This window comes from Nocardioides stalactiti, assembly GCF_014180715.1.
GTDB lineage: Bacteria > Actinomycetota > Actinomycetes > Propionibacteriales > Nocardioidaceae > Nocardioides > Nocardioides stalactiti.
The window spans coordinates 13,059-54,412 of record NZ_JACEFC010000014.1 but is presented as its reverse complement, the minus strand read 5'-3'; the positions used below and the strand labels follow the sequence as shown (position 1 = coordinate 54,412).

47 protein-coding genes and 4 tRNA genes are annotated in these 41,354 nt (G+C 70.8%); 17 read left to right on the top strand and 34 right to left on the bottom strand.

Features of this window, described 5'->3' with window-relative positions:
- The 3 genes from H0487_RS04845 to rplJ form a co-directional block, all read right to left on the bottom strand.
- Nucleotides 1–679, bottom strand: a 679-nt coding sequence (locus tag H0487_RS04845; RefSeq protein WP_183093090.1) for an ABC transporter ATP-binding protein, incomplete at its 3' end; no start/stop codon positions are given.
- 276 nt (nt 680–955) lie between these two features.
- Nucleotides 956–1,348 (bottom strand): 50S ribosomal protein L7/L12, encoded by a 393-nt coding sequence (rplL, locus tag H0487_RS04840; protein WP_183093089.1) that lies wholly within the window; start codon nt 1,346–1,348, stop codon nt 956–958.
- Between the two features lie 84 nt (nt 1,349–1,432).
- Complete coding sequence (gene rplJ, locus H0487_RS04835; RefSeq protein WP_183093088.1) at nt 1,433–2,119, bottom strand: 50S ribosomal protein L10; 687 nt, start codon at nt 2,117–2,119, stop codon at nt 1,433–1,435.
- Between the two features lie 300 nt (nt 2,120–2,419).
- On the opposite strand from rplJ, the gene H0487_RS04830 reads away from it, so the two are divergent.
- The gene (locus H0487_RS04830) at nt 2,420–3,706 is read left to right on the top strand and encodes an aspartate aminotransferase type Ic (RefSeq protein WP_312855826.1); all 1,287 of its coding nucleotides are present in this window, start codon (nt 2,420–2,422) and stop codon (nt 3,704–3,706) included.
- 155 nt (nt 3,707–3,861) lie between these two features.
- On the opposite strand, the gene rplA is transcribed toward H0487_RS04830, so the two are convergent.
- The 5 genes from rplA to H0487_RS04805 form a co-directional block, all read right to left on the bottom strand.
- Nucleotides 3,862–4,575, bottom strand: a complete 714-nt coding sequence (rplA, locus tag H0487_RS04825; protein ID WP_183093086.1) for a 50S ribosomal protein L1 — start codon at nt 4,573–4,575, stop codon at nt 3,862–3,864.
- A gap of 63 nt (nt 4,576–4,638) precedes the next feature.
- Entirely contained in the window at nt 4,639–5,073 is a 435-nt protein-coding gene (gene rplK, locus H0487_RS04820; RefSeq protein WP_183093085.1) for a 50S ribosomal protein L11, read from the bottom strand.
- A gap of 96 nt (nt 5,074–5,169) precedes the next feature.
- Nucleotides 5,170–6,018, bottom strand: coding sequence for a transcription termination/antitermination protein NusG (gene nusG, locus H0487_RS04815; protein WP_376766665.1), 849 nt, complete (start codon nt 6,016–6,018; stop codon nt 5,170–5,172).
- A gap of 40 nt (nt 6,019–6,058) precedes the next feature.
- On the bottom strand, nt 6,059–6,310 hold the full coding sequence (gene secE, locus H0487_RS04810; protein ID WP_312855825.1) for a preprotein translocase subunit SecE: 252 nt from the start codon (nt 6,308–6,310) through the stop codon (nt 6,059–6,061).
- A 36-nt stretch (nt 6,311–6,346) separates the two neighbouring features.
- Nucleotides 6,347–6,419 (bottom strand) — tRNA-Trp (locus H0487_RS04805).
- Nucleotides 6,420–6,569: 150 nt separating this feature from the next.
- On the opposite strand from H0487_RS04805, the gene H0487_RS04800 reads away from it, so the two are divergent.
- Complete coding sequence (locus tag H0487_RS04800) at nt 6,570–7,583, top strand: adenosine deaminase (RefSeq protein WP_183093084.1); 1,014 nt, start codon at nt 6,570–6,572, stop codon at nt 7,581–7,583.
- Between the two features lie 7 nt (nt 7,584–7,590).
- Here the strand turns inward: H0487_RS04800 and H0487_RS04795 are convergent, their stop codons facing one another.
- Both H0487_RS04795 and H0487_RS04790 read right to left on the bottom strand, forming a co-directional pair.
- Nucleotides 7,591–7,920, bottom strand: a complete 330-nt coding sequence (locus H0487_RS04795) for a DUF4873 domain-containing protein (RefSeq protein WP_183093083.1) — start codon at nt 7,918–7,920, stop codon at nt 7,591–7,593.
- 110 nt (nt 7,921–8,030) lie between these two features.
- Entirely contained in the window at nt 8,031–8,948 is a 918-nt protein-coding gene (locus tag H0487_RS04790) for an AurF N-oxygenase family protein (RefSeq protein ID WP_220793084.1), read from the bottom strand.
- Nucleotides 8,949–9,046: 98 nt separating this feature from the next.
- Between H0487_RS04790 and H0487_RS04785 the strand changes: the two genes are divergently transcribed.
- Nucleotides 9,047–9,712, top strand: coding sequence for a TetR/AcrR family transcriptional regulator (locus H0487_RS04785; RefSeq protein ID WP_183093082.1), 666 nt, complete (start codon nt 9,047–9,049; stop codon nt 9,710–9,712).
- 111 nt (nt 9,713–9,823) lie between these two features.
- Here the strand turns inward: H0487_RS04785 and H0487_RS04780 are convergent, their stop codons facing one another.
- The 3 genes from H0487_RS04780 to H0487_RS04770 are packed head-to-tail and all read right to left on the bottom strand — an operon-like array spanning nt 9,824 to nt 11,671.
- Entirely contained in the window at nt 9,824–10,888 is a 1,065-nt protein-coding gene (locus tag H0487_RS04780) for a UDP-N-acetylmuramate dehydrogenase (RefSeq protein ID WP_183093081.1), read from the bottom strand.
- Nucleotides 10,881–11,282 (bottom strand): MaoC/PaaZ C-terminal domain-containing protein, encoded by a 402-nt coding sequence (locus H0487_RS04775; RefSeq protein ID WP_183093080.1) that lies wholly within the window; start codon nt 11,280–11,282, stop codon nt 10,881–10,883. Before H0487_RS04775 ends, H0487_RS04780 begins: the two co-directional genes overlap by 8 nt.
- Nucleotides 11,279–11,671, bottom strand: a complete 393-nt coding sequence (locus tag H0487_RS04770; protein ID WP_183093079.1) for an FAS1-like dehydratase domain-containing protein — start codon at nt 11,669–11,671, stop codon at nt 11,279–11,281. The genes H0487_RS04775 and H0487_RS04770 overlap by 4 nt, the downstream gene beginning before the upstream one ends.
- 39 nt (nt 11,672–11,710) lie before the next feature.
- Here H0487_RS04770 and H0487_RS04765 point away from each other — a divergent pair, with 39 nt between their 5' ends.
- Complete coding sequence (locus H0487_RS04765) at nt 11,711–12,709, top strand: hypothetical protein (RefSeq protein ID WP_183093078.1); 999 nt, start codon at nt 11,711–11,713, stop codon at nt 12,707–12,709.
- A gap of 108 nt (nt 12,710–12,817) precedes the next feature.
- Here the strand turns inward: H0487_RS04765 and rpmG are convergent, their stop codons facing one another.
- The 8 genes from rpmG to H0487_RS04725 form a co-directional block, all read right to left on the bottom strand.
- Nucleotides 12,818–12,988 (bottom strand): 50S ribosomal protein L33, encoded by a 171-nt coding sequence (rpmG, locus tag H0487_RS04760; protein ID WP_183093077.1) that lies wholly within the window; start codon nt 12,986–12,988, stop codon nt 12,818–12,820.
- 58 nt (nt 12,989–13,046) lie between these two features.
- Nucleotides 13,047–13,120: transfer RNA gene (locus H0487_RS04755), tRNA-Met, on the bottom strand.
- A gap of 62 nt (nt 13,121–13,182) precedes the next feature.
- Nucleotides 13,183–13,255, bottom strand: a tRNA-Thr gene (locus H0487_RS04750).
- 62 nt (nt 13,256–13,317) lie between these two features.
- Complete coding sequence (locus H0487_RS04745; RefSeq protein WP_183093076.1) at nt 13,318–14,718, bottom strand: amidase; 1,401 nt, start codon at nt 14,716–14,718, stop codon at nt 13,318–13,320.
- 37 nt (nt 14,719–14,755) lie between these two features.
- The gene (locus H0487_RS04740) at nt 14,756–15,484 is read right to left on the bottom strand and encodes an LrgB family protein (RefSeq protein ID WP_183093075.1); all 729 of its coding nucleotides are present in this window, start codon (nt 15,482–15,484) and stop codon (nt 14,756–14,758) included.
- Nucleotides 15,481–15,867 carry a CidA/LrgA family protein gene (locus H0487_RS04735; RefSeq protein ID WP_183093074.1) on the bottom strand — a complete coding sequence of 129 codons (387 nt, stop codon included), beginning with the start codon at nt 15,865–15,867 and terminating at the stop codon, nt 15,481–15,483. Before H0487_RS04735 ends, H0487_RS04740 begins: the two co-directional genes overlap by 4 nt.
- Entirely contained in the window at nt 15,864–16,448 is a 585-nt protein-coding gene (locus H0487_RS04730) for a DNA-3-methyladenine glycosylase I (RefSeq protein ID WP_312855824.1), read from the bottom strand. Before H0487_RS04730 ends, H0487_RS04735 begins: the two co-directional genes overlap by 4 nt.
- Before the next feature lie 33 nt (nt 16,449–16,481).
- Nucleotides 16,482–17,477: a pirin family protein gene (locus H0487_RS04725; RefSeq protein ID WP_312855823.1), complete on the bottom strand. Its 996-nt coding sequence runs from the start codon at nt 17,475–17,477 to the stop codon at nt 16,482–16,484.
- An 80-nt stretch (nt 17,478–17,557) separates the two neighbouring features.
- Between H0487_RS04725 and H0487_RS04720 the strand changes: the two genes are divergently transcribed.
- On the top strand, nt 17,558–18,676 hold the full coding sequence (locus H0487_RS04720; protein WP_183093073.1) for a glycosyltransferase: 1,119 nt from the start codon (nt 17,558–17,560) through the stop codon (nt 18,674–18,676).
- Between the two features lie 10 nt (nt 18,677–18,686).
- Here the strand turns inward: H0487_RS04720 and H0487_RS04715 are convergent, their stop codons facing one another.
- A complete protein-coding gene (locus H0487_RS04715) occupies nt 18,687–19,250 on the bottom strand; it encodes a hypothetical protein (protein WP_183093072.1) in 564 nt (187 codons plus the stop codon).
- Nucleotides 19,251–19,279: 29 nt separating this feature from the next.
- On the bottom strand, nt 19,280–20,812 hold the full coding sequence (gene mptB / locus H0487_RS04710; RefSeq protein WP_183093071.1) for a polyprenol phosphomannose-dependent alpha 1,6 mannosyltransferase MptB: 1,533 nt from the start codon (nt 20,810–20,812) through the stop codon (nt 19,280–19,282).
- A gap of 216 nt (nt 20,813–21,028) precedes the next feature.
- Here mptB and H0487_RS04705 point away from each other — a divergent pair, with 216 nt between their 5' ends.
- Complete coding sequence (locus tag H0487_RS04705; RefSeq protein WP_220793083.1) at nt 21,029–21,631, top strand: RDD family protein; 603 nt, start codon at nt 21,029–21,031, stop codon at nt 21,629–21,631.
- On the opposite strand, the gene H0487_RS04700 is transcribed toward H0487_RS04705, so the two are convergent.
- Complete coding sequence (locus H0487_RS04700) at nt 21,615–22,274, bottom strand: phosphatase PAP2 family protein (protein ID WP_183093070.1); 660 nt, start codon at nt 22,272–22,274, stop codon at nt 21,615–21,617. The two genes, H0487_RS04705 and H0487_RS04700, sit on opposite strands and share 17 nt — an antisense overlap.
- A gap of 82 nt (nt 22,275–22,356) precedes the next feature.
- On the opposite strand from H0487_RS04700, the gene H0487_RS04695 reads away from it, so the two are divergent.
- From H0487_RS04695 to H0487_RS04670, 6 genes are all read left to right on the top strand, one after another.
- Complete coding sequence (locus H0487_RS04695; RefSeq protein ID WP_183093069.1) at nt 22,357–22,824, top strand: nitroreductase family deazaflavin-dependent oxidoreductase; 468 nt, start codon at nt 22,357–22,359, stop codon at nt 22,822–22,824.
- A gap of 67 nt (nt 22,825–22,891) precedes the next feature.
- Nucleotides 22,892–25,477, top strand: a complete 2,586-nt coding sequence (locus H0487_RS04690) for an AMP-binding protein (RefSeq protein WP_220793082.1) — start codon at nt 22,892–22,894, stop codon at nt 25,475–25,477.
- On the top strand, nt 25,477–26,514 hold the full coding sequence (locus H0487_RS04685) for an iron ABC transporter substrate-binding protein (RefSeq protein ID WP_183093068.1): 1,038 nt from the start codon (nt 25,477–25,479) through the stop codon (nt 26,512–26,514). The genes H0487_RS04690 and H0487_RS04685 overlap by 1 nt, the downstream gene beginning before the upstream one ends.
- 68 nt (nt 26,515–26,582) lie before the next feature.
- Nucleotides 26,583–28,082: an ABC transporter permease gene (locus H0487_RS04680; RefSeq protein WP_183093067.1), complete on the top strand. Its 1,500-nt coding sequence runs from the start codon at nt 26,583–26,585 to the stop codon at nt 28,080–28,082.
- Nucleotides 28,079–29,134, top strand: a complete 1,056-nt coding sequence (locus H0487_RS04675; RefSeq protein ID WP_183093066.1) for an ABC transporter ATP-binding protein — start codon at nt 28,079–28,081, stop codon at nt 29,132–29,134. Before H0487_RS04680 ends, H0487_RS04675 begins: the two co-directional genes overlap by 4 nt.
- Nucleotides 29,135–29,298: 164 nt before the next feature.
- The gene (locus tag H0487_RS04670) at nt 29,299–29,910 is read left to right on the top strand and encodes a hypothetical protein (RefSeq protein ID WP_183093065.1); all 612 of its coding nucleotides are present in this window, start codon (nt 29,299–29,301) and stop codon (nt 29,908–29,910) included.
- A 127-nt stretch (nt 29,911–30,037) separates the two neighbouring features.
- Here H0487_RS04670 and H0487_RS04665 read toward each other — a convergent pair whose 3' ends face one another.
- Nucleotides 30,038–30,760, bottom strand: a complete 723-nt coding sequence (locus H0487_RS04665; RefSeq protein WP_183093064.1) for a hypothetical protein — start codon at nt 30,758–30,760, stop codon at nt 30,038–30,040.
- 65 nt (nt 30,761–30,825) lie between these two features.
- On the bottom strand, nt 30,826–31,674 hold the full coding sequence (locus H0487_RS04660; protein ID WP_220793081.1) for an alpha/beta hydrolase: 849 nt from the start codon (nt 31,672–31,674) through the stop codon (nt 30,826–30,828).
- Nucleotides 31,675–31,760: 86 nt separating this feature from the next.
- Here H0487_RS04660 and H0487_RS04655 point away from each other — a divergent pair, with 86 nt between their 5' ends.
- Entirely contained in the window at nt 31,761–32,561 is an 801-nt protein-coding gene (locus tag H0487_RS04655; protein WP_183093063.1) for a hypothetical protein, read from the top strand.
- Between the two features lie 53 nt (nt 32,562–32,614).
- Here the strand turns inward: H0487_RS04655 and H0487_RS04650 are convergent.
- Nucleotides 32,615–32,696: transfer RNA gene (locus H0487_RS04650), tRNA-Tyr, on the bottom strand.
- Between the two features lie 121 nt (nt 32,697–32,817).
- On the opposite strand from H0487_RS04650, the gene H0487_RS04645 reads away from it, so the two are divergent.
- Nucleotides 32,818–33,309: a YajQ family cyclic di-GMP-binding protein gene (locus H0487_RS04645; protein WP_183093062.1), complete on the top strand. Its 492-nt coding sequence runs from the start codon at nt 32,818–32,820 to the stop codon at nt 33,307–33,309.
- 47 nt (nt 33,310–33,356) lie between these two features.
- Here the strand turns inward: H0487_RS04645 and H0487_RS04640 are convergent, their stop codons facing one another.
- The 3 genes from H0487_RS04640 to H0487_RS04630 all read right to left on the bottom strand — a co-directional run bounded on the left by H0487_RS04640 (nt 33,357) and on the right by H0487_RS04630 (nt 35,606).
- A complete protein-coding gene (locus tag H0487_RS04640; protein WP_183093061.1) occupies nt 33,357–34,208 on the bottom strand; it encodes a hypothetical protein in 852 nt (283 codons plus the stop codon).
- A 147-nt stretch (nt 34,209–34,355) separates the two neighbouring features.
- Complete coding sequence (locus H0487_RS04635; RefSeq protein WP_183093060.1) at nt 34,356–34,712, bottom strand: hypothetical protein; 357 nt, start codon at nt 34,710–34,712, stop codon at nt 34,356–34,358.
- 33 nt (nt 34,713–34,745) lie between these two features.
- On the bottom strand, nt 34,746–35,606 hold the full coding sequence (locus H0487_RS04630) for a hypothetical protein (protein ID WP_183093059.1): 861 nt from the start codon (nt 35,604–35,606) through the stop codon (nt 34,746–34,748).
- Between the two features lie 163 nt (nt 35,607–35,769).
- Here H0487_RS04630 and H0487_RS04625 point away from each other — a divergent pair, with 163 nt between their 5' ends.
- Complete coding sequence (locus H0487_RS04625) at nt 35,770–36,018, top strand: hypothetical protein (protein WP_183093058.1); 249 nt, start codon at nt 35,770–35,772, stop codon at nt 36,016–36,018.
- A complete protein-coding gene (locus H0487_RS04620; RefSeq protein ID WP_183093057.1) occupies nt 36,008–36,475 on the top strand; it encodes an SRPBCC domain-containing protein in 468 nt (155 codons plus the stop codon). The genes H0487_RS04625 and H0487_RS04620 overlap by 11 nt, the downstream gene beginning before the upstream one ends.
- 16 nt (nt 36,476–36,491) lie before the next feature.
- Here H0487_RS04620 and H0487_RS04615 read toward each other — a convergent pair whose 3' ends face one another.
- The 4 genes from H0487_RS04615 to H0487_RS04600 all read right to left on the bottom strand — a co-directional run bounded on the left by H0487_RS04615 (nt 36,492) and on the right by H0487_RS04600 (nt 40,190).
- On the bottom strand, nt 36,492–37,481 hold the full coding sequence (locus H0487_RS04615) for a sulfate/molybdate ABC transporter ATP-binding protein (RefSeq protein WP_183093056.1): 990 nt from the start codon (nt 37,479–37,481) through the stop codon (nt 36,492–36,494).
- Nucleotides 37,481–38,269: a sulfate ABC transporter permease gene (locus H0487_RS04610; protein ID WP_312855822.1), complete on the bottom strand. Its 789-nt coding sequence runs from the start codon at nt 38,267–38,269 to the stop codon at nt 37,481–37,483. The genes H0487_RS04615 and H0487_RS04610 overlap by 1 nt, the downstream gene beginning before the upstream one ends.
- Before the next feature lie 13 nt (nt 38,270–38,282).
- Nucleotides 38,283–39,005, bottom strand: a complete 723-nt coding sequence (gene cysT / locus H0487_RS04605; protein ID WP_376766664.1) for a sulfate ABC transporter permease subunit CysT — start codon at nt 39,003–39,005, stop codon at nt 38,283–38,285.
- A gap of 138 nt (nt 39,006–39,143) precedes the next feature.
- The gene (locus H0487_RS04600; RefSeq protein ID WP_183093054.1) at nt 39,144–40,190 is read right to left on the bottom strand and encodes a sulfate ABC transporter substrate-binding protein; all 1,047 of its coding nucleotides are present in this window, start codon (nt 40,188–40,190) and stop codon (nt 39,144–39,146) included.
- Between the two features lie 355 nt (nt 40,191–40,545).
- Here H0487_RS04600 and H0487_RS23205 point away from each other — a divergent pair.
- A partial coding sequence (locus tag H0487_RS23205) for a 2-oxoacid:ferredoxin oxidoreductase family protein (protein ID WP_312855821.1) occupies nt 40,546–41,354 on the top strand: 809 nt, incomplete at its 3' end.

Here is a 41,354-nt window from a genome sequence, read left to right as displayed (position 1 = left end):
TCTCCCGCGGGCCGTACATGGCCAGGTGCTTGTGGTAGAGCAGACCGATCTGGTCGGGCACGATCCGGACGCTGTTGACGTCGTGCGTCACGATCAGGAACGTCGCGTCGATCTGGGCGTTCAGGTCGACGAAGAGCTGGTTGATGAACGAGGTACGCACCGGGTCCAGACCCGAGTCCGGCTCGTCGATCAGCAGGATCTCGGGGTCCAGCACCAGGGCGCGGGCCAGGCCCGCACGCTTGCGCATACCGCCGGAGATCTCACCGGGGAGCTTGAACTCCGCACCGAGCAGACCGACCAGGTCCATCTTCTCCATGACGATGTCACGGATCTCCGACTCCGACTTGCGCGTGTGCTCGCGCAGCGGGAACGCCACGTTGTCGTAGAGGTTCATCGAGCCGAACATCGCACCGTCCTGGAACAGCACCCCGAACAGCTTGCGGATCTCGTAGAGCTCCTTCTCCGAGCACGAGGCGATGTCGGTGCCCTCGATCACGATCGAACCCTCGTCGGGCTTGATCAGGCCGATGAGCGCCTTGAGGAAGACGGACTTGCCCGTACCGGACGGACCCAGCATCACGGAGATCTCACCGGCAGGCAGCGTCAGCGTGACGCCCTTCCAGATGAGCTGCTTGCCGAACTGCTTGGTCAGGTTGGTCACTGCGACATCGACGCCCATGTTGACCTCTTCCTCCGCCTTCTTCTGGCCCCTCCGCGGGTTCCGCCCCCCCGGTGGAGTGCGAGCAATCCCACGTGCGGCTGCGAGTGAACAACGCAGCCGCGTGGCGCACGTTACGCGGAAACCGTGTCCCACGTCACGCGACCCCCGAATACGAGACACATCAGGCTCAGACCGTTGTCGGATGTCGCCCCGGAGCGAGAAAAAGCGCGAGAGGCGGGCCCCCGAGTCCGGGGGCCCGCCTCTCGACGGTGGTGCAGGTGTGACGTCAGGAGGTCACTTGAGGGTGACGGTGGCGCCGGCGGCCTCGAGGGTCTCCTTGGCCTTGTCCGCGGTCTCCTTGTTGACCTTCTCGAGGACGGCCTTCGGGGCACCCTCGACGAGGTCCTTGGCCTCCTTGAGACCGAGGGAGGTCAGCGCGCGGACCTCCTTGATGACGTTGATCTTCTTGTCACCAGCGGACTCGAGGACGACGTCGAACTCGTCCTGCGCGGCAGCGTCGTCGCCACCGGCCGCGGCACCGCCGGCGGCGGGGGCAGCGGCAACGGCGACCGGCGCGGCGGCGGTGACGCCGAAGGTCTCCTCGAACTGCTTCACGAACTCCGAGAGCTCGATGAGGGTCATCTCCTTGAACGCGTCGAGGAGCTCGTCGGTGCTGAGCTTCGCCATGATGGCTTTCCTTCCGTTAGGTGGCCGGCGCCGAGGTGGTCGGTGGGCGCAGGCCGGGTTTCAGGTGGTGGGTACCGGGGCCGGTCAGGCCTCGGTGGTGTCGCCCTCGTCGGAGGCAGCCTCGGCGGCGGGCCCCTCAGGAGCCGCCTCCTCGGCGGGGGCCTCGTCGGTGGGGGCCTCGACGTCGGCAGCTGCCTCCGCGGGGGCCTCCTCGGCGGCGACCGGCGTACCGGCACCACCTGCGAGGATCGAGGGGTCCTCAGCGGCCTTCGCCTCCAGCGCACCCGCGAGGCGGGCGACCTGGGCGAGAGGAGCGTTGAGAAGGTAGACGGCCTGGCTCAGCGAAGCGAGCATCGCGCCCGCCAGCTTGCCCATGAGGACCTCACGCGACTCGAGATCGGCCAGCTTGGCGATCTCGGCAGCGTCGAGGGCCTTGCCGTCCAGGACGCCGCCCTTGATGACAAGAGCGGGGTTGGCCTTGGCAAAGTCACGCAGACCCTTGGCGGCCTCGACGACGTCGCCCGTGATGAAGGCGATGGCGGTCGGGCCGCTGAGGAGCTCCTCGAAGCTCTCGATCCCCGCGTCCTTGGCGGCGATCTTGGCCAGCGTGTTCTTGACCACGGCGTAGTTGGCGTTCTCGCCGAGGGAGCGCCGCAGGTCCTGCAGCTGCTTCACGGTGAGACCGCGGTACTCGGTCAGCACAGCACCGGCGGCGTCACTGAAGGACTCAGTGATCTCCGCGACGGCGGCCTGCTTGTCTGCCCGCGCCATGGGTCTCCTTCCGGATCTGACCCCCGGGTGAAGGACCGTGAGATGACGAACGCCCCGAGCGCAGGCGCTCAGGGCGTGGACACCGGCCGCGCTCCGCCGTGACGGAGCAACAACTGCTGGTCATGCTCTGATCCCCTGCACAGGCCGTCCGCTTCGCGGAACCTTCGGTCAGGACTGAGGCAGCCCGGACAACCGGTGGTCTTAAGGTTTCGTCGAGAAGAGTACGGCGCGCCAGCGCACCCGTCCAAATCGACGGATATCGGGTGCGGACGGATGCGGCGGCACTGGCACCATTGGTCCGTGACCTCGTCCGCGCAGCCGTTGACCGACCTCGCCCCCGACCAGCTCGCCGAGCGCCTCACTGCGCTCCGTGCCGACTACGAGGCCCTCCAGGGCCAGGGGCTCAAGCTCGACCTCACGCGGGGCAAGCCGGGCGCCGACCAGCTCGACCTCTCCGAGGACCTGCTGCGGCTGCCCACGACGCACAAGGACAGCGCGGGCGTCGACGTGCGCAACTACGGCGGCCTCGAGGGCCTGGCCGACATGCGCGCGATCTTCGGTGACCTGCTCGGCGTCGAGGCCGCGCAGGTCATCGCCGGCGGCAACTCGAGCCTGTCGATGATGTACCAGGTCGTCACCTGGCTGCTCTCCCACGGCGGCCCCGACTCCCCGCGACCGTGGTCGCAGGAGGAGACCGTCAAGTTCGTCTGCCCGGTGCCCGGCTACGACCGCCACTTCACGATGCTGGCCGAGCTCGGCATCGAGATGGTGACCGTGCCGATGCGGGAGGACGGCCCGGACGTCCCTGCGGTGCGCGCGCTCGTCGCCGACGACCCGACGGTCAAGGGCATGTGGCTGGTGCCGACCTACGCCAACCCGACGGGCGCCGTCACCTCCACCGCAGTGGCCGCCGAGCTGATGGCGATGCCGACCGCGGCCCCGGACTTCCGGATCCTGTGGGACAACGCCTACGCGGTCCACCACCTCACCGACGTGGAGACCAAGAGCGCCGACGCGCTCGGGCTCGCGTCGGCCTCCGGCCACCCGAACCGCCCGATCATGTTCGCGTCGACCTCGAAGATCACCTTCGCGGGCGCCGGCGTCGCGGCGCTCGCCGCGAGCACCGAGAACCTCCAGTGGTTCCTGAAGCGGCTCTCGTACGCCGCGATCGGGCCCGACAAGGTCAACCAGCTGCGCCACATCGAGTTCTTCGGCGACGCCGACGGCGTCCGCGACCACATGCGCAAGCACCGCGACCTGATCGCCCCGAAGTTCGCGGCCGTCGAGGCTGCCCTCAGCGGGCGCCTGGACGGGCTGGGCGTCGCGACCTGGAGCCGCCCGGTCGGCGGCTACTTCGTCGACCTGGACGTCCTCGACGGCACCGCCGCCCGCGTCGTCCAGCTGGCCAAGGATGCTGGCATCGCGCTCACCCCCGCCGGGTCGGCGTTCCCCCACGGCAACGACCCCGACGACCGCAACATCCGGCTCGCACCCACCTTCCCTGTGCTGGCCGAGGTCGAGGCCGCCATGGCCGGCGTCGCCGTCTGCGTCGAGCTCGCCGCCCTGGAGAAGCTGCACGCCAACTGACGAGTTGCCCAGGTTGCGGGTCCGAAGTGCCCACAGTTGCGGACCCGAGAACACCAGCATCAAAACGAACCGATGCCCGGCGTGCTTCGCACACCGGGCATCGGCACTTCATCGGTCAGGCCCTGGCACTTCGGACCTGCAACCTAGGCGACTCGTCAGGCCTCGTCCTCGACCGCGACGTTCTTGATGCGGTTGGGGTCGACCTGGACACCGGGGCCCATGGTCGTGGAGACGGTGACCTTCTTCAGGTAGCGGCCCTTGGAGCTGGACGGCTTGAGCCGCAGCACCTCCTCGAGCGCCGCCGCGTAGTTCTCCGCGAGCTGGGTCTCGTCGAACGACGCCTTGCCGATGATGAAGTGCAGGTTGGCGTGGCGGTCGACACGAAACTCGATCTTGCCGCCCTTGATGTCGGTCACGGCCTTGGCCGGGTCCGGGGTGACGGTGCCGGTCTTCGGGTTCGGCATGAGGCCACGGGGGCCGAGCACGCGACCGAGGCGGCCGACCTTGCCCATCATGTCGGGGGTCGCCACGACGGCGTCGAAGTCGAGCCAGCCACCGGCCACCTTGTCGATGAGCTCGTCGCCACCGACGATGTCGGCGCCGGCCTCACGGGCGGCGTCGGCCTTGTCGGCGTTCGCGAACACGAGGACGCGGGCCGTCTTGCCGGTGCCGTGGGGCAGGTTGACGGTGCCGCGGACCATCTGGTCGGCCTTGCGCGGGTCGACACCCAGGCGCATGACGACGTCGACGGTCTCGTCGAACTTCTTCTTGCTGGAGGCCTTGGCGATCTTGATAGCGGCCAGCGGCGCGTAGAGCTCGTTCTTGTCGAACGTCTCCGACGCGGCGCGGTAGGTCTTGCTGCGCTGCATGGTGATTCCTTACTTAGAAGAGGAGGTGTGGTCAGCGAGCCAGCGCGGCTCTCCCACAGTGGTTCAGTTGCCCTCGACGGTGACGCCCATGGAGCGGGCGGTGCCCTCCACGATCTTCATTGCGGCGTCGATGTCGTTGGCGTTGAGGTCAGGGAGCTTCGTCGTGGCGATCTCGCGCACCTGGTCCTTGGTCAGCTTGCCGACCTTCTCCTTGTGCGGGACGCCCGAGCCCTTCTTCAGACCGGCAGCCTTCTTGATGAGCTCGGCGGCCGGCGGGGTCTTCGTGATGAAGTCGAACGAACGGTCCTCGTAGATCGTGATCTCGACGGGGATGACGTTGCCGCGCATGGACTCGGTCTGGGCGTTGTACGCCTTGCAGAAGTCCATGATGTTGACACCGTGCGGACCGAGGGCGGTACCGACCGGCGGCGCCGGCGTGGCGGCACCCGCCTGCAGCTGCACCTTGACCAGCGCAGCGATCTTCTTCTTGGGAGGCATTCCTCTATCTCTTTCTTCTCGTGGTCATGACGAGGGGTACGACGTACGCCTCTGCCACTTTCCTTGCGCCCGGCCTCGCGGCCGGGGTGCTGGGCGTCAGACCTTCTGGACCTGGCTGAAGCTCAGCTCGACCGGGGTCTCCCGGCCGAAGATCTCGACCAGCGCCTTGAGGCGCTGGGCCTCGGCGTTGATCTCGGTGATGGTCGCGTGCAGGGTCGCGAACGGCCCGTCGACGACCATGACGGAGTCGCCCTCACCGAAGTCGGCGACCTCGATCGGCTTCTTCGCGGCGGTCGAGCCGGGCGTGCCGGAGGCGGCGCCGCCCTCGGACTCGGACGCGACCGCGAGGACGATCGACGGGGCGAGCATCTTCTCGACCTCGTCGAGGCTCAGCGGCACCGGCTGGTGGCTGTGACCGACGAAGCCGGTCACCGAAGGCGTGTGCCGGACCGCGGCCCAGGACTCGTCGGTGAGATCCATGCGGACCAGGACGTAACCGGGGAGAACGGTGCGCTTGACCATCTTGCGCTGGCCGTTCTTGATCTCCGCGACCTCCTCGGTGGGGACCACGATCTCGTGGATGTAGTCCTCCATGTTGAGGGAGTGGATGCGGTTCTCCAGGTTGTGCTTCACCCGGTTCTCCATGCCGGAGTAGGTGTGCACGACGAACCAGTCGCCCGGCTTCATCAGGAGCTCGCGGCGGAAGGCCTCCAGCGGGTCGAGCTCCTCGGCGGGAGCCGCGTCGTCGAGGTCCGCATCGGCGTCCTCGTCAGCGTCGTCCTCGTCGGCGTCGACCTCGGAAGCCTCGACCTCGGAAGCCTCGACCTCCTCGGGGGTCGGCTCGTCGCCCTCGGCGTCGAGGATGTCCTCGACCTCCTCGGGGGTGGTGACGTCCTCGCCCATCTCCTGGGCGGAGTCGTACTGCTCCGACACGTGCTGCTCCATCAGTTGCTGTTCGCGGGGGTGACGACGCGGGAAGCGCCGGTCACACGTCGTCTGCGCCGGTGAAGATGGCGAAGACCGCCTTGCCGAGACCGAGGTCCAGCAGCGACACGATCGCGATCATCACCAGCACGAAGGACATGACGACGAAGAAGTAGGTCACCAGCTGCTCACGCGTCGGGTAGACGACCTTGCGCAGCTCAGCGACGACCTGGCGGTAGAACGTCACCGGGCCGGTACGCCGCTCGCCGGCGTCGGACTGGCGACCCTTGTCGGTCGCAGGGGAGTCCGACACGCTGCTCACCTCTTCTACCTCGTCGTCTGTTCCTTGCAGGGCACGAGGGACTTGAACCCCCAACCTTCGGTTTTGGAGACCGATGCTCTGCCAGTTGAGCTAGTGCCCTCCGATTGCTTCCCCCGCTCCTCGAGCGGATCCGCACGCTCCGTGACGACCGTCACGAGGGCGCGACTCACCATGGGGGAAAGCCACCAAGGTGGGAGTCTACGCACCCGGGCCCAAGCGGACCAAAAGCACCTCCACCTACGATGACGGCGTGCGGGACCCTCACTCACTGCCGAAGGCGCACCTGCACCTGCACTTCACCGGCTCGATGCGACACACGACGCTCCTGGAGCTGGCCGAGCGCGACGGCATCCACCTCCCGGACGCCCTGGTGACGGCCTGGCCACCGCAGCTCACCGCTGCCGACCAGAAGGGCTGGTTCCGCTTCCAGCGCCTGTACGACGTGGCCCGGTCGGTGCTGCGCACCGAGGACGACGTACGGCGCCTGGTGCGCGAGGCCGCCGAGGACGACGTGGCCGACGGTGGTCGGTGGCTGGAGATCCAGGTGGACCCCAGCGGCTACGCGGCCCGGTTCGGCGGGATCACGGCGTTCACCGACCTGGTGCTCGACGCGGTCCGCGACGCCTCGGAGCGCACCGGCCTCGGCATGGCGGTGGTCATCGCAGCCAACCGCACCCGCCACCCGCTCGACGCGCGCACGCTGGCCCGGCTCGCGGCCCAGTACGCCGACCGCGGCGTCGTCGGTTTCGGGCTCTCCAACGACGAGCGGCGCGGCACGACGGCCGACTTCGCAGGCGCGTTCGAGATCGCCGAGCGCGCCGGGCTGCTGCTCGCCCCCCACGGCGGCGAGCTGCGCGGGCCCGAGCACATCCGGACCTGCCTCGACGAGCTCCACGCCCACCGGCTCGGCCACGGTGTCCGGGCCGCCGAGGACCCCGACCTGCTCGCGCGCATCGTCGACGCGGGCGTGGCGCTGGAGGTCTGCCCGGTCTCCAACGTGGCGCTCGGGGTCTACTCCGACCTGTCGTCGGTGCCGTTGCCGACGCTGCTCGCCGCGGGCGCGACGGTCGCGCTCGGCGCCGACGACCCGCTGCTGTTCGGGTCGCGGCTGGCCAGCCAGTACGCCACGATGCGCGCCGCCCACCGGCTCGCCGACGAGCAGCTCGCCGAGCTGGCGCGGATGTCGTTCCGGGCGAGCCGGTCGCCCGAGGAGCTCCGGAAGCGCGCCGAGGCCGACATCGACGCCTGGCTCGCCGCGGACTGACCGCCGGTCAGAACGGGAGGTCGACGTCGACCGGCTCGAGGAGGTACGGCGGCGCGCCGGCGCCGTTGACCTGGACGTGCCCCCAGACGTCGAGCTCGGCGAGCCGGACGGGCGCCGGGGCACGGTCCCCGATCGCGAGCTCGCCGGTCGTGGCGCCGCCCTCCTTGAGGGCGACGACGTCCGGGGTGCCGTCGATCCGGCCGTACCAGTGGTAGAGCCCGTCGAGCGGCTCGAGGTGGCCCGCGAGGTGGACGGCGACCGCCAGCACCTCCCCGCCCACCAGCAGCGTCGCCGGGCCGTCGTACCCGTCGCCGTCGTCGGGCGGGACGAACGCCATCCCAGCGGGGTGCCGCCGTGGCCGGTTGCGGAGCTTCACGTTCTTGGGGTCCCCGCGGCGTTGTTTGCCGGAGGAGCGAAGCGGGGGAGGCAAAGAACGGCGTGGGGTGTTCACGCCAGGAACCCCGCGCGCTTCCACATCGTGCGGGAGAACCGGCTCATCAACCCGTTCTCCTCGAGGAACGCGGCGAGCGGCGCGAAGCCGATCCGCGCCATCTCCAGGTGGTGGGGATTGGCCTTGGCCTCGCGGTAGGCGCGCTCCACGTCGAGCCCGGCGCGGTGGTAGATGCCCTTGTGCACGAGGCACCGTTTCATCGTGGGGCCACCGAGCCCCTGGAGGTTCGCCACCAGGAACCGCTCGAGCCGCGAGGCGTCCTGCATCCGGTGGACGACGCCCTCGCGGGCGAACTTGATGTGGCGCGCCTCTTCGGTGACGTGGATCTTCATCAGCTGGGCGACGACGGGCTGGAGCTCCGGGTCGGTCATGATCCGGCGCTGCTGGGCGTCGAAGATCTCCTCGCCGATGAGCGCGCCGACCCAGAGCAGCGAGCCGTGGAGGAAGTGCGGGAGGAACGCGGCGGCGGTGCGGTCGACGAGACCCATCCGATAGGGCTTCGCACCGATCCGGGCGATCACCTTCCCGAACATCGTCATGTGGCGGCACTCGTCGCCCATCTCGGTGAGCACGTAGTGGGCGAACGGCGTGGTCGGGTCCTCGCGCAGCAGCTGGAGCAGCAGGCCGCGGTTGAGGATGTTCTCGAACCACAGGCCGACGGAGAGGATGTTGGCCATCTCCTGGCGGGACAGCTCGATGCGCTGCTCCTCACTCATCTCCTCCCAGTACGTCGTGCCGTAGAGGGAGACGACCTCCTTGGGCAGGAAGTACTTGCCCTCGACGAGCGGGGCGTCCCAGTCGATGGCGACGGCCGGCTCGTAGGAACGGCGGACCGAGCCACGGAGCAGGCGGGTGGCGACCTGCGTCATGTCGGGGGCGGGCGGGAGCGCGGTGCGCTCGGGCGCGGTGGTCATGAGGAGTCCCTCCGGCGGACCCGCAGCGCCGGTGCTGCGAGTTGTTTACGTACCATTGCACTTCGTCAACGACCGGTCAAGGACCCTACGATGGATCCATGTCCGGCCTGAGGTCCAGCGTCCACCGCCTCCGCCCCGGGCCCGCGAACCCGAAGGCGGCGGAGACCATCCGCGAGCGGATCCTCGACGCGGCGACCGAGTGCCTCCTCGACCAGGGCCTCGACGCCCGGTTGCACGCTGCGATCGCCGAGCGCGCGGGGATCTCCCGGCCGACCGTCTACAAGTACGCCGGCGACCAGTCCGCGATCGTGGCCGCGGTCCTCGACCGCGAGATCGTCACCTTCTTCAGCTCGGTCGTGCCGATCATGCGCCGCAGCGACGACCTCGAGGCCCACCTCGTCAGCGCGATCGTCTACGTCGTCGACTACGCGCGCGGCCACGCCCTGCTCCAGAAGGCCTTGAGCGAGCACCCCGAGCTGATCCTGCCGGCGCTCACCACGGGCTCGGGTCCCCTCGTCGAGCAGGTCGTCGCGCTGTTCGAGGAACAGCTCGGCCGCGCGCTCGACCAGGCCGAGGCGCGACCCGACGGGTCCCGCCCACTCACGCCGCGTGAGGCTGCCGAGTGGTGCTTCCGGATCGTCGTCTCACTCATCACGACCCCGACCGCCAGCCTCGAGGCCGACGGCACCCGGGCCTACGTCGACAGCCTCATCCGGCTGCTGCGGATCACGTCGAATCCTGACCTTCCTGGGTCGAATCCTTAGTTGTCCGCGGCGAATCCCGACCTTTCGAGCTCGACGTGACCTCGAGACCCAGGAAGGTCAGGACTCGACCCAGGAAGGTCCGGATTCGGCCCAGGAAGGTCCGGATTCGAGTCAGAGGGTGCAGCCGACGAGCACGGGCTCGTTGACCAGGGTGATGCCGTACGACGCCGCGACGCCGTCGCGGACCTCCCGCGCGAGCGTGAGCAGGTCGTCGGTGGCCGCGCCACCGCGGTTGGTGAGCGCGAGCGTGTGCTTTGTCGACAAGGAGACACGTCCACCAGGGCCGGCGTGGCCCTTGCCGAAGCCCGCGTGCTCGATCAGCCACGCTGCGCTGGTCTTGAGGGCGCCCTCGTCGCCGGTCGGCCAGGCCGGGGCTCCGTCGGGGACGGCGTCGGCCGGCACCACGGGGTTGGTGAAGAACGAGCCCGCGCTCCAGGTGTCGTGGTCGGTCGGGTCGAGGACCATGCCCTTGCCCGACCGCAGGGCCAGCACCGCGGCCCGGACCTCGGCGAGCGGCGCGCGCTGGCCGACCTCGACGCCCAGGGAGCGCGCGAGCTCGGCGTAGGCCACCGGCGCCGAGAGCGAGCCCTGGGGCAGCTGAAACGTGACGGAGAGGACGACGTGCCGACCACCGAAGGCCGCGCTCGCGTCGTACCGGTCGACCTTGAAGCGCGACGTGCGGTAGCCGAAGCCGCAGTCGGCTGCGGCGAAGGTACGGACGCCGCGGAGCTTGCGGTCCCAGACCCGCACCGAGGCGATGGACTGGCTGACCTCCTGGCCGTAGGCGCCGACGTTCTGGATCGGGGTGGCGCCGACCGAGCCGGGGATGCCCGAGAGGGCCTCGATGCCCACCCAGCCGCGCTCGACCGCGTGCGCGACCAGGGCGTCCCAGGTCTCCCCCGCCGCCGCCGTCACCACTGCTCCCCCACAGGTCGGGTCGTCGGAGTCCTCGACGTCGGCCGCGATGCCGCGCGTAGCGACCTCGACGACCGTGCCCGCGAAGCCCTCGTCGGCGACCACCAGGTTGCTGCCGCCGCCGAGCACGAGGACCGGCTCACCGGCATCGTCCGCCGAGGTGATCGCAGCGACCAGCTCGTCCTCGGTCGTCGCCCGCACCCAGGCCCGGGCCGGTCCGCCGAGGCGCAGGGTCGTGTGGTCGGCGAGGCGCTCAGCCAAGTCGGACGACCGCCTTGGGTGCGCCCAGGACCTTCTCCCCCGCGCAGGTGACGTCGAGGGCGAGGGTCGCGCAGCCGTCGGCGACCGACTTCACCGTCCCGGCGATCCGGACCGTGGCGCCGCCCTCCGCCGGGACGACCACCGGGGCCGTGAACTTGCAGCCCAGGTCGACCACCTCGGCGTCGTCGGTCCACACGGCGACCGCGCGAGCGGCGAGCGCCATCGTGTACATCCCGTGCGCGATCACGCCGGGCAGGCCGACCAGGTGGGCGATCGACTCGTCCTGGTGGATCGGGTTGTGGTCGCCGGACGCGCCGGCGTAGGCGACCAGGTCGTCGCGTCGTACGACGAACTCCTGCGGCGCGAGCTCGGCGCCGGCCTCGAGGGCGCTCATGCCTCACCCCGGTGCACGATCGTCGCGCCGGCGGTGCAGACCAGGGCGCCGTCGGCGTCGGTGATGGCGCTCGTCGTGCGCAGGATGTCGGTGCCCTCGATCTGACGGACGCCCGTCACGGTCAGGGTCGCGGTCAGCTCGTCGCCGACGACCACCGGCCGCTCGTAGGAGAACTTCTGGTCGCCGTGGACGATCCGGGCGAGCTCGACCCGCTCGGCCTCCAGGAACTCCAGCAGCGCGCGGAACGTGACCACGACCGGGAAGGTCGCCGGCACCCGCCGCGACCCGGAGCCGGTGGCGGCGGCGAACGAGGCCACCTCCGCCTCGGTCACGAGGAAGGGCGCGGTCGGCGGGAACTCCCGGCCGACGAGGGAAGCGTCGATCGGCATGGAGGCAGCCTATTGGGCGGAGGATGCACACTTGCCGGCATGTCGGCTCGGACCGGGCTCGGCGCCCTCGTCACGGCGCTGCTGCTGGGGCTGGCGGCGTGCTCCGGCGGGGCGGAGAGCGCCGACCCGGACACGGCGCCGCCCACGCGCACGGGCTGCGGGCCGATCATGTTCGACGACGTCCTGGGAGACCCGCCGTCCTACCTCGACGGACCGCTGGCGCGCCTCCCCAACGACCACGCGCTGTGCGCGGGCCTGTGGCTACCACCGGCCGACCCCGAGTTCGTGCCGCAGGGCCTGGTCGTCCGGGGGCACTCGGCGTGGGTGAGCGGGTACGACAAGGGACGCACCGCGGTCGGCTCCGACACCTGTCGGGTGCTGCGGCTGGACCTGCGCAGCGGCGAGGAGATCGCGCAGGTCTCGCCGATCCGGGCCGACCTCGCCCCGCGCCGCCCCGCCAACTGCCGGCACGCGGGCGGGTTGAGCCTCGACGAGCACGGGCTGTGGGTCTCGCAGTTCACCAAGGTGTGGCTCCTCGACCCGGAGTCCCTCGTCGTCCGGCGGGTGTGGCACCTGCTCGACCGGGTCCGCGGGTCCTTCCTCGTCCACGACGACCGCGGCCGGCTCGGCGTCGGCGGCTTCCACGGCGACCACCGCTGGCCGCTGCACTGGTTCGCGACGGACGTGCTGTTCGAGGCCGGTCGCCTCGACCTCGGCCCCGAGGACGCGGCCGACGTCCAGCCCGGCCCGCCCGCGGGACAGGGCGCGCTCTGGGGCGACCTGGGCCCCGGCCCGGCGCAGGTGTGGTTCACCCGCTCCAACACCTACTGCGGCGAGCTCTGGGCGGGGGCCCGGCGCCGGGTCGCGTTCCTGCCCGGCGCCGAGGGGGTGGCGCTCCTCGGCGACCGGCTCTGGGTCGTCAGCGAGACGCCGTCGGCGCCGTACTTCCTCCAGGGCGGCCGGCCGGTCGTCCCGGCCCTCGCCCGCTACGACGTCTCGGAGCTGGTCGGCGGCGAGCGCTCCGACTGCGGAGCCTGACGGGACTGCGGGGCCGGACAGGGCCGGACAGGGCCCGACGGGGCGAAAAAAGACGTCGACCCGGCCTCCCACGAGGGGAGCCGGGTCGGTCAGGGTGCTACTGAGCGGTCAGCGCGTTTCCTTGTGCTCGGTGTGCTTGCGGCAACGCGGGCAGAACTTCGACAGCTCGAGGCGGTCGGGGTCGTTGCGCCGGTTCTTCTTCGTGATGTAGTTGCGCTCCTTGCAGTCCACGCACGCGAGCGTGATCTTGGGGCGAACGTCAGAGCTCTTGCTGGCCACGGGAAGTCCTTGCGTCTGTTGTCTGTGGTGCTGCGGGGTGTTGCGATGTCATCTGGCGTAGCGGGGGCGGGACTCGAACCCGCGACACCACGATTATGAGCCGTGTGCTCTAACCACCTGAGCTACCCCGCCAGGGGGTTCAGGCTGCCTCCCCACGACCTCGCGACCGCGGAGGAGGACATCCTGGCTCCCAGAGCCCCTTTACGGAATCGAACCGTAGACCTTCTCCTTACCATGGAGACGCTCTGCCGACTGAGCTAAAGGGGCAACGCCGGAGAACGATACAACCCTCCTGGCGGTACGACGAAATCGGCCGACGTCATGGCTGTTCAGCCGGTGATCCGGGCCCACGGTCGAGCCTGCTCCAGCTCGTAGGAGAGCTCTAGCAGGACGGCCTCGTGACCGAACCCGGAGCCGAGCATCATGCCCTGCGGAAGACCGGTCGCCGTGGTCGCGAGGGGCAGCGAGATCGCGGGTGTCCCGGTGACGTTCTGCAGGGGCGTGAAGGTCACCCAGTCCATGAGCCGCTCGATGATCGTCTCGTAGTCGGCGGTCGGGTCGAGGTGGCCGATCCGGGGCGTCGGGCTCGCCACGGTCGGGGTCAGGCTGACGTCGTACTTGTCGAAGAAGAGGGCGGCGTCACGGGTGCTGCGCCGCAGCCGGACGATCGCCCCGGGCAGCCGGTGCAGGTTGCGCCGCGCGTGCCGGGCGAGCCCGTCGGTGAGCGCGTCGTGGTTGGCGCGCACCCAGCTGCGGCCGTGGCTGGCCCGGCCGCCGGTGACCAGCGCCAGCGCCAGCGAGGCCCAGTAGAGGAGGAAGTCGTCGGGGAACGACGGCGGCACCGGGGCATCGGTCTCGACGACGGTGTGACCGAGCTCCTCCAGCAGCCGCGCGGTCTCCTCGGTGAGCCGGGTGACCTCGGCGTCGGCTCCCCGGGTGAGACCGGTCGTGTTGAGCGCGATCCGCAGCCGCTTGCGGCCGGGCCGGGTGAGGTCGCCGATGGGCGGCATCTCCAGCGGCCGGTAGATCCGCTCGGCCTCCCGGTAGAACGCGGCGGTGTCGCGGACGCTGCGGGTGACGACCCCGTCGGCGACGATCCGGACGGGCTGCTGGCGCATCAGCGCGTCCTGGGCGAGCCGGCCCCGACTGGGCTTGAGGCCGACCAGCCCGTTGACCGCCGCCGGGATCCGGATGGAGCCGCCGCCGTCGTTGGCGTGCGCGATCGGCACCGCCCCTGCGGCCACCAGCGCGGACGAGCCGGCGCTCGAGGCACCGGCGGTGTGGTCGGTGTGCCACGGGTTGCGCACCGGCCCGAGCCGCGGGTGCTCACAGCTGGCGCTGAAGCCGTACTCCGACAGGCGGGTCTTGCCGAGCGGCACCAGTCCGGTCGCGAAGTACATCCGGGCGAAGTCGCCGTCCTTCTTGGCGACGTACGGCGTCCACGCGTCGGTCCCCTGCATGGTCGGCATGCCGCCGACGTCGACGTTGTCCTTGACGAACGTCGGCACCCCGGCGAAGTACCCGCCGCGGGGGTTCCGGGCCTCGTTGCGGGCCCGGCCGTAGTCGCGGTAGGCGACCGCACCCAGCTCCCCGTTGACCGCCTCCGTCCGGGCGATCGCCGCGTCCACGACCTCCTGGACGGAGGCCTCACCGGCCTGGAGGCGCTCGACGACGCCGACCGCGTCGAGATCACCGAGAGCGTCGTCGGAGAAGGCGTGCACGCGACTCATGGGGGGCACGTTAGCGCTCCCCCAGCCCCGTTGCAGGTCAGAAGACCCAGAGGGCCAGCACCGGCAGCAGGAGGCTGATGGCGAGGGCGGTGAGGCCCATCGAGAGCCCCGCGAACGCACCCTCGGTCTCGTTCTCCAGGAGCATCCGCGAGGCGCCGACGCCGTGCGAGACCGCGCCGAGCGCGAGCCCGCGAGCCCGCCGGTCGCGGACCCGCAGGAGCCACAACGTGGCCGGTCCGAACATCGCCCCGAAGATGCCGATGACGATGGCGAACACCGCGGCCAAGGGCGGGATCCCGCCGAGGGAGTCGGTGAGGGCGATCGCGACCGGCGTCGTCGCCGCCTTGGTGGAGAGCGTCTCCTGGAGCACCTCCCCGGCGCCGAGCCAACGCGCGAGATAGACCGCGCTCACGATCGAGGTCGCCGCCCCGAGGACGACCGCGACCACCAGCGGCACGACGAAGCCGCGGAGCCGGTCGGCCTGCCGGTGCAGCGGGATCGCGAGCGCCACCGTCGCCGGCCCGAGCCAGAAGGCGACCAGCTCGGTCGACGACCGGTAGTCGTCGTACGCGACGTCGAGCAGGGTGATCGCCATGCCGGCGACGACGACCGCGACCAGGACCGGCTGGACGAGCGGGTGCTCGCCGCTGCGCCGCTGCAACCAGCGCCCGAGCTGGTAGCCGACGAGCGTCACCCCGAGCAGGCCCAGCGGCGTCCGCAGGGTGTCGAGGACGGTCTCCACCAGCCCGTCGATGCCCCCGCTCATCGTGCCGCCCGGGGCGTGCGCGGCTGGTCGTCACGCGGCTGGCCGAGCAGCCGCTCGAGGCCGGTCGAGGTCCAGCCGACCACCGCGAGCCCGAGGAACCACGAGCCGAGCATCGCGACGAGGATCGGCAGCCAGTCGGCGCCGATGACCCCGAAGGACGCGACGATGCCGACGCCGGCCGGGATGAAGAAGAGCTGGAGGTGGCGGAGCAGCCCGGTGCCCGCACGGAGCACCGGAGCATCCGCCGCCGGCTGGCGCAGGCGGAGGAAGACGAAGAGGTAGAGCATCCCGACGACCGGCCCCGGCACGGTGAGGTCGAGCACCTGGACGGTGACCTCGCCGAGCAGCTGGAAGGCGATCAGCCAGGTCAGCCCGACGATCACGAGCCTGCCCTCGGAGCGCCTCGCCCGTGCCCCCGCCGATGACAGCCGGGCACGTGCGGGTCGAACAGGCCGAGTGCCTGCATGAGCGCGAACGCCGTGGTCGGACCGACGAACGCGAAGCCGCGCCGCTTGAGCTCCTTGGCCATGGCGACCGACTCGGCGCTGGTCGTCGCGTCCGGGGCCGGGTCGACGGCGGGGGCGAATCCGAGGAGCAGCGCCTCGAGCCCCTCCCGGGAGCGGAGGTCCACGGTCGCCCGGGCGTTCTGGACGGTCGCCAGGACCTTGGCCCGGTTGCGGACGATCCGGGCGTCGCCCAGGAGCCGTTCGACGTCCACGTCGTCGAACGCCGCCACCGCGTCCGCGTCGAAGTCGACGAACACCTCCCGGAACGCCGGCCGCTTCGCGAGGATCGTCGCCCAGGAGAGGCCGGACTGGAACGCCTCGAGCGTCATCCGCTCGAAGTACGCCGACTCGCCCGTGACCGGGTCGCCCCACTCGTCGTCGTGGTAGGCGCGCATCGGGCCCGGCCCGCCGGCCCACGGGCAGCGGCCGACGCCGTCCTCACCGATGACCGCTCGCACGAGCGACCATCATGCCGGAGAAGGAGACGGGCCCTAGCGGCGCTCCTTGAGCCGCGCGTTGGGGAGCTCCGGCGCCGGGATGGGGCGCAGGTGGTCGCCCCGCACCACGCCGAACCGGCCGTCGGCGACGTCGGAGGAGTCCGCGACCACCGCACCGTCCCGGGTGATCTGGTCCTGCCACTCGCCGCGGAACGCGACGACCTCCTCGTGGCTGCGGCCGACGAAGTTCCACCACATCACGATCGCCTCCTCGAACGGGGTGCCGCCGAGCACCAGCACCCGCGCACCCTCGTCGCCGGCGACGACGGCGATCGTGCCGTCGCCGGGCGGCACGTAGGCCAGGTCGGACGGCTTCGCGGTCACGCCGTCGACCGTCACCGACCCGAGGTCGACGAGGACGCCGTGCTCGAAGGTGGGGTCGACCTCCAGCGGGAGGATGACGCCCGGGTCGAGGACGAGCTCGGCACCGAGCAGCGGCGAGAAGGTCGCCACCGGCGAGGTCTCGCCGAGCAGCGAGCCGAGGAAGACCCGCCCGCGCCAGCCGTCGCCCGCGCGCTCCGGCGGCGCGTAGTGCTCGAACGCCGGATCGGTGTGGCGGTGCTCGTCGGGGAGCGCCACCCAGAGCTGGGCGCCGTGCAGCGTCGTGGTCGCCGTCGTCGAGACCTCGGAGTGGCTGATGCCGCGGCCGGCCGTCATCAGGTTGACCTCGCCGGGCCGCACCATCGCGTGGTGGCCGGCGCTGTCGCGGTGCTCGATCTCGCCCTCGAACAGCCAGCTCACCGTCTGGAGGCCCGTGTGCGGGTGCGGGGCGACCGACATGCCACCGGAGTCCGCCACGTCGTCGGGGCCGTAGTGGTCGAGGAAGCACCAGGCACCGACCAGGCTCCGCTCACGCTGCGGCAGCGTGCGTCGTACGGGCATCGCGCGCTGGCCGCCGAGCGGGACCTCGCGCGGCGTCATGATCTCCACACCCTGGGCGTCGGCCCCGGTGCAGGTCAGTTCGTCGGGGCGCTGCTCCTCGTTGCTCACGGGGTCATCCTCCCGCGATCGTCAACCCGCGATCGTCCCCAGGTCGCCGACCGTTCACCGGCACCGGGGAGGGTGCCGACGTGCGCATCGCCCAGCTGGCCAACTTCGTCGGGGCGGCCTCGGGCGGCATGAAGACCGCGCTGGCCGAGCTCGGCCGTGGCTACGTCGACGCCGGCGTCGACCGGCTCCTCGTCGTCCCCGGCCCGACCGACACGACCACCGAGACCGCGCACGGGACCGTCGTCCAGGTCCGGGCTCCGCAGGTCGGCGGCGGCTACCGCCTCATCGTCGAGCCGTGGCGGCTCATCGACGTGCTCGACCGCTTCGGGCCGACGTCGATCGAGTGGAACGACAAGCTCACGCTGCTGCCGGTCGCCTGGTGGGCCCGGCGCGCCGGCGTCCCTTCGGTCTGCCTCTCCCACGAGCAGCTGACCGACATGTTCGCCCGGCGCAGCGGCAAGCCGACGACCTCGAAGATGTCGATCGGGGTCGTCAACCGGCTGGTCGTGCGTAGCTTCGACACCCTCGTCGTCACCTCCCGCTACGCCGAGCAGGAGTTCCAGCAGGTCGCGGCGGCCGCCGGCTGCCCGGTCGAGCGGGTCCCGCTCGGCGTGGACCTGCAGACGTTCCGCCCGCACCCCGTCGCCCGCCCCGACGACGAGATCCTGCGCCTCACCCACGTCGGCCGGCTGTCCCGCGAGAAGTCGCCGCACCTCGCGGTCGCCACCGCCGTCGAGCTGCACCGGCGCGGGATCCCGCTCCGGATGGACGTGTACGGCGACGGCCCGCACCTCGACGAGCTCCAGGCCATCGCGGGCCGCGCGCCCGTGCACTTCCACGGGTTCGTCGACGGACGCGAGGAGCTCAGCCGGCGGATCTCCGAGGCCGACGTAGCGCTGTCGGTCTGCCCCACCGAGACGTTCGGGCTCGCGGTGCTCGAGTCGCTGGCGAGCGGCACCCCGGTGGTCACCGCGGACCGCGGCGGCGCCCGCGAGCTCGTCGACCGCACCTCGGGCGGCTGGGCCGCCCCCGACCCCGCGGCGCTCGCCGACGCGGTGCTCCAGGTCGCGGCCCGGCCGCGGGCGGAGCGACGGGCGGGCGCCCGACAGCGCGCCGAGCTGTATCCCTGGAGCGAGACCGTGGGCCGGATGCTCGCGATCCACGCCGGCGAGGCGGCGCGGGTGCCGGAGACGGCCTAGCTGCGCGGGGTCAGCACGACCCGTCGACCGGCACGGCCTTGCTGACCCGCCACGGGCCCTCGTAGTTGCGGACCTCGACCCGCTGCGGCGCGCGGGTCGCCTCTCCCAGCTGGGTGGGCGCGTCGTCCGGGACGACCAGGTCGGTGGCGTCGACGCACAGGTCGATCACCAGCACCGTGTCGCGCGGCTCGACCCGGAGGAACTCGATCCGGACGTCACCGGCGTAGGGCGCACCGGCGTAGGCCTTGATCGCCTCGCGGTAGGGGTCGACCACGGCCGCCACGGCCGAGAGGGCCAGCAGGTCGGTGATGTCGCCCGTCCGCGCCGCCAGCCGACGGCCGCGCTCGAAGTCGACGTAGGTCTGCAGCGCCTGCCGGTAGGCGCCTTCGACGGCGGGCGGCTCGACCAGGTCGACGCCCTCCTCCGGGTAGTCGACCGTGGTGTCCGTCGACGCGTCGGTCGACGTCGACGCCGGGTCGGACGCGTCGGCCGGCTCGTCGGCGGTGTCGCCGGTCGAGGAGCAGCCGGCGACCAGGCCGAGCCCGACGAGGGCGGCGGCGAGGCGGAGAGTCATCACGGCCACGCTAGCAACGCGGGAGGGTCCTAGCGGACGACGAGCCAGCGTGACGACGCGATCCGGTCGATCCGGTCGCGCGCGGACGGGGTGAGCAGCAGCACGGGCAGCAGCACCGCGAGGGTCATCACGGCGAGCACGATCGCCAGGTACGCGCCGTGCATCGAGGAGTCGAGCGGCGCCACCATTCCCAGGACGACGGACAGCGCGATGAACGCGCTCGAGGCGCCCCGGGAGAGCGGGAGGGCGGCGAGGAACGGCGGCAGCACCAGGAAGTACCAGAGGTGGACCACCGGGCAGAGCACCACGAACGCGGCCGCGACCAGCGCGACCGCCGTCACGGCCGAGGCCCGGTCCCCGGTCGGCCAGCGGAGCGCGACCACGGCCGCGACGACGACCATCCCGGCGATGCCGAGGGCGCGCAGCACGCCGAGGAAGGTGCCGTCCGGCAGGTCGGCGCCGACCGCCGAGGCCACCGAGTCGAGCGCACCGCCGACGAGCGACGTCGCGGAGAGGGGCGTCGAGACCTTGCCGGGGACGGTGAGCGCGGCGATCCAGCCCTGACCGAGGCCGGTCACCACCCCGAGCCCCAGGAGCACCCCCAGCGAGGCAGCGGCAACGGCCCCGAGCCGTCGTACCCGGTCCGCGAGGGCGACGCCGGCCGGGAGCGAGGCGAGTGCGATGCCGATGCAGACCAGTCCCCCGGGGAGCTTGACCGCTGCGGCGAGCGCCCCGACAGCAGCCCCGGCAGCCCAGTGCTGCTCCACGCCGATCACGAGGGCGACCGCCATCAGGCCGACCATCAGCAGGTCGTTGTGCAGTCCGGCGACCCCGTTGGCCAGCATGAGCGGGGAGACCAGCACCAGCGCCGAGGCGAGCGCCGGGTCGGCCCCCGTCCACCTCGCGATCCGCGGCACCGCCCAGGCGAGCATGACCAGGCCCACCAGCGCGATCAGCCGGTGACCGACGACGAGGACCCACGGGTTGCCCGTCAGGCCGGCACCGACCTCACCGAGCAGCACGTGCAGGGGCCCGTACGGCGTCGGGGTGTCGGCCCACATCGGGTCGACCGCCTGCACGATCGGGTCGCCGCTCTGGAGGCGGTAGGCGTCCGGCAGCACCGCGGTCCGGCCGCTGAGCAGCGCCGAGGGACCGTAGTCGTAGGGCGAGAGGCCCACCCGCGCGAGCATGCCCTGGGCGGCGTAGGACCAGCCGTCCCGGGAGAACAGCGGCGGCGCCACGACGAGCGGCAGGCTCCACGCCGTCGCCGCGAACCGCACCAGGTCGAGGGACTCACGCTCGTCGTGCCCGGCGTGCTGGGCGACGTGGCGACAGAGGGCGAGCCAGGCGCTCGCCACCATGCCGAGACCGAGGAGCACGAGCACCAGCGCCGACATCCGGCCGGCCTGCGTGCCCCGCACCAGGTCGAGGAGGCCCGAGCGGAGCAGCGGCGTCGACGGCGGCAGCGTGGCGACGCCGAGACCCCCGAGGAGCACGAGGCTGCTGCCCACCAGACCGCGGGTGATCGGTACCGCGGTGCGGGGTCGACGTTGCTGGAGCACAGGCGGAAGGTAGGGCGCGCGGGAGACGGGGACCTGAACGCAGCAGCAACCCGCGGACAACGGGAAGCAACCCCGGGCGAACCGCCGAACGCCCCAAATGGTGGGGTTGACCCCCTTTCGCGCAGGAGTCGGTCATCCTTAGGTTTGGCCACATCCCTGCGCGGTACAGATGTGTCACACGCGCGCTTCGCACGCCCTCATCAAGGAGCAACCTTCATGTCGATGCCCCCGCAGCCTCCCGGCCCGCCGACCCCTCCCCCGCCGCCGCCCGGTGGTGGCTTCCCGGGCGGTACGCCGGGCGGCTACCCCGGTGCCCAGCCTGCCGGCGTCCCGCGCCCGGCCGAGCTGCTCAACCGTTTCCTGGCCCGCCTCATCGACCACGTGATCCTGGGCGTCGTCTACGTCCCGATCTACGTGATCCTGAGCGCGATCATCTACTCAGGGTTCAGCAACTCGTTCGGTGAGTACTTCATCTTCTACACGCTCACCGCGATCGTTCAGGCCGGCCTCTACCTCGGGTACTTCGCGTTCCTGGAGTCCAACCGCGGCCAGACCGTCGGCAAGATGATCCTCAAGCTGCAGACCTTCGCCCCCGACGGTGTCAGCAAGCCGACCATGCAGCAGGCCGTGAAGCGCAACCTGTACTCCGCGCTCGGTGTCCTCAGCATCGTCCCGTTCATCGGCTGGTTCTTCCTCGGCTGGGCCGCTCCGCTGGCCGCGATCATCTACATCGCGATCACGCTCAACAGCGACCAGCCCAACCACCAGGGGTGGCACGACAAGTTCGCCGGCGGCACCTTCGTCAGGCAGATCGGCTGACGAGCACCAGCTCGCGATCGCGCAGGGGCGTCACCTCGACAGGGGTGGCGCCCCTTTCGCGTGCCGGGACACCGGTCGACACGGTCGACAGCAGGTGGAGGACGCCGACCGCGGCGAGCACGACGCCGCCACCGAGAAGCAGGCCCGCAGCCAGGTCGCTCGGGTAGTGCCGGCCCAGCAGCAGCCGGTCGAGGCAGACCGCGAGGACCGTCGTACCGACGGCGACCGAGCCCCAGCGCCGCACGACCTCGGAGCGGCTGCGCAGCACCACGAACACCAGGACCAGGCCCATGAGGGCGGCGGTCCCGGCCGCGTGCGAGGAGGGGAACGAGCCGGACTCGTGGAAGTTGGCCGGGTTCTGCCACTCGGGTCGCTCGCGGGCGAAGAGCACCTTGCCCCAGCCGCTCAGCTCCAGGGTCGACCACATGACGGCGACCGCGAGCACGGCCTCGCGCACCTGGCGGCGGGCCAGCAGGAACGCAGCGAGCGCGACGGTCCAGTAGAGCAGCGTGTGCTTGTCGAACGCCCACTCGACGAACAGCAGGGGCTGCTCCGTCCAGGGCTGGGTGGCTGCCCACCCCCGGAAGACGGAGCTGGCAGCGTCGAGCTGGGCGGCGGCGTTGGCGGCGACGTTCGTGAGCACATGACGAAGTTAGGAACCCCAGATGAGACCTCCATGAGGCTCTCATCTGACCCTCATCAACGGTTTCGTCTACCTTTCCGCCATGGGTCTGTTCACACCGGTGGCGGTCAAGTTCGGGTCGTACGCCTGGGCACCGAAGCTCCTGCCCCAGATCGTGTGGTTCGACAAGCGGCTCCAGGCGGTCACCCGCAAGCGCTACTGCTTCGTCGACCTCGCCGGGCTGCCGAGCATGGAGCTCACCGTGCCGGGCCGCAAGAGCGGCGTGCTCCGCTCCACCAACCTGCTGACGGTGCCGGACGGCCCGGAGTGGCTGATCGCCGGCTCGTTCTTCGGTGACCCGCGCCCGCCCGCGTGGGCAGCCAACCTGCGGGCGACCGAGACCGTCGAGATCCGCTTCAAGCGCCAGCCCTACACGGTCCGCTGGCGCGAGCTCGAGGGCGAGGAGCGCGAGCAGGCCTGGCGGCACATGAACAGGACCTGGCCCAACTTCGACAAGTACGCCGAGCGGATCGACCGCACGATCCCGGTCTTCCGCCTCACCCCGGTGTGAGCGAGGCGCTGCTCACACTTTGGTGAGCGATACCTAACATTGGTTTGGCTAGCCTTATATTGATCGGGTGACGCCTCCGCTCCACGCGCCTGTGCGCGAGCGTGTGACCCGGCCCCGCACAGGCGTCGGGTTCGCTGGCGACCTCCGTCACCACGGAGCTCGCCCGGCGGTCGTCACCGGTCACCTCGACGGCTCGGGCGCCGAGGTGACCTACGCCGAGCTGGCCGCGCGGGTCGACCGCGCGGCCAGCCGGCTCCCCGCCGACCAGCAGCTCGTCGGCCTCGCGCCGGCACCCACGCTGGAGTTCGTCGTCGCCTACCTCGCCGCTCTCGCGCACGGCCACACCGTGCTGCTGGCCAAGGACCAGGTCCTCCTCGGCGCCTACGGCGCGAGCGTGACCTGGGCCGACGGCGGGTTCGTGACGACCGGCCGACCGGCGCCCGCGCTGCACCCCGACCTCCGACTGCTGCTCTCCACATCCGGCTCCACCGGCTCGCCGAAGCTGGTCCGGCTCTCGCAGACGAACCTGGACAGCAATGCCGAGGCCATCGCGTCGTACCTCGGGCTGGCGGACGACGACCGCGCCGTCCTGACCCTGCCGCTGGACTACTGCTACGGCCTGTCCGTCCTCCACAGCCACCTCGCCGTCGGCGCATCCGTCGTCCTCAGCGACCTCTCCGTCGCCGACGCCGGGCTGTGGGACCTCGCCGCCGCGACCGGCGTGACGTCGTTCGCCGGGGTCCCCTACACGTTCGACCTGCTCGACACCGCCGGGTGGCCCGTGCTCCCGTCCCTTCGCCGCGTCACCCAGGCCGGCGGTCGGCTCGCGCCGGAGCGCGTCCGTGCCGTCGCCGAGCGCGGCGCGCGGGAGGGCTGGGAGCTCTACGTCATGTACGGCCAGACCGAGGCGACCGCGCGGATGGCCTACCTGCCCCCCTCGCTCGCGGCCGCCCATCCGTCGACGATCGGCGTCGCCATCCCCGGCGGTGCCCTGCACCTCGAGGCCGTCGAGGACCAGCCCGCCGGCGTCGGCGAGCTCGTCTACAGCGGGCCCAACGTGATGATGGGCTACGCGACCGGCGTGGCCGACCTGGCCCGCGACCCCGAGCTGAGCCACCTCCGCACCGGCGACCTGGCCCGCTGCACCCCGGAGGGGTTGTTCGAGGTCGTCGGCCGCCGCGCCCGCTTCGCCAAGCTCTTCGGGCAGCGCATCGACCTCGACCGCGTCGAGGCGCTGCTGAGCGTCGACGACCACGACGTCGCCTGTGCCGAGTCCGCCGACGCGGCGCGCCTGGTCGTCGCGGTCGCGGGCGACCCGGACGCGTTCGTCCTCGACGAGGTGGCCCACACCGCGGCTGCCGCGACCGGGTTGCCCGCCCACGCCGTCGCCGTCGTCCCCCTCCCGGCGCTCCCTCGGCTCAACAACGGCAAGGTCGACCAAACCGCCGTCTCCCGCCTCGAGGCGCCGACCCACGACGCCGCCGACGTACCGCCGACGGAGGCCCTCACGGCGCTGTACGGCGCCGTCCTGCGCCGCCGTCGGGTGACGCCCGACGACACGTTCGCCGGACTCGGCGGCGACTCCCTGTCCTACGTCGAGCTCTCGCTCCGGCTCGAGCGGCGTATCGGCACGCTGCCGGCCGACTGGCCGCAGCGGAGCATCGCCGACCTGGCCGCCCTCGGCACCCGGACCTCCTCCCAGGGGTGGGTCCGGCTCGACACCAGCATCCTGCTGCGGGCCGCTGCGATCGTGCTGATCGTCGGCAGCCACTCCAACGTCTTCGCGCTGCTCGGCGGGGCCCACGTCCTGCTGGCGGTGGCCGGCGCCAACTTCGCCCGCTTCCACCTCCCGCACAGCGGGGCCGAGCGCCGCGTCGCGCGGATCCTGGCCTCGGTGACCCGGATCGCCGTCCCGACCGCACTGTGGGTCGGTGCCGTCGCACTGGTCACCCACGACTACGGGTGGCGGCAGGTGCTGCTGCTCAACGACGCCCTCGGCAGTCACCGCTGGCGCGAGCCGCAGTGGCACTTCTGGTTCGTCGAGGTCCTCGTCTACCTGCTGCTCGCCGCGCTGGCGCTGACCGCCGTGCCGCGGGTCGCGGCGCTGGAACGACGTGCGCCGTACGCCTTCGCGGTCGGCCTGCTCGTCCTCGCCCTGGTCCCGCGCTTCTGGGCGCGGCTCAGCGGGTACGACGGCGACGTCATCCACTCCTCGGCGTTCGTCGGATGGCTGTTCGTCGCCGGCTGGGCGGCGGCATGCGCGCCGAGCGCCCGAGCCCGTCTCATGGTGACCGCACTGGTCGTCGCCGGCACGCTCGGCTTCACCGAGGACCTGGTCCGCGAGGCGATCATCTCCGCGGGCGTCCTGCTGCTCGTCTGGGTGCCGACGCTGCCGTGGCCCCGGGCCCTCACCGGCCTGGTCGGCCAGCTCGCCGGAGCGTCGTTCGCGATCTACCTCACCCACTGGCAGGTCTATCCGCACCTCGAGCACCGCTGGGCGTTCGGTGGCCTGCTCGCGTCGGTACTGGTCGGCATCGCCGCCTGGCACCTCTCCGGGCTGGTCTGGGCCCGCATCTCGGACGCGGTGGGCAGGCGTCGCCGGCCCGCTGCACCTCACTACCCTTCGCGTCACGACAACTCAGGGGACAACTGATGACCACCCTCCGCCGTACTCGACGGAACCGACCGGCGGCCCGCCACCTCGTCGGCCTGGCCGCCCTCGCGCTCACCGCTCCGCTCCTCCAGTCGTGCGGGCTGTTCGGCGGGGACAAGCTGGTCATCTACAACGCCCAGCACGAGCAGCTGATCGAGGAGCTCGCGCCGGCGTTCGAGGAGGCCACCGGCATCGAGGTCGAGCTGCGCCACGGCAAGGACCTCGAGCTGTCCAACCAGCTCATCCAGGAGGGCGACGCGTCCGACGCCGACGTCTTCCTCACCGAGAACTCCCCCGCGATGTCGCAGGTCGAGGCGGAGGGGCTCTTCGACGAGCTGCCCTCGTCCATCCTCGACACCATCCCCGCGCAGTACCGGCCCGAGAGCGGCCTGTGGACCGGGTTCGTCGCCCGCTCCACCGTGCTCGTCTACAACACCGACCTCGTCGAGGAGTCCGAGCTGCCGGACTCGATCATGGACCTGGCTGACCCGGAGTGGGCCGGCCGCCTGACGTTCTCGCCGACCGGCGCCGACTTCCAGGCCATCGTCGCCGCCGTCCTCGAGCTCGAGGGCGAGGACTCCACCCGCGACTGGCTCGAGGGCATCAAGGAGAACGGCACCGTCGCCGACAACAACCTGGTCGCCCTCGAGGCCGTGAACTCCGGTCAGTCCGACGTCGGGATCGTCTACCACTACTACTGGGAGCGGGACCGCGCCGAGGACGGCGACCTCCACGACAGCAGCGAGCAGCACTACTTCACCGACCAGGACCCGGGCGCCTTCCTGAGCATCTCCGGCGCCGGCGTCCTCGAGTCCAGCGACATGAAGGAGGAGGCCCGCGAGTTCGTGGAGTTCCTCGTGAGCGAGGAGGGCCAGCAGATCCTCGCCGACAGCTATGCCCTCGAGTACCCGCTCAACCCGGCCGTCGAGCTCGGGGGCGTCAAGCCGTTCGGGGAGCTCCAGCCGCCTCAGGTCAACGTCTCCGACCTCGACGCCGAGGCCGTCGTCGACCTGCTCACCGAGGTCGGCTTCCTCTGAGCACGGTCGCCACCGCACCCCCGCGGCCCTCGAGGCGCCCTCGGCCCGTCGCCGGGGGCGCCTCGCCCGTGCTGCTCCTCGTCGGCCTGGCGGTCGCGGGGCTCGCACTGGTCCCCCTCGGGTACGTCCTGGCGACCACCGCCGAGCTCGGGCCGAAGGAGGCGACGGACTTCCTCTGGCGGCCGCGCATCGGCGAGCTCCTGTGGAACACGGTCCGGCTGCTCGTCGCCGGCGTCGTCGCCAGCACGGTGCTCGGCGTCGCCGGCGCCTGGGTGGTCGAGCGCACCGACGTGCCCGGCCGCGGCTGGTGGCACGGGGTCCTGTGCGCGCCGCTGGCGGTACCGGCCTTCGTCAACGGCTACGGCTGGGTCTCGACGACGCACGCCGTCCAGTCCTACGGCGGCGCGGTCATGGTCGTGACCCTGTCCTACTTCCCGCTCGTCTACCTGCCGACCGTCGCCGCCCTGCGGCGCCTCGACCCGGCGGTCGAGGAGGTCGCGACGTCCCTGGGCCGCAGCGGCTGGAGCGTCTTCCTCCGGGTCACACTGCCGGCCGTCAGCCCGGCCGTGCTCGGCGGTGCGCTCCTGGTGGGGCTCCACCTCCTCGCCGAGTACGGCGCCCTCGCGCTCCTCAACTACCCGACACTCACCACGGCCGTCCTCCAGCAGTACGCCACCGTCTTCAACGGTCCCGAGGCGACGCTGCTGGCACTGGTGCTCGTGTCGTTCTGCCTGCTCCTGCTCGGCATCGAGGCCGTGCTGCGAGGCCATCGTCGGCGGGCACGGGTCGGCTCCGGCACCAGCGGCGAGCCGGTCCGGATCCCTCTCGGCCGCTACCGCTGGCCCGTCGTCGCCGCGCTCACCGGCGTCGCCGTGTGGGCACTGGGCGTGCCGCTCGGGGCCCTGGTGCGCTGGCTGCTCCGCGGCAGCACCACCGGGATCGAGGTCGGGGAGCTGGTCCAGGCGTCGGCGACGACCCTGGTGCTGGCGTTCGCCGGCGGCGTCGCGGCGACCCTGGTCGCCGTACCCGTCGTCTGGCTCGCCGTCCGGCACCGCGGCCTGATCACCACCGCGATCGAGCGCAGCGTCTACACGGCGAGCGCGATGCCGGGCATCGTCATCGCCCTCGCCCTGGTGACGGTGTCGATCCGCGTCGTCCAGCCGCTCTACCAGACCGTCGTCGTGCTGCTCGTCGGCTACACGATCCTCTTCCTGCCGCGCGCGGTCGTCAGCGTGCGCTCGACCTTCGAGCTGGTGCCGCCGGGGCTGGAGGACGTCGCCCGCAACCTCGGCTGCACCGGGCCGCAGGTGGCACGGCGGGTCACCCTGCCGCTGGTGCTGCCCGGGCTGACCGCCGCCACCGCGCTCGTCGCGCTCGCGGTCGCCACCGAGCTGACCGCCACCCTGCTGCTCGCCCCGACGGGGACCGATACGCTCGCGACGCAGTTCTGGTCCCAGGCCTCCTCGATCGCGTACGGCGCCGCCGCCCCCTACGCGCTGGCGCTGGTCCTGCTGTCCGTCCCGTCCACCTGGCTGCTCGGCAGCCTCAGCCTGAGGAGCGGGAAGTGAGCACCCCCCACGGCGCCGCCCTCGAGATCCGCGGGCTCGAGGCCGGCTACGGGCGCACGCCGGTGCTGCGCGGGCTCGACCTGGTCGTCACCGATGGCGTGACCGCGATCCTGGGGCCCTCGGGCTGCGGCAAGACCACGCTGCTGCGCTCGGTCGCGGGCTTCGTGGCACCGACCGCCGGCACCGTCACCGTCGCCGGCACACCGGTCGTGGAGGGACGCCGATCGGTGCCCGCGCGGCTGCGCGGCCTCGGCTACGTGCCGCAGGACGGCGCCCTCTTCCCGCACCTCGACGTGGCGGGCAACATCGCGTTCGGCCTGGCCGCGAGCGAGCGCGCCGACAGCGCCGCCCGGGTCGCGGAGATGCTGGAGCTCGTCGAGCTTCCCGCCGCGATGGCGACCCGCTTCCCCCACGAGCTGTCCGGGGGTCAGCAGCAGCGGGTGGCGCTGGCGCGCGCGCTCGCCCCCCGACCGCGGTTGGTCCTCCTGGACGAACCGTTCTCCTCCCTCGACGCGTCGCTGCGCGAGGACACCGGCCGGGCCGTCGCCCGGGCGCTCCGGACCGCCGGTGCCGCCGCGCTCCTCGTCACCCACGACCAGGGCGAGGCGCTCTCGCTCGCCGATCAGGTCGCCGTGATGATGGACGGCTCGTTCCTCCAGGTCGACGCACCGGCCGCGGTCTACCTGACCCCGGCGGAGCCGCGCGTCGCCTCGTTCCTCGGCCATGCCTCGCTGGTCGACGGCGACGCGCCGGCCGGTGACCGCGCGGAGGCCACCTGCGCCCTGGGCGTCGTCCCCCTCCGGACGGCAGCGCAACCGGGCCCCGTGCGCCTCGCGGTCCGCGCCGAGCAGATCCAGATCCGCCAGGACACGGGCGACGGCGCCCCTGCCGAGGTCGTCGACATCAGCTTCTACGGCCACGACGCCACCGTCCGGGTCCGCCTGGACTCCGGCGAGCTCCTCGCCGCCCGCACCCCGGCCACGTCGGTGCCGCAGCCCGGCGACCGGGTCCGTGTCGGCGTCGTCGGCGACGTCGTCTCCTTCCCCGCCTGACGGTCCGAGAGGGCAGGTTCGCATGGCGTGACTTCCCGTCTCGACCAATGTCCCAATCTGATCTATCGTTCAAGCGGAGACGAGGTCAGGGGGAGCGGATGAAGCACGGGAACGCCAAAGGTCAGCGGGCGCGACGGGCAGCCTCAGGAGGGTGCGCCGCATTGATGCTCACGGCCGGGTGCAACGCCACGCAGCAGGACACCGAGGATCCCCACGGCTGGGACGACGAGCCCGAGTCCGTCGCCCACGTGCGCGAGATCCACCACTTCGAGAGCCTCGCGGAGATGGTGGCGACCTCCGACCTGGTCGTCGTCGCCGAGGCGACGGCGACCGAGCCTGGGAGATGGCACGGCGACCCGGGAGCACCGGACAGCACGCGGTCCAGGGCCGTGACCCTCGCAGTGGACGAAGTGCTGTGGTCCGGCCCGCAGCCCCGGAAGCAGGTTCCCCGCACGTTGACCCTGGACGAGGAGGGCTGGAGCTCTGAGCGTCAGGGCTACCAGCTCGAGGGACTGCCGTGGCTGGAGGTCGGCGACACGGGCGTCTTCGCTCTCGACATCGATCCCGAGACCGGTGACGCCTACCTCGTGAACACCCAGTCCCGCTTCCTCTTCGACGGCTCCACCGTCGTTCCGTCCGGGGACCAGGAGACACCGCTCGCGTTGAGGACTGCAGGACGGCCGTCCCGGGACCTGCGGCGCGACGTACTCGCCGCTGCCGAGCGGGTCCGATCAGGCCGCGTCTCACCCGACCAGGGCCCGGAGACGACCCGATGAACGCCAGGACGCAGATATCAGGTGGACGAGGAGGCCGAGCTGGCCGGGGTGCGGATCGGGAGGGTGGTCGAGGCCGGTTGCCCCGGCGTCAACATCGGTGGCGCCAGGTAGGAGAAGCGCGGGATTCCTAGCCGACCTCGGGGACCTCGATGTCGACCGGGTCGATCCAGTTGAGCTCCCCTTCGGCCTCGACCCCGAGCAGCGAGAACTCGACTGCCCGGATGAGGTCGTCGGAGTCCACGACCATCCGGTAGGTGAGGGTGTCGGGCATCCCGGGAGGCACCGGATCGCCCTCGGCCTGGGAGGCGGCGGCCGTGTCGACGTCGATCCGGTAGCGGCATGCGGGCGCCCCGTCGATCGTCGCGGTGTCGACCGCACCGACGTCGACGATGCCTGCCTCCATCGCATCGAACGTCCCCACGAAGTCCAGGTCGCCCGCGACGTCGCGCAGAGGCGCGCCTGTCGGGTCGTCGTCGGAGACTTCACGGAAGGCACCGTTCGCGTCGGCGACGAAGATGCGGCCGTCGACAATGACCAGAGCGATCTCCCGACCGTCCTGGACCGCGCTCAGCTCCATGTCGACGCCGCCCGGCCGGTAGGTCATGGTCGCGTCGTACGTGATCTCGATCCCCGGGCCGTTCATCTCCATCGTCACCCTGGCGCTCGACTCGGTCGGGACGGCCGCCTTCAGCGTGGGGACCAGCGTGTCCTTCTCGAGACCGCAGGACGCCAGCCCGCCGTCGGCGCCCGATGAATTCCGGCCACTGCCGCCTCCCTCAGCGTTGTCGCCGTCGTTCGAGCAGCCGACGACGAAAAGGCAGGCCAGCAGCGCGAGCAGGGTCCGAGGCACGCCCGGATCCTAGGTCGGCGCCCTGGCGGTGCCGAATGCGCGTCGGACCAACGGCGAGAGCGCTCTCAGACAGGCACTGCCCGACGCCTGACCTCCTCGGCGACGAGCGCCATCGTCTGGCGTGCCCGCGAGAGGTCGGCGCTGAGGAAGTAGTGGTCGGCGCCCGGGGTCTCGTCGTGCAGCACCTCCACGCCGGCCGCACGCAGCAGATCCACGTAGCGCCGCCCGTCGTGACGCAGCGCGTCGAGCTCGGCGGTCAGGACCACGGCCGGCGGCAGGCCACCGAGGTCCTCGGCGAGCACGGGCGACGCGTAGGGCTCCGACCGCGACGCGGGGTCGGGGAAGTAGACGCGTCGCACCAGGTCGCGCAGCGACGACGAGATCATCCCCGACGGACCCTGCGGGACCGACGCTGCGACGTCGAGCGCCGGGACGCCGAGCACCTGCAGGGTGGGGACGAAGGTGCCCTGGTCACGGGCCTGCAGGCACACCGACGCCGCCAGCCCACCGCCCGAGGAGAACCCGCCGACGGCGACCGGCGCGCCCTGCCCCGCCACCCAGGCCGCCGCGTCGTGCGCCTCGTGCTGCGCCACCGGGTAGGTGACGTAGGGGCCGGCACGGAAGTCGACGTTGACGACCGTCACGCCGGCCTCGGCCGCCAGGTAGCGGCACCAGAAGTCGTCCATCGCGGGGTAGCGCATCAGCCAGGCGCCGCCGTGCAGGTGCACGTACGCCGGCCGCCCGAGGTCGCCGTACACGAGGACCGGCACCTTGCCGTACCGCGTCGGCACGCGCACCCGCACCGGGTCCGGCAGGTCGCGGCCGGAGAACTGCAGGTCCTCGCCGTACCGGACCGTGAACCGGGCGCTCGCGTGCATCATCGCCGCCGCAGCCAGGTCGGTCGGTCGCCTCACCCCTGTTGTTCGTCCACCTGCGCTCGGCGGATGGGGCGGTGGACCGAGTCGGGTGTGACCGCTCGCTCTCTGGCTACAGTTCCGCGATGACCATCGACGCGAACACCTCGGGCGGCGCCGCCTGGACCCGGGCCGCGATCGCGGCCGGTGCTGCCTACCTCGCCGCGCTGGTCCTGGTTCTTCCTCGTGACCTCTCCGGCAAGACCGACGCGGCCGTCGCCGGGGAGCTGCTCGTTCCCGCACTGATGGGATTCGTGGCGGGCGGGTTCCTCGGGTCCGCGGCTCGAGAGCGATGGCGCGAGGCGGCCTCGTTGCTCGCTCCGCCGGTGGTCGCCTCGCTCGGGATCGCGCTCCTGCTCGGGCCCGACCTCGTCGAGCAGCGCGAGGATCGTCAGGAGGCGTCGCGCACCTACGCGCGCTCACATGTCGTGGACCGGCCGACCGTCCTCGGGTGGAGAAAGACCGAGAGCGCCGCGCTGGAGCGGCAGCGGGAGGTCATCGACGAGAAGCTGCTCGACAGGGAACCCGGATCGACCGCTGTCGTCACGAGCTATCAGGACGGCCTCCGAACCGTGGTGGTGCAGGCCATCAACACCTCGGACTCCACTGGCTTGCGTGAGGAGCTCGAGCAGTCACCGAAGCAGGCGCTGACCAACTTCCTCGGAGGTGCGGGCGTCATGGATCCCGATGCGTTCCCGGCATCCGTCCCGGGCATCGAGCTGCTGTGCGCCGAACTGCCCGGCGCCGGCGCGATCTGCGGATGGGCCGACCTCACCACGATCGGCACCGCTTCCTGGCAGCTCTCCGACGCCGAGCTCGACGAGGTCGCGGACCTGACCGATCGGCTGCTGGACGAGATGCGCGTCGTTGACGCCCTCCCCGAGTGACCAGGGCCGGGAAACAGTGAAGCCCGGCCTCGTCGAGGCCGGGCTTCTCCCTGTGGCAGGTAGTGGATTCGAACCACTGTAGGCGTTGCCGGCTGATTTACAGTCAGCTCCCTTTGGCCGCTCGGGCAACCTGCCGGGGGTGTGTCGCGACCTGCCATTTCGGGCTCCGGAGGGGGCCAGGTTGGCGGGTCGGCAACGACGCGAAACAATAGCGCAGCACGTGCCCGTCCAAGAAACCCAGGGGACTGAACGACACATGGCCGACTCCAGCTTCGACATCGTCAGCAAGATCGACCGTCAGGAGGTCGACAACGCGCTCGGCCAGACGGCTCGCGAGATCTCCACCCGGTTCGACTTCAAGGGCACCGGGGCCACCATCGAGTGGAAGGGCGACCAGGCGATCGAGATCACGGCGTCGGCCGACGACCGCGCCAGCGCCGTCCTGAGCGTGTTCCAGGACAAGCTCATCAAGCGCAACCAGTCGCTGAAGATCCTCGACGCCTCCGAGCCCCGCGCCTCGGGCCAGCAGTCCAAGATCGGCATCACCCTCAAGGAGGGCATCACCTCCGAGGACGCCAAGAAGATCAGCAAGCTGATCCGCGACGAGGGCCCCAAGGGCGTCAAGGCGCAGATCCAGGGCGACGAGCTGCGGATCTCCTCCAAGAAGCGCGACGACCTGCAGGCCGTCCAGGCCCTGGTGAAGGCGCAGGACTACGAGTTCGCGGTGCAGTTCACGAACTACCGCTGACCCTGTGGCCGGTGGCCGACCCCGATTCGGGGCGGGCCACCGCACCGTCAGCAGACGACGAGGACGCTGAACGCCTTGTCCGTCAGGGTCCCCGCGGAGCTCCTCGTCTCGACGTACACGCTGTCCTGGACGTTGATCCGGTCCACGACGCTGATCTCGCCGGAGGTTGTGCTGGTGAGGGAGTCCCCCAGGCTGCCGAAGAAAGCGCAATTCACGATCGGGTGGTTGAAGTCCACCACGTAGGCGCCCGCACCGGCAGCGTCCGACGAAGTGATGCCACAGTTGGAGCACTCGTTGGCCAGCGTCGCGTTGGCGCGCACCTGGGCGAAGAAGACACTGATGTCCTGGTTGCTCAGGCTGAAGTCCTCGATCTCACCCGAGTCGATGGCGCTGTCCTGGATCTCTGCGGCCTGCACCGAGTCGACGCCCAGGTCGGCGTTGGTCAGCGACTCGTTGACGACCTTGTTCGAGGTGACCACGTCGTCCCCGAGGTCGGCGTTGCCGATCGAGGAGTCGAGAATGTCTGCGGAGGTCAACGTCTCGTCGAGGACCTGGGCTGACGTCAGCGTGCCGTCGGCGAGGTCCTCGCCGAGGATCTCCCCGTTGAGGATGTCGGCGGTCCGGATCGTCTCGTTGAGGATGTCGATGCTGCCGACGGTCCCGTCGGTGATGTCCACCCCCTTGATCGAGGCGTTGAGGATGTCGGCACTCCCCACCGTCTCTGCCTTGATGTCGGCACCGGTGATGCTGTCGTTCTTGATGTCGATGCTGACGATCGACTCGTTGATGATGTCGGCGCTGCCGACGGTGTCGGCCGCGACCGCCGTACCGGTGGTGACGACCAGGACAACGGCAGTGCCGCCCAGCACCTTGCCGAAGGACAGCTGGGGGAGCTTCATGGCATGACCTCGCGAAAGTGATCGCCCGAGATCACCCGGCGCTTCCGAGCCGGGTAGTGACGCTACTAGCGCAGGCCCGGGCAGACCAGTGGCCCGGCTCCACGAGGGAACCGGGCCACGGGGTCGTGCGTGGGGGAAGTCCGGCGATCAGCCCCGGGTGATCGGGGCGTTCTTCCTGCCGCCGTCCTTGGTCGGGCGGACGTTCTTCTTGCCCTTGTCGGACTTGTCGACCACCCGTGCCCCTGTCGTGCGGGACCGGATGACCGGGTTCTTCTCGGCCGTCGACCCCGGGGCGACGGACTTCGACGGCTTGACCCCGGGCTTCGGCTTGATCTTCGCCGTGCCCGTGGCGTCGCCCTTGTCGACCGGCGTGCCGGTGGCGACCGACACCCCCGCGGTCCCCTCGTCGCCGTCGGCAGCGGACCCGTAGGCCAGGCCACCGGTGGCCAACGCCACCGCGACCACACCTGCCAGCACTGCAGATCGGGCGCCTCGCGCCCTCATCGGACGTTTCATCAGCAACTCACCCGTCCCGTACTACGACGCGAGGCAGTAGGCGTGGACCGTGGCCGTCGCGTTGCCTCCACTGTCGTTCCGGATGAACAGCGCCCACCCGTTGGCACCGTTCCTGCGGGACGCGATGACCTCCATCCCGAGGTTGGACACGTCGTTGCCTCCGGAGAGGACGTCCTCGCCCGCGAGACAGGCGACGGTCACCGAGCCGGTGGTCCCGCTGGCGATCACCGCGCTGGTCGCCGAGCGCTGGGTGATCGTTCCCAGCTCGCTCGACCCGACCGCGTTGGGCCCGAGGTCGGCGGCGAACAGGGAGTCGTTGATGATCTCGCCGGCGTCGATGGAGTTGTCCTGGATCTCCAGGGCTTGGACCGAGTCGGTCCCCAGGTCGGCGTTGGTCAACGACTCGTTCTGCACGTCGTCGCTGTTGATGGTCCCGTCGAGGACGTCGGCGGTGGTGACCGACCCGTCGGCGATCTTGTCGCCGTTGACCGAGTCGTTGGCGAGGTCGACGGAGAGGATCGTCCCGTTGAGGATCTTCGCCGAGGTCACCGAGTCGGCGCCGAGGTCCACGTTGGCGATGGCTCCGTTGAGGATGTCGGCGGTCACGATGGTCTCGTTGAGGATGTCGATGCTGCCGACGGTGCCGTCGGTGATGTCGGTGCCCTTGATCGACTGGTTGATGATCTGCAGGCTGCCGACCGCGTCGTCAGCGATCTTGGCGTTGGTCACGGCGTCGTTCTTGATGTCGACGGTCTGGATCGTGCCGTTGACGATGTCGGAGCTGGTGACCGTGTTGGCCGCATAGGCCGTCCCGGTGGTCGCGAGCAGCACGATGGCGGTGCCGGCCAGGACCTTTCCGGTCGTGATTTGCGGAAGCCTCATTCGTAGCCGTCCTCGAGATAGCAGGGGGGGTGCCCGGGAAGGCCCGGAGATACCGGGCCCAACGGTCGACGCTAGTAGTCGGAGACCGGGCGTTCCATCGGCCATATGGGCTAATTCCGTCGGGGGCCCGGTCGCCCGTCCGGAACGCTCTAGGGTGACCGGCATGAACCGGATCCTGGCTTCCCTGCTAGCAGCGCTGATCGTGCTGGTGGCGATCAACAGCGTCCTCGTCTGGCGCGCCGACGAACGCGCCCGCGAGGACGCCGAGCGGCAGACCTGCATCGAGAAGGCACAGGCGACCGCGATCATCGGCCTGATGATCCCGACCCTGCTGACCTCGGACGACGAGGTCGACCGGGACTCCCAGATCCAGTCGCTCGGCGCCATCGGCACGCAGCTCGATGCCTGCTGACCCTCGGGCCAGCGTCACGATCGACGCACCGCTCGCCGACGTCTGGGGCGTCATGCTCGACACCCAGGCGTACGGCGAGTGGAACCCCTTCCTGTTCCGGGTGGAGACCCCGCAGCCCGCCGCTGTCGGCAACCCGATCGTCCTGACCGTCCGCTGGGCCAACGGCAAGGAGACACGGTCCCCCGAGGTCATCACCGCGATCGAGCCGCCGGCCACCGACGCGGGCGGTACGACGACCGCGTTGCTGTCCTACGTCTATGCCGGGCTGCCGGCCAAGCTCGGTCTGGTGCGCGGCACCCGGCACCAACGCCTCACCCAGTCGCCGGGCGCTCCCACGACCTACGACACGTGGGAGGAGTTCTCCGGCCCGCTCGTCGCGTTGGCCGGACCCGGACGCGTCGCCGAGGGCTTCCGCAGGCACGCGGAAGCCCTCAAGCGACGGACCGAGGGTTCCTGACCGCTCGGGCCAGGGATCAGACGGCCACCATGGCCGGCACCGTGACGGCGCCGACGGCGGCCGACAGCCACACCTTCGACCCGAGCTCGATGTCGAGCGCCCGCGCGTGACCGCGCGAGAGCACGACGGAGACCGGCTCGTCGCCCCGGCTGAACTCGGGGTCGAGCTCGACCTGGAGTCGCACCTCGAAGCCGACGCGCAGCATCCGGGTGACGGTGCCGGGGAAGGATCCCGAACGCCCCGGCTCGACCACGACGTCGACGTCGTGCGGTCGCAGCCGCACGGGACCGAGGCGGGTGACCTCGCCGAGGAAGCCCATGACGAAGTCGCTGGCCGGCTCGTCGTACAGCTGGTCGGGGCTGCCGACCTGCTCGACCCTGCCCTGGTTGATGACCACGATCTCGTCGGCGACCTCCATGGCCTCCTCCTGGTCGTGGGTCACGAACACCGTCGTCACGTGGACCTCGTCGTGGAGGCGGCGCAGCCACTCCCGCAGCTCCTTGCGGACCTTGGCGTCGAGCGCACCGAACGGCTCGTCGAGCAGCAGCACCGTCGGCTCGACGGCGAGCGCGCGCGCCAGCGCCATCCGCTGCCGCTGGCCGCCGGAGAGCTGTGAGGGCAGCCGGTCGGCGAACTGCGAGAGGTGGACGAGCTCGAGGAGCTCACCCACCCGGCGCTTCACCTCCGCCTTCGGCGTCTTGCGGATCTCCAGGCCGAACGCCACGTTCTTCGCGACCGTCATGTGCTTGAAGACGGCGTAGTGCTGGAAGACGAAGCCGACGTTGCGCTTCTGCGGGGGCAGCTTGGTGGCGTTCGTCCCCTCGATCGCGACGGACCCGCTGTCCGCGGTGTCGAGGCCGGCGATGATCCGCAGCAGGGTCGACTTGCCACCGCCCGACGGCCCGAGCAGCGCCGTGAGCTGACCGGTCGGCAGCGAGACGCTGACGTCGTCGAGGGCGTAGAAGTCGCCGTACTTCTTGGTCACGTTGGTTACTTCGATGGACATCAGTGGTGCTCCTTCGGGCGAAGAATCGACACGACGACGATGCAGAGCACGCTCACGAAGGCGAGGACGAACGAGGTGGCGTAGGCGCCGGCCTGGTCGAAGCTCTGGTACTGCTTCTCGACGAGAAGCGTCGCGGTCTGGGTCTGGTTGGAGACGTTGCCGGAGACGATCTTGACCGCTCCGAACTCGCCGAGGCTGCGGGCCAGGCTCAGCACGACGCCGTAGACCACTGCCCACTTGATGCTGGGCAGCGTGATCCGCAGGAACGTCTGCCGCGCGTTGGCGCCGAGACTGCGTGCGGCCTGCTCCTGGTCGTCACCGATCTCGGTGAGGACCGGGACGACCTCGCGGATCACCAGCGGCAGGGCGACGAAGCAGGTCGCCATGATCATGCCGGTGCCGCTGAAGATGATCTGGATGCCCCACTCCTCCAGGTGCTTGCCGAACCAGCCGTCACGCCCGTTGTAGACGAGCAGCAGCGACAGGCCGACGACGACCGGGGAGACCGCCATCGGCAGGTCGATCAGCGCCGAGAGCACCCGCTTGCCGGGGAACTCGTAGCGCACCAGCAGCAGCGAGATGCCGACGCCGAACACCAGGTTGATGAGCACGGCCTGAACGGCCACCTGTGCGGTCAGGGTCAGGGCGTTGACGGCCTGCTCGTCGCTGAAGAGGTCGACGAAGGTGCCGAGGCCGTCGGCGAAGGCCTCACGGACGATCGTGGTGACCGGCCAGGCGACGAGGAAGAACACGTAGCCGACCGCCAGCAGGCGGAGCAGCCACTTCACGGGAGTCGAGACCTCAACCACGGCGCGACACCCGCCTCTGCACGATGTCGAGGAGGACGATCACCACCAGCGCCACCGCGAGCATCAGGCTCGCGACCGCCGCTGCGGACTCCGTGCTGCCGTTCTCGATGAAGGACAGCACCCGCACCGAGACCACCTCGGTCGAGAACGGCTTGTTGCCGCTGAGCAGCACCAGCGAGCCGTACTCCGCGATCGCCCGGGCGAAGGCCAGCGCCGCGCCGGCCGTGATCGCCGGCACCAGGCTCGGCAGGATGATCCGGCGGAAGATCGTGAGCCGCTTGGCTCCGAGCGAGGCCGCCGCCTCCTCCACGTCGTGGTCGAGCTCCTCGAGCACCGGCTGGACCGTGCGCACGATGAAGGGCAGCGTCACGAACGCGAGCGCGAGCATGACCGCCCGCTCGGTGTAGGCCCAGTCGAGCCCGATCGGGCTCCCGTTGCCGTAGAGACCCAGCAGCACCAGTCCGGCGACGATCGTCGGCAGCGCGAACGGGATGTCGATGACGACGTCGAGGATCCGCTTGCCCCAGAACCGGTCGCGGACCAGGACCCAGGCGATGAGCGTGCCCATCACCACGTTGAGGCCGGTCACGAGCGCGGCCTGGCCGACGGTCAGCTGGATCGCCGCCATGGTCTGCGGGTTGGTGAGGGTGTCGATGTAGCCGGACCAGCCGCGACCCGCGGAGGTCGCGACGATGGCGGTCAGCGGGACCAGCACGAGCAGGCTGAACCAGGTGACCGCGATGCCGAGCCCGAGGGAGGACCCGGCCGTCAGTGTCGAGCGGGCGCCAGCCCGGCGCCGCGTCGGCGGCGTCGGGCTGGCGGTCGCTTCAAGAACTGCAGTAGCGATGACCGATCACTCCTGCGCGTCCGAGCCGGACTCTTCGATGAGACGCGGGATGATGCCCAGCGGCTCGCCGTCCTCACCGTCGGCGAAGAACTTCTCCGCCGCCACCGACCAACCGCCGAAGTCACCGTCGATGGTGAACAGCTGGTTGGGCGCCGGGAACGGGTTGGCCGGGTCGTTGGCACCCTCGACCTCGGGCAGCTCGACACCATCGACACCGGCGACCGGGCGGAAGCCGAAGCCGGCGTAGATCTCCTGGCCCTCGGCGGAGGTGGCGAAGTCGAGGAAGTCCTGCGCGCCGTCCTTGGCGTCCTCGGTGATCGCAGCCGGGTTCTCGATGAGCAGGGTGTCGGTCGGCACGACGTAGTCGATGGCCTCACCGTTCTGCTTGGCGAGGATCGCCTCGTTCTCGTAGGAGAGGAGCACGTCCTGGTCGCCCTCGACGAACGCCGAGGTCGCCTCACGGGCGCTGGCCGGCAGGGCCGGGGTGTTGGCGAGGAGCTCGGAGATGTACTCCTCCGCCTCCTTCTCGGTGCCGCCGTTGCCGACGATGTGCGCCCACGCCGCGAGGATGTTCCAGCGCGCCGAACCGGACGAGCCCGGGTTGGGGGTCAGCACCTCGACGTCGTCCTGGACCAGGTCGTCCCAGGAGTCGATGCCGAGCGGGTTGCCCTCACGGACGACGAAGACCACGACCGAGGAGGTCGCGATGCCGTTGGTCGACGTCTGCTCCTTCCAGTCCTCGGCCACGAGGCCCTCGCCCACGAGGCGGGTCATGTCGGTCTCGAGGGAGAAGTGCACGTAGTCGGCGGCCTTGCCGTCGACGACGGCGCGGCTCTGGTCGCCCGAAGCGCCGTACGACGGGGCGAACTCGATGTCCTCGCCCGCGTCGGTGTCCTGGAATGCCTCGAAGGCCGGCTCGTTGGCCGCCTCCATCACCGAGAACGCCACCACGTTGAGCGTGTCCTTGGAGTCGCTACCACCGGCAGAGGTGCAGGCGGTCAGGGCAAGCATCCCGGTCAGACCCACCACCGTTGCCTTGATCGTCTTGTTCATGTGTTGCTGCTCCACTCTTGATGTCCCGACCGATACCCCGTTAGGCACGGCCTTCATGTGAATGATGGGTAGATTACTAGACTTTAGTAACTCAATGCCAACTGTCCGCGTGTCGGATCCGACGACGCGGACGCTGACGCACGCCGGGAACCGGCCGATGGTGTGAGTGAGGTCACCCGGGTCGGCCTCTCAGCGACTGGCGAGGACTCCGCTCGGAGCCGGGCGCGGACTATCGTGGGGCCGGCATTGAGGCAGACGTCGCGCCCGACCCGGAAGAGACGTCGGACACGTGTCCAGGACAAAAACTGGAACAGGTTCTAGAATCAGGCGAGTGCAGGACGAAAGTGGATCGCAAGTGAGTGAGACCAAGCAGGTCAAGCAGCTCGACAGGGTGATCATCCGGTTCGCCGGTGACTCCGGTGACGGCATGCAGCTGACCGGTGACCGGTTCACCCAGGAGTCGGCCGTCTTCGGCAACGACCTGGTGACCCTGCCCAACTTCCCCGCAGAGATCCGGGCCCCTCAGGGCACGCTCCCGGGGGTCTCCTCGTTCCAGGTGCACTTCGCCGACCACGACATCCTCACCGCCGGAGACCGCCCCGACGTCCTCGTCGCGATGAACCCAGCGGCACTGAAGGCCAACGTGGGCGACCTGCCCAAGGGCGCGGCGATCATCGTGGACACCCACGACTTCACCAAGCGCAACCTCGACAAGGCCGGCTACGACGTCAACCCGATCGACCTGCTCGGCGACGCCAACGACCCGCTGGGCGACTTCCAGGTCCACCCGGTCGACCTGACCGGGATGACCGTCGCCGCGGTCGCCGAGTTCGGCCTGTCCCGCAAGGACGCCGCGCGGGCGAAGAACATGTTCGCCCTCGGCCTGCTGTCCTGGATGTACGGCCGCCCGACCGAGCCGACCACCACGTTCCTCGAGGCCAAGTTCAAGAAGAACGCGGCGATCCTCGGCGCCAACCTCGCAGCGTTCAAGGCCGGTTGGAACTTCGGTGAGACCACCGAGACGTTCGTGGTCCGCTACGAGATCAAGCCCGCGAAGCTGCCGACCGGCACCTACCGCAACATCACCGGCAACCTGGCGCTGTCCTACGGCCTCATCGCCGCCGGCGTCCGTTCCGGGCTCCCGGTGTTCCTCGGGTCCTACCC

What these genes read in the sequence shown, in the direction of transcription:
- H0487_RS04775 (WP_183093080.1), bottom strand. Translation starts at nt 11,282, where the DNA reads ATGAGCGCCCTCGAGGCCGGCGCCGAGCTCGCGCCGCAGGAGTTCGTC.
- H0487_RS04630 (WP_183093059.1), bottom strand. Translation starts at nt 35,606, where the DNA reads ATGAGGCTTCCGCAAATCACGACCGGAAAGGTCCTGGCCGGCACCGCC.
- H0487_RS04655 (WP_183093063.1), top strand. Translation starts at nt 31,761, where the DNA reads ATGACCATCGACGCGAACACCTCGGGCGGCGCCGCCTGGACCCGGGCC.
- H0487_RS04715 (WP_183093072.1), bottom strand. Translation starts at nt 19,250, where the DNA reads ATGACTCTCCGCCTCGCCGCCGCCCTCGTCGGGCTCGGCCTGGTCGCC.
- H0487_RS04740 (WP_183093075.1), bottom strand. Translation starts at nt 15,484, where the DNA reads ATGAGCGGGGGCATCGACGGGCTGGTGGAGACCGTCCTCGACACCCTG.
- H0487_RS04670 (WP_183093065.1), top strand. Translation starts at nt 29,299, where the DNA reads ATGCTCACGGCCGGGTGCAACGCCACGCAGCAGGACACCGAGGATCCC.
- H0487_RS04770 (WP_183093079.1), bottom strand. Translation starts at nt 11,671, where the DNA reads ATGCCGATCGACGCTTCCCTCGTCGGCCGGGAGTTCCCGCCGACCGCG.
- H0487_RS04695 (WP_183093069.1), top strand. Translation starts at nt 22,357, where the DNA reads ATGGGTCTGTTCACACCGGTGGCGGTCAAGTTCGGGTCGTACGCCTGG.
- H0487_RS04785 (WP_183093082.1), top strand. Translation starts at nt 9,047, where the DNA reads ATGTCCGGCCTGAGGTCCAGCGTCCACCGCCTCCGCCCCGGGCCCGCG.
- H0487_RS04705 (WP_220793083.1), top strand. Translation starts at nt 21,029, where the DNA reads ATGTCGATGCCCCCGCAGCCTCCCGGCCCGCCGACCCCTCCCCCGCCG.
- H0487_RS04685 (WP_183093068.1), top strand. Translation starts at nt 25,477, where the DNA reads ATGACCACCCTCCGCCGTACTCGACGGAACCGACCGGCGGCCCGCCAC.
- H0487_RS04600 (WP_183093054.1), bottom strand. Translation starts at nt 40,190, where the DNA reads ATGAACAAGACGATCAAGGCAACGGTGGTGGGTCTGACCGGGATGCTT.
- rplK (WP_183093085.1), bottom strand. Translation starts at nt 5,073, where the DNA reads ATGCCTCCCAAGAAGAAGATCGCTGCGCTGGTCAAGGTGCAGCTGCAG.
- H0487_RS04765 (WP_183093078.1), top strand. Translation starts at nt 11,711, where the DNA reads ATGTCGGCTCGGACCGGGCTCGGCGCCCTCGTCACGGCGCTGCTGCTG.
- H0487_RS04640 (WP_183093061.1), bottom strand. Translation starts at nt 34,208, where the DNA reads ATGAAGCTCCCCCAGCTGTCCTTCGGCAAGGTGCTGGGCGGCACTGCC.
- H0487_RS04645 (WP_183093062.1), top strand. Translation starts at nt 32,818, where the DNA reads ATGGCCGACTCCAGCTTCGACATCGTCAGCAAGATCGACCGTCAGGAG.
- H0487_RS04615 (WP_183093056.1), bottom strand. Translation starts at nt 37,481, where the DNA reads ATGTCCATCGAAGTAACCAACGTGACCAAGAAGTACGGCGACTTCTAC.
- H0487_RS04790 (WP_220793084.1), bottom strand. Translation starts at nt 8,948, where the DNA reads ATGACCACCGCGCCCGAGCGCACCGCGCTCCCGCCCGCCCCCGACATG.
- nusG (WP_376766665.1), bottom strand. Translation starts at nt 6,018, where the DNA reads ATGGAGCAGCACGTGTCGGAGCAGTACGACTCCGCCCAGGAGATGGGC.
- H0487_RS04620 (WP_183093057.1), top strand. Translation starts at nt 36,008, where the DNA reads ATGCCTGCTGACCCTCGGGCCAGCGTCACGATCGACGCACCGCTCGCC.
- rplJ (WP_183093088.1), bottom strand. Translation starts at nt 2,119, where the DNA reads ATGGCGCGGGCAGACAAGCAGGCCGCCGTCGCGGAGATCACTGAGTCC.
- rplA (WP_183093086.1), bottom strand. Translation starts at nt 4,575, where the DNA reads ATGCAGCGCAGCAAGACCTACCGCGCCGCGTCGGAGACGTTCGACAAG.
- rplL (WP_183093089.1), bottom strand. Translation starts at nt 1,348, where the DNA reads ATGGCGAAGCTCAGCACCGACGAGCTCCTCGACGCGTTCAAGGAGATG.
- H0487_RS04625 (WP_183093058.1), top strand. Translation starts at nt 35,770, where the DNA reads ATGAACCGGATCCTGGCTTCCCTGCTAGCAGCGCTGATCGTGCTGGTG.
- H0487_RS04795 (WP_183093083.1), bottom strand. Translation starts at nt 7,920, where the DNA reads ATGGCGTTCGTCCCGCCCGACGACGGCGACGGGTACGACGGCCCGGCG.
- H0487_RS04635 (WP_183093060.1), bottom strand. Translation starts at nt 34,712, where the DNA reads ATGAGGGCGCGAGGCGCCCGATCTGCAGTGCTGGCAGGTGTGGTCGCG.
- H0487_RS04745 (WP_183093076.1), bottom strand. Translation starts at nt 14,718, where the DNA reads ATGAGTCGCGTGCACGCCTTCTCCGACGACGCTCTCGGTGATCTCGAC.